This window comes from Citrobacter amalonaticus Y19 (assembly GCF_000981805.1).
GTDB classification, from domain to species: Bacteria; Pseudomonadota; Gammaproteobacteria; order Enterobacterales; family Enterobacteriaceae; genus Citrobacter_A; species Citrobacter_A amalonaticus_C.
Window position 1 is genome coordinate 4,260,502 of sequence record NZ_CP011132.1, and the last position, 57,671, is coordinate 4,318,172.

At 50.0% G+C, this 57,671-nt stretch carries 55 protein-coding genes, 1 tRNA gene and 2 pseudogenes (2 of these 58 only partly in view); 34 read left to right on the forward strand and 24 right to left on the reverse strand.

The features are described 5' to 3' along the window. From mutM to radC, 4 genes are all read right to left on the reverse strand, one after another. On the reverse strand, nt 1–778 hold the 5' portion of the coding sequence (gene mutM / locus F384_RS19635) for a bifunctional DNA-formamidopyrimidine glycosylase/DNA-(apurinic or apyrimidinic site) lyase (RefSeq protein WP_046492140.1). Its footprint begins 32 nt before the window's first position; only the first 778 of its 810 coding nucleotides appear in the window; it begins with the start codon at nt 776–778; its stop codon lies off the left edge, out of view. Nucleotides 779–876: 98 nt separating this feature from the next. Further along, nucleotides 877–1,044: a 50S ribosomal protein L33 gene (gene rpmG, locus F384_RS19640; protein WP_003024094.1), complete on the reverse strand. Its 168-nt coding sequence runs from the start codon at nt 1,042–1,044 to the stop codon at nt 877–879. A gap of 20 nt (nt 1,045–1,064) precedes the next feature. Beyond that, on the reverse strand, nt 1,065–1,301 hold the full coding sequence (gene rpmB / locus F384_RS19645) for a 50S ribosomal protein L28 (RefSeq protein ID WP_002436699.1): 237 nt from the start codon (nt 1,299–1,301) through the stop codon (nt 1,065–1,067). 216 nt (nt 1,302–1,517) lie between these two features. Then, entirely contained in the window at nt 1,518–2,183 is a 666-nt protein-coding gene (gene radC / locus F384_RS19650; RefSeq protein WP_046492179.1) for a RadC family protein, read from the reverse strand. A gap of 173 nt (nt 2,184–2,356) precedes the next feature. On the opposite strand from radC, the gene coaBC reads away from it, so the two are divergent. The 3 genes from coaBC (at nt 2,357) to slmA (ending at nt 4,718) form a co-directional block, all read left to right on the forward strand. Beyond that, the gene (gene coaBC / locus F384_RS19655; RefSeq protein WP_162200268.1) at nt 2,357–3,577 is read left to right on the forward strand and encodes a bifunctional phosphopantothenoylcysteine decarboxylase/phosphopantothenate--cysteine ligase CoaBC; all 1,221 of its coding nucleotides are present in this window, start codon (nt 2,357–2,359) and stop codon (nt 3,575–3,577) included. After that, nucleotides 3,555–4,013, forward strand: coding sequence for a dUTP diphosphatase (dut, locus tag F384_RS19660; protein WP_042998633.1), 459 nt, complete (start codon nt 3,555–3,557; stop codon nt 4,011–4,013). Before coaBC ends, dut begins: the two co-directional genes overlap by 23 nt. A gap of 108 nt (nt 4,014–4,121) precedes the next feature. Further along, entirely contained in the window at nt 4,122–4,718 is a 597-nt protein-coding gene (slmA, locus tag F384_RS19665) for a nucleoid occlusion factor SlmA (protein WP_046492184.1), read from the forward strand. A 39-nt stretch (nt 4,719–4,757) separates the two neighbouring features. Here slmA and pyrE read toward each other — a convergent pair whose 3' ends face one another. Together pyrE and rph are read right to left on the reverse strand one after the other, a co-directional pair. Beyond that, nucleotides 4,758–5,399, reverse strand: coding sequence for an orotate phosphoribosyltransferase (gene pyrE, locus F384_RS19670; protein ID WP_046492186.1), 642 nt, complete (start codon nt 5,397–5,399; stop codon nt 4,758–4,760). Nucleotides 5,400–5,477: 78 nt separating this feature from the next. After that, nucleotides 5,478–6,194, reverse strand: a complete 717-nt coding sequence (gene rph / locus F384_RS19675) for a ribonuclease PH (protein WP_042998636.1) — start codon at nt 6,192–6,194, stop codon at nt 5,478–5,480. 125 nt (nt 6,195–6,319) lie between these two features. On the opposite strand from rph, the gene F384_RS19680 reads away from it, so the two are divergent. The 6 genes from F384_RS19680 (at nt 6,320) to F384_RS19705 (ending at nt 11,837) form a co-directional block, all read left to right on the forward strand. Beyond that, the gene (locus tag F384_RS19680) at nt 6,320–7,183 is read left to right on the forward strand and encodes a YicC/YloC family endoribonuclease (RefSeq protein WP_046492189.1); all 864 of its coding nucleotides are present in this window, start codon (nt 6,320–6,322) and stop codon (nt 7,181–7,183) included. Between the two features lie 191 nt (nt 7,184–7,374). Beyond that, complete coding sequence (locus F384_RS19685) at nt 7,375–8,637, forward strand: tyrosine-type recombinase/integrase (RefSeq protein ID WP_046492191.1); 1,263 nt, start codon at nt 7,375–7,377, stop codon at nt 8,635–8,637. 209 nt (nt 8,638–8,846) lie between these two features. After that, a complete protein-coding gene (locus tag F384_RS19690; RefSeq protein WP_046492194.1) occupies nt 8,847–9,041 on the forward strand; it encodes a hypothetical protein in 195 nt (64 codons plus the stop codon). Beyond that, entirely contained in the window at nt 9,028–9,219 is a 192-nt protein-coding gene (locus F384_RS19695) for a hypothetical protein (protein WP_046492198.1), read from the forward strand. The genes F384_RS19690 and F384_RS19695 overlap by 14 nt, the downstream gene beginning before the upstream one ends. 223 nt (nt 9,220–9,442) lie before the next feature. Next, nucleotides 9,443–10,912 (forward strand): hypothetical protein, encoded by a 1,470-nt coding sequence (locus tag F384_RS19700; RefSeq protein ID WP_046492201.1) that lies wholly within the window; start codon nt 9,443–9,445, stop codon nt 10,910–10,912. Nucleotides 10,913–10,982: 70 nt separating this feature from the next. Further along, nucleotides 10,983–11,837, forward strand: a complete 855-nt coding sequence (locus F384_RS19705) for a DNA adenine methylase (RefSeq protein WP_046492204.1) — start codon at nt 10,983–10,985, stop codon at nt 11,835–11,837. A 118-nt stretch (nt 11,838–11,955) separates the two neighbouring features. Here the strand turns inward: F384_RS19705 and F384_RS19710 are convergent, their stop codons facing one another. From F384_RS19710 to F384_RS19720, 4 genes are all read right to left on the reverse strand, one after another. Beyond that, nucleotides 11,956–12,315, reverse strand: a complete 360-nt coding sequence (locus F384_RS19710; protein ID WP_046492206.1) for a hypothetical protein — start codon at nt 12,313–12,315, stop codon at nt 11,956–11,958. Between the two features lie 63 nt (nt 12,316–12,378). Continuing rightward, nucleotides 12,379–12,723: a hypothetical protein gene (locus F384_RS30475; protein ID WP_052746960.1), complete on the reverse strand. Its 345-nt coding sequence runs from the start codon at nt 12,721–12,723 to the stop codon at nt 12,379–12,381. Between the two features lie 27 nt (nt 12,724–12,750). After that, a complete protein-coding gene (locus tag F384_RS30480; RefSeq protein ID WP_226991610.1) occupies nt 12,751–13,140 on the reverse strand; it encodes a lysozyme inhibitor LprI family protein in 390 nt (129 codons plus the stop codon). Nucleotides 13,141–13,710: 570 nt separating this feature from the next. Further along, nucleotides 13,711–14,691 carry an IS5-like element IS5 family transposase gene (locus F384_RS19720; RefSeq protein WP_000019402.1) on the reverse strand — a complete coding sequence of 327 codons (981 nt, stop codon included), beginning with the start codon at nt 14,689–14,691 and terminating at the stop codon, nt 13,711–13,713. A 483-nt stretch (nt 14,692–15,174) separates the two neighbouring features. Here F384_RS19720 and F384_RS30695 point away from each other — a divergent pair. Both F384_RS30695 and F384_RS29260 read left to right on the forward strand, forming a co-directional pair. After that, nucleotides 15,175–15,552: pseudogene (locus F384_RS30695) on the forward strand (helix-turn-helix domain-containing protein). Between the two features lie 213 nt (nt 15,553–15,765). Beyond that, nucleotides 15,766–16,887 (forward strand): annotated as a pseudogene (locus tag F384_RS29260) (IS3-like element ISSen4 family transposase). A 9-nt stretch (nt 16,888–16,896) separates the two neighbouring features. Here the strand turns inward: F384_RS29260 and F384_RS19750 are convergent. Both F384_RS19750 and F384_RS19755 read right to left on the reverse strand, forming a co-directional pair. Then, nucleotides 16,897–17,433: a hypothetical protein gene (locus F384_RS19750; protein ID WP_193388309.1), complete on the reverse strand. Its 537-nt coding sequence runs from the start codon at nt 17,431–17,433 to the stop codon at nt 16,897–16,899. A gap of 111 nt (nt 17,434–17,544) precedes the next feature. Further along, nucleotides 17,545–18,665, reverse strand: a protein-coding gene (locus F384_RS19755; protein WP_096147877.1) for an IS3-like element ISSen4 family transposase whose coding sequence is annotated in 2 segments (ribosomal slippage) — nt 17,545–18,407 and nt 18,407–18,665 — 1,122 coding nt in all. Because the reading frame shifts where the segments join, the coding sequence is not laid out codon by codon here. 245 nt (nt 18,666–18,910) lie between these two features. Between F384_RS19755 and F384_RS29265 the strand changes: the two genes are divergently transcribed. The 3 genes from F384_RS29265 to F384_RS19770 all read left to right on the forward strand — a co-directional run bounded on the left by F384_RS29265 (nt 18,911) and on the right by F384_RS19770 (nt 21,302). Then, a complete protein-coding gene (locus F384_RS29265) occupies nt 18,911–19,174 on the forward strand; it encodes a helix-turn-helix transcriptional regulator (protein WP_319424427.1) in 264 nt (87 codons plus the stop codon). Between the two features lie 113 nt (nt 19,175–19,287). Beyond that, nucleotides 19,288–20,367 carry a hypothetical protein gene (locus F384_RS19765; RefSeq protein WP_046492212.1) on the forward strand — a complete coding sequence of 360 codons (1,080 nt, stop codon included), beginning with the start codon at nt 19,288–19,290 and terminating at the stop codon, nt 20,365–20,367. Between the two features lie 317 nt (nt 20,368–20,684). Further along, nucleotides 20,685–21,302, forward strand: a complete 618-nt coding sequence (locus tag F384_RS19770) for a trimeric intracellular cation channel family protein (RefSeq protein ID WP_046492214.1) — start codon at nt 20,685–20,687, stop codon at nt 21,300–21,302. Here the strand turns inward: F384_RS19770 and ligB are convergent. Further along, nucleotides 21,299–22,984: an NAD-dependent DNA ligase LigB gene (ligB, locus tag F384_RS19775; protein WP_046492216.1), complete on the reverse strand. Its 1,686-nt coding sequence runs from the start codon at nt 22,982–22,984 to the stop codon at nt 21,299–21,301. The two genes, F384_RS19770 and ligB, sit on opposite strands and share 4 nt — an antisense overlap. 256 nt (nt 22,985–23,240) lie before the next feature. Between ligB and gmk the strand changes: the two genes are divergently transcribed. The 17 genes from gmk to F384_RS19855 all read left to right on the forward strand — a co-directional run bounded on the left by gmk (nt 23,241) and on the right by F384_RS19855 (nt 42,759). Beyond that, nucleotides 23,241–23,864, forward strand: coding sequence for a guanylate kinase (gene gmk, locus F384_RS19780; RefSeq protein WP_046492218.1), 624 nt, complete (start codon nt 23,241–23,243; stop codon nt 23,862–23,864). 54 nt (nt 23,865–23,918) lie between these two features. After that, nucleotides 23,919–24,194, forward strand: a complete 276-nt coding sequence (gene rpoZ / locus F384_RS19785) for a DNA-directed RNA polymerase subunit omega (protein WP_000135057.1) — start codon at nt 23,919–23,921, stop codon at nt 24,192–24,194. Between the two features lie 18 nt (nt 24,195–24,212). Beyond that, nucleotides 24,213–26,324: a bifunctional GTP diphosphokinase/guanosine-3',5'-bis pyrophosphate 3'-pyrophosphohydrolase gene (gene spoT, locus F384_RS19790; RefSeq protein WP_042323359.1), complete on the forward strand. Its 2,112-nt coding sequence runs from the start codon at nt 24,213–24,215 to the stop codon at nt 26,322–26,324. 4 nt (nt 26,325–26,328) lie between these two features. Continuing rightward, complete coding sequence (trmH, locus tag F384_RS19795) at nt 26,329–27,018, forward strand: tRNA (guanosine(18)-2'-O)-methyltransferase TrmH (RefSeq protein WP_046492221.1); 690 nt, start codon at nt 26,329–26,331, stop codon at nt 27,016–27,018. A gap of 3 nt (nt 27,019–27,021) precedes the next feature. Beyond that, on the forward strand, nt 27,022–29,103 hold the full coding sequence (gene recG, locus F384_RS19800; RefSeq protein ID WP_046492224.1) for an ATP-dependent DNA helicase RecG: 2,082 nt from the start codon (nt 27,022–27,024) through the stop codon (nt 29,101–29,103). Between the two features lie 201 nt (nt 29,104–29,304). Further along, nucleotides 29,305–29,616: a hypothetical protein gene (locus F384_RS30010; RefSeq protein WP_155404025.1), complete on the forward strand. Its 312-nt coding sequence runs from the start codon at nt 29,305–29,307 to the stop codon at nt 29,614–29,616. A gap of 5 nt (nt 29,617–29,621) precedes the next feature. Next, nucleotides 29,622–30,329, forward strand: a complete 708-nt coding sequence (locus tag F384_RS19805; RefSeq protein ID WP_080949991.1) for a molecular chaperone — start codon at nt 29,622–29,624, stop codon at nt 30,327–30,329. A 9-nt stretch (nt 30,330–30,338) separates the two neighbouring features. Then, nucleotides 30,339–32,789, forward strand: a complete 2,451-nt coding sequence (locus tag F384_RS19810; RefSeq protein WP_046492229.1) for a fimbria/pilus outer membrane usher protein — start codon at nt 30,339–30,341, stop codon at nt 32,787–32,789. A gap of 7 nt (nt 32,790–32,796) precedes the next feature. Continuing rightward, complete coding sequence (locus F384_RS19815) at nt 32,797–33,774, forward strand: fimbrial protein (RefSeq protein ID WP_046492232.1); 978 nt, start codon at nt 32,797–32,799, stop codon at nt 33,772–33,774. A 100-nt stretch (nt 33,775–33,874) separates the two neighbouring features. After that, a complete protein-coding gene (locus F384_RS19820; RefSeq protein ID WP_046492233.1) occupies nt 33,875–34,417 on the forward strand; it encodes a fimbrial protein in 543 nt (180 codons plus the stop codon). A gap of 60 nt (nt 34,418–34,477) precedes the next feature. Then, a complete protein-coding gene (locus F384_RS28075; RefSeq protein ID WP_052746962.1) occupies nt 34,478–35,005 on the forward strand; it encodes a fimbrial protein in 528 nt (175 codons plus the stop codon). Between the two features lie 93 nt (nt 35,006–35,098). Continuing rightward, complete coding sequence (locus F384_RS19830) at nt 35,099–35,671, forward strand: fimbrial protein (protein ID WP_080949992.1); 573 nt, start codon at nt 35,099–35,101, stop codon at nt 35,669–35,671. Nucleotides 35,672–35,693: 22 nt separating this feature from the next. Continuing rightward, nucleotides 35,694–36,233: a fimbrial protein gene (locus tag F384_RS19835; RefSeq protein WP_046492235.1), complete on the forward strand. Its 540-nt coding sequence runs from the start codon at nt 35,694–35,696 to the stop codon at nt 36,231–36,233. Nucleotides 36,234–36,362: 129 nt separating this feature from the next. Next, on the forward strand, nt 36,363–37,754 hold the full coding sequence (gene xanP, locus F384_RS19840; RefSeq protein ID WP_046492238.1) for a xanthine/proton symporter XanP: 1,392 nt from the start codon (nt 36,363–36,365) through the stop codon (nt 37,752–37,754). A gap of 121 nt (nt 37,755–37,875) precedes the next feature. After that, nucleotides 37,876–39,609: an AsmA family protein gene (locus F384_RS19845; RefSeq protein ID WP_046492241.1), complete on the forward strand. Its 1,734-nt coding sequence runs from the start codon at nt 37,876–37,878 to the stop codon at nt 39,607–39,609. Nucleotides 39,610–39,804: 195 nt separating this feature from the next. After that, nucleotides 39,805–41,367 (forward strand): PTS transporter subunit EIIC, encoded by a 1,563-nt coding sequence (locus F384_RS19850; RefSeq protein ID WP_046492244.1) that lies wholly within the window; start codon nt 39,805–39,807, stop codon nt 41,365–41,367. A 12-nt stretch (nt 41,368–41,379) separates the two neighbouring features. Beyond that, on the forward strand, nt 41,380–42,759 hold the full coding sequence (locus F384_RS19855; RefSeq protein WP_046492246.1) for a glycoside hydrolase: 1,380 nt from the start codon (nt 41,380–41,382) through the stop codon (nt 42,757–42,759). On the opposite strand, the gene F384_RS19860 is transcribed toward F384_RS19855, so the two are convergent. After that, complete coding sequence (locus tag F384_RS19860; protein ID WP_046492249.1) at nt 42,743–43,501, reverse strand: MurR/RpiR family transcriptional regulator; 759 nt, start codon at nt 43,499–43,501, stop codon at nt 42,743–42,745. The genes F384_RS19855 and F384_RS19860 overlap by 17 nt on opposite strands. Nucleotides 43,502–43,599: 98 nt before the next feature. Here F384_RS19860 and F384_RS19865 point away from each other — a divergent pair, with 98 nt between their 5' ends. Beyond that, nucleotides 43,600–44,775, forward strand: coding sequence for an MFS transporter (locus tag F384_RS19865; RefSeq protein WP_046492252.1), 1,176 nt, complete (start codon nt 43,600–43,602; stop codon nt 44,773–44,775). On the opposite strand, the gene yicI is transcribed toward F384_RS19865, so the two are convergent. Both yicI and F384_RS19875 read right to left on the reverse strand, forming a co-directional pair. Beyond that, nucleotides 44,772–47,090, reverse strand: a complete 2,319-nt coding sequence (gene yicI, locus F384_RS19870) for an alpha-xylosidase (protein WP_046492255.1) — start codon at nt 47,088–47,090, stop codon at nt 44,772–44,774. The genes F384_RS19865 and yicI overlap by 4 nt on opposite strands. A gap of 11 nt (nt 47,091–47,101) precedes the next feature. After that, complete coding sequence (locus F384_RS19875) at nt 47,102–48,484, reverse strand: glycoside-pentoside-hexuronide family transporter (RefSeq protein ID WP_046492258.1); 1,383 nt, start codon at nt 48,482–48,484, stop codon at nt 47,102–47,104. Between the two features lie 288 nt (nt 48,485–48,772). Here F384_RS19875 and F384_RS19880 point away from each other — a divergent pair. Next, nucleotides 48,773–48,867 (forward strand) — tRNA-Sec (locus tag F384_RS19880). A gap of 80 nt (nt 48,868–48,947) precedes the next feature. On the opposite strand, the gene F384_RS19885 is transcribed toward F384_RS19880, so the two are convergent. The 3 genes from F384_RS19885 to F384_RS19895 all read right to left on the reverse strand — a co-directional run bounded on the left by F384_RS19885 (nt 48,948) and on the right by F384_RS19895 (nt 50,932). Further along, entirely contained in the window at nt 48,948–49,439 is a 492-nt protein-coding gene (locus F384_RS19885; RefSeq protein WP_046492262.1) for a GNAT family N-acetyltransferase, read from the reverse strand. A gap of 164 nt (nt 49,440–49,603) precedes the next feature. Next, on the reverse strand, nt 49,604–50,701 hold the full coding sequence (locus F384_RS19890) for an alkene reductase (RefSeq protein ID WP_046492265.1): 1,098 nt from the start codon (nt 50,699–50,701) through the stop codon (nt 49,604–49,606). Between the two features lie 18 nt (nt 50,702–50,719). Beyond that, the gene (locus tag F384_RS19895; protein ID WP_046492267.1) at nt 50,720–50,932 is read right to left on the reverse strand and encodes a DUF1471 domain-containing protein; all 213 of its coding nucleotides are present in this window, start codon (nt 50,930–50,932) and stop codon (nt 50,720–50,722) included. A gap of 208 nt (nt 50,933–51,140) precedes the next feature. Between F384_RS19895 and F384_RS19900 the strand changes: the two genes are divergently transcribed. Beyond that, complete coding sequence (locus F384_RS19900) at nt 51,141–52,043, forward strand: carboxylate/amino acid/amine transporter (RefSeq protein ID WP_046492270.1); 903 nt, start codon at nt 51,141–51,143, stop codon at nt 52,041–52,043. Nucleotides 52,044–52,087: 44 nt separating this feature from the next. Here F384_RS19900 and F384_RS19905 read toward each other — a convergent pair whose 3' ends face one another. The 5 genes in view from F384_RS19905 to F384_RS19925 are tightly spaced (at most 16 nt apart) and all read right to left on the reverse strand, a layout consistent with a single transcriptional unit that may run on beyond the window. Continuing rightward, nucleotides 52,088–52,726 carry a hypothetical protein gene (locus F384_RS19905; RefSeq protein ID WP_046492273.1) on the reverse strand — a complete coding sequence of 213 codons (639 nt, stop codon included), beginning with the start codon at nt 52,724–52,726 and terminating at the stop codon, nt 52,088–52,090. A 16-nt stretch (nt 52,727–52,742) separates the two neighbouring features. Further along, nucleotides 52,743–53,474: a molecular chaperone gene (locus F384_RS28080; RefSeq protein WP_162200250.1), complete on the reverse strand. Its 732-nt coding sequence runs from the start codon at nt 53,472–53,474 to the stop codon at nt 52,743–52,745. Nucleotides 53,475–53,484: 10 nt separating this feature from the next. Then, nucleotides 53,485–54,570: a fimbrial protein gene (locus F384_RS19915; protein WP_052746965.1), complete on the reverse strand. Its 1,086-nt coding sequence runs from the start codon at nt 54,568–54,570 to the stop codon at nt 53,485–53,487. Further along, nucleotides 54,567–57,152, reverse strand: a complete 2,586-nt coding sequence (locus tag F384_RS19920; protein WP_319424428.1) for a fimbria/pilus outer membrane usher protein — start codon at nt 57,150–57,152, stop codon at nt 54,567–54,569. Before F384_RS19920 ends, F384_RS19915 begins: the two co-directional genes overlap by 4 nt. Next, on the reverse strand, nt 57,100–57,671 hold the 3' portion of the coding sequence (locus tag F384_RS19925) for a molecular chaperone (protein WP_052746967.1). 175 nt of this gene lie beyond the right edge of the window; the window shows 572 of its 747 coding nt (coding positions 176–747); its start codon lies off the right edge, out of view; its stop codon occupies nt 57,100–57,102. The genes F384_RS19920 and F384_RS19925 overlap by 53 nt, the downstream gene beginning before the upstream one ends.

Sequence of the window (57,671 nt, forward strand, 5' to 3'; positions counted from 1 at the left end):
CACGCTGCGCGTGTTTTGATGCCACGATCGGCGTTCCACACACTCTGCACGGCTCGCCTTTGCGGCCGTAGACCTGTAACTCCTGGGCAAAGTAGCCCGGCTTACCGTCGCTTTGCAGAAAATCTTTCAGCGTCGTCCCGCCCTGCTCTATTGAACGTAGTAAAACGGCCTTAATCACGCGCACCAGAAGTTCATATTCAGCCTGCGACAGCGACGACGCCAGACGATCAGGGTGAATGCCGGCAGCAAACAGGGATTCGCTGGCGTAGATATTCCCGACCCCCACCACCAGTTTGTTATCCATCAGCCAGGGTTTAATCGCCGTTTTCTTCTTCGCGCACTTCTGTTGCAGGTATTCACCGTTGAAATCGTCGCTCAATGGTTCAGGGCCGAGATGCGCCAGCACGTTGTGCCCTTCCAGCGCTGTCGTCCACAGCCAGGCGCCAAAGCGACGAGGATCGGTGTAGCGCAGGACTTTACCATTACTCATCACTAAATCGACGTGGTCGTGTTTTTCTGCCGGAAGTTCTTCAGGAAGGATACGCAAACTGCCCGACATCCCCAGATGGATGATTATCCAGCCATCGGGTAGTTCCAGCAGGAGGTATTTCGCGCGACGCTGAACGCTGAGCACCGGTTTGTCACTCAGACGATAGATCTCTTCTGATACCGGCCAACGCAGACGTCCATTACGCACATTGGCATGCAGAATGGTTGCCCCGACCAGATGCGGCTCAATACCGCGGCGGCTGGTTTCGACTTCAGGTAATTCAGGCATAACGTCTCCGGCTGTGTATCAGGTCTCACTAATATGGGGATGGCCAGAAAACAAAAAACCCCGCCGAAGCGAGGTTTTTCATTACAGCAAAGTGAAAATTACTTAATTTTCGCTTCTTTGTAGAGAACGTGCTGACGGACAACTGGATCGAATTTTTTCAGTTCCAGTTTTTCCGGCTTAGTACGTTTGTTCTTCGTGGTGGTATAGAAGTGACCAGTACCAGCAGAAGAAACCAGCTTGATCTTCTCACGAATACCTTTAGCCATGATTTATTTCCTCTTAGTACTTAGTACTTTTCGCCACGGGCACGCAGTTCAGACAGAACTGTATCGATGCCTTTCTTATCAATTACACGCATACCTTTAGCAGATACACGCAGGGTGACAAAACGCTTTTCGCTCTCAACCCAGAAACGGTGAGAGTGCAGGTTAGGCAGAAAACGGCGTTTAGTCGCGTTCAGTGCGTGGGAACGGTTGTTACCGGTCACCGGACGCTTGCCAGTAACTTGGCAGACTCGGGACATGTCTATTCTCCAAAAATCAAATTAGCTCGAGCTTCGTATGGGGTATCGGCGCCTCGTCAGGCTTTACAGCCCGGTCATCGCGGTTCTAAGCGAACACTCGATTGCCAGGCCCAAATGCCAAACCCGAGATTCTCAAAGGTGGCGTAGTATACGCTGAGTCAGCGATGTGCTCAAGTCCCGAACAGACAAAGATCCCGATGGATCGCGCAAAGTGCGTCAAATCCAACCACGTTCCGCAAACGAAACGTACTCTCCGCGTCCAATGACAAGGTGATCAAGCACACGGATATCCATGAACTGACAGCATTTTACGACACGCTCGGTGATAAGTTTATCCGCTTTACTCGGCTCTGCACACCCCGACGGATGATTATGTGCAAGGATCACCGCAGATGCATTGATTTTTATCGCTTCACGAATAATTTCACGCGGATGGATCTCAACATGGGTGAGCGTGCCAGAAAAAAGACGGCTATGTTTAATGACCTTGTGTTGGGAATCGAGAAAAACCACCATAAAAACTTCTCTCTCTTCCCCCGCAAATTGACTCTGCAAAAAATCCCGAGTTAACAACGGGCTGAGTAACGGGTTTGAGCCTTTTATTTGTACTTCATAAAAACGACGGGCCAGCTCCGCAATGCCTTTAAGCTGCGCATATTTTGCCACGCCAATCCCTGTCACCGCGCTGAACTGAGAGTAGTCCGCCGTCAACAAGCTATAGAGAGAGCCAAAATGTTCCAGGAGCTCTTTTGCCAGCGTAAAGACATCTTTCCCGGGCGTTCCTGTCCGCAAGAAAAGCGCCAACAGTTCGTCATCCGTCAGCGTATCCACCCCAAGCGCTAACAGTTTTTCCCTCGGCAGTACATACTCAGCAGTTACCATCCCCACACCTCCTTATGCCAGTATGAATGGTGACATAGCCCTGAGGGGGAATCGACGTACAAATTCCACTCCTGCGTAGCGCCTCGCAAAGTGATTCATGGGTGAACGCACGACAGTTTACGGATTGTGATAAAATATCCGCCTTCTGGTGTAATCCAACAGGAAAGATCATGATGAGCCTGGCCGGTAAAAAAATCGTTCTCGGCGTCAGCGGCGGCATTGCTGCCTACAAAACCCCTGAACTGGTGCGTCGCCTGCGCGAACGCGGTGCCGATGTTCGTGTGGCAATGACCGAGGCGGCTAAAGCCTTTATTACCCCACTCAGCTTACAGGCGGTTTCCGGGTATCCCGTTTCCGACAGTCTGCTGGATCCCGCGGCAGAAGCCGCAATGGGTCATATCGAGTTGGGAAAATGGGCCGACCTGGTGATTCTCGCCCCTGCCACCGCCGATCTTATCGCGCGTGTCGCAGCCGGTATGGCAAACGATCTGGTGTCCACGATTTGTCTGGCAACACCTGCGCCCATTGCCGTTTTACCGGCGATGAACCAGCAGATGTACCGGGCTGCGGCAACTCAGCATAATCTGGACGTTCTGGCTTCCCGTGGGCTGCTCATCTGGGGACCGGACAGCGGCAGCCAGGCATGCGGCGACGTGGGTCCTGGCCGCATGCTGGATCCCTTAACGATTGTCGATATGGCCGCGGCGCATTTCTCCCCTGTCAACGATCTACAACATCTCAATATCATGATTACCGCGGGCCCGACGCGTGAGCCGCTCGATCCGGTGCGTTACATTTCCAACCACAGCTCCGGTAAAATGGGGTTTGCTATCGCCGCAGCGGCCGCCCGTCGTGGGGCGAACGTTACGCTGGTCACCGGCCCCGTATCGTTACCCACGCCGCCTTTTGTACAGCGTGTCGATGTGATGACCGCGCTGGAGATGGAAGCGGCGGTGCAATCCGCTGTACAACAGCAACATATTTTTATCGGCTGCGCTGCCGTAGCAGACTATCGCGCCGCCGTTGTCGCACCGGAAAAAATCAAGAAACAAGCAACGCAGGGTGATGAATTAACAGTAAAAATGGTCAAAAACCCGGACATCATCGCCGGGGTTGCTGCACGTAAAGACCATCGTCCCTATGTCGTTGGGTTTGCCGCGGAAACGAATAATGTGGAAGAATACGCCCGGCAAAAACGTAACCGCAAAAACCTTGATTTGATCTGTGCAAACGATGTTTCTATTTCAGATCAGGGATTTAATAGCGATAGCAACGCTCTACACCTTTTCTGGCAGGATGGAGATAAAGTCTTACCGCTTGCGCGCAAAGCACTCCTTGGCCAATTATTACTCGACGAGATCGTGACCCGTTATGATGAAAAAAATCGACGTTAAGATTCTGGATCCGCGTGTTGGCAAGCAATTCCCGCTGCCGACGTATGCCACCTCCGGTTCCGCCGGACTTGACCTGCGGGCATGTCTCGATGACGCCGTAGAACTGGCGCCGGGCGCAACCACGCTGCTGCCAACCGGGCTGGCTATTCATATTGCCGATCCCTCTCTGGCTGCCGTCATCCTGCCGCGCTCGGGCCTGGGCCATAAGCATGGTATCGTGCTGGGCAACCTGGTGGGGTTGATTGACTCCGACTATCAGGGGCAACTGATGGTGTCCGTCTGGAACCGAGGTCAGGACAGTTTCACCATTGAACCGGGTGAACGTATCGCCCAGATGGTCTTTGTGCCGGTCGTACAGGCCGAATTTAACCTGGTGGAAGAGTTTGATGCCACCCACCGTGGTGAAGGCGGTTTCGGCCATTCCGGTCGTAAGTAAGAAAGTTACGCATCCCGATAACGTCATAACATCACCGCAAGCCCTGTGTTTGCGGTCATAGTGTGGATGCTCGCCTGCAAGTGCTTATTTTCAGGGGTATTTTGTAACATGGCAGAAAAACAAACTGCGAAAAGGAATCGTCGCGAAGAAATACTTCAGTCTCTGGCGCTGATGCTGGAATCCAGCGATGGAAGCCAGCGCATCACAACGGCAAAACTGGCGGCTTCTGTCGGCGTTTCCGAAGCGGCGTTGTATCGTCACTTTCCCAGCAAGACCCGCATGTTCGATAGCCTGATTGAGTTTATCGAAGACAGCCTGATTACCCGTATCAATTTGATTCTGAAAGATGAAAAAGACACCCACGCGCGTCTGCGTCTGATTGTGTTGTTGATTCTGGGTTTTGGTGAGCGCAATCCCGGCCTGACGCGTATCCTGACCGGACATGCGCTAATGTTTGAACAGGATCGTTTGCAAGGGCGCATCAATCAACTGTTTGAACGCATTGAAGCGCAACTGCGCCAGGTGCTGCGGGAAAAGCGGATGCGCGAAGGTGAAGGATACGTGACGGATGAAACGTTGCTGGCAAGCCAGTTGCTCGCCTTCTGCGAAGGTATGCTGTCGCGCTTCGTGCGTAGTGAATTCAAATACCGTCCAACGGATGATTTCGACGCCCGCTGGCCACTGCTCGCCTCACAACTGCAGTAATGTTTGCCGGATAGCGCGCGCGTTATCCGGCCATCCTGCTTAAACGCCAAATTCTTCCCGATACGCCCGCACCGACGCCAGATGTTCAGCCATTTCCGGCTTCTCTTCCAGATAAGCAATCAGCTCTTTCAGGGTAATGATGGAAATCACCTTACAGCCATAATCGCGCTCGACTTCCTGAATGGCGGAAATCTCGCCACGGCCCCGTTCCTGACGATCTAAAGAGATCAGCACACCAGCCAGCGTCGCGCCATTGGCCTGGATGATTTCCATCGACTCGCGGATAGCCGTACCGGCGGTGATCACATCATCCACCAGCATCACGCGCCCCTGCAATGCGCTGCCAACCAGGTTACCGCCTTCGCCATGATCTTTGGCTTCTTTGCGGTTAAAGCAGTACGGCAGGTCCTTGTCGTGATGCTCCGCCAGCGCGACCGCCGTGGTGGTCGCAATGGGAATGCCTTTGTAAGCCGGGCCAAAAAGCAGATCAAACTCAATACCAGAATCCACCAACGCCTCGGCGTAAAAACGGCCTAACAGTGCCAGATCGCGCCCGGTATTAAACAGCCCGGCGTTGAAGAAATAGGGGCTCTTGCGCCCAGATTTCAGCGTGAACTCGCCAAACTTGAGTACCTGTTTGTTAAGCGCAAACTCAATAAACTGGCGTTGATAGGGTTTCATGGATTCGCTCCTCATTTCACTTTCATCATTGACATAATCTACGGACAAAAAAAAGGCGACTCACTGGTCGCCTTAAAATCAATTCTCTAACGCCGCCTTCTGCGTCGCGACAATGGATTCGATTCCCCCTCGGGCCAATGCCAGCAAGGTGAGAAGTTCTTCATGGCTGAACGGTTCGCCTTCTGCCGTCCCCTGCACTTCAATGATTCGACCGTCTTCGGTCATCACCACGTTCATGTCGGTTTCCGCCGCCGAGTCTTCAACGTACTCCAGATCGCAGAGCGCTTCGCCGTTGACGATCCCCACGGATACCGCAGCAACCATCCCTTTCATCGGATTGGTTTTCAGCTTACCGCTGGCCACCAGCTTGTTCAGCGCATCCGCCAGCGCCACACAGGCACCGGTAATGGAGGCGGTACGCGTGCCGCCATCGGCCTGGATCACATCGCAATCCAGGGTGATAGTGAATTCACCCAACGTTTTGAGATCGACTGCGGCGCGCAACGCACGGGCGATCAGACGCTGAATTTCCATCGTACGACCACCCTGCTTGCCCTTTGCGGCTTCGCGCGCATTACGGGTATGCGTTGCACGTGGCAACATGCCATATTCAGCGGTGATCCAGCCCTGGCCCTGACCTTTCAGAAAACGCGGTACGCCTTCTTCAATCGAGGCCGTGCACAGCACTTTGGTATCTCCAAATTCGACCAGCACCGAGCCTTCAGCATGTTTTGTATAGTTACGGGTCAGGGTTACGGGACGCACCTGATTAGCGCTACGGCCTGCTGGACGCATATTGAGATCTCCGGCTTGAAACGAATGTGGCTGCGCATTATACGGACTTCCGGCGGTTATTCCTATCCTGACAAGGCCGGGATGGCTATAATCCCCTCATCTCTCCTTTGAAAACAGGAACGTCTATGATCCGCAGCATGACCGCCTACGCCCGGCGTGAAATCAAGGGTGAATGGGGTAGCGCCACCTGGGAAATGCGCTCGGTAAACCAGCGTTATCTGGAAACTTACTTTCGTCTGCCGGAACAGTTCCGTAGCCTTGAGCCTGTTGTTCGTGAACGCATCCGTACGCGCCTGACACGCGGTAAAGTCGAGTGCATGCTGCGCTTTGAGCCCGATGCGAGCGCGCAGGGCGAGCTCATCCTGAATGAAAAGCTCGCAAAACAACTCGTGAACGCGGCCAACTGGGTCAAAATGCAGAGCGATGAAGGGGAAATCAATCCCGTCGATATCCTTCGCTGGCCTGGCGTTATGGCAGCACAGGAACAGGATCTTGATGCCATTGCGGCTGAGATTCTGACCGCGCTGGACGGTACGCTTGATGATTTCATCGTTGCCCGTGAAACGGAAGGTCAGGCTCTGAAAGCGCTGATCGAACAACGTCTGGAAGGCGTCAGCGCTGAAGTTATTAAAGTCCGCGCCCATATGCCAGAAATTCTGCAATGGCAGCGTGAACGTCTGGTCGCTAAGCTCGAGGACGCGCAGGTCCAGTTGGAAAATAACCGTCTGGAGCAAGAACTGGTCCTGATGGCGCAGCGCATTGATGTGGCAGAAGAGCTGGATCGCCTGGAAGCCCACGTCAAAGAAACCTACAACATCCTGAAGAAAAAAGAGGCGGTAGGCCGCCGTCTGGACTTCATGATGCAGGAATTCAACCGCGAGTCGAATACGCTGGCGTCGAAATCCATCAATGCGGAAGTGACCAATTCCGCTATTGAACTGAAAGTCCTGATCGAGCAAATGCGCGAACAGATTCAGAACATCGAGTAAAGTTTCACGCGATCTCGCGTAGTCTCACTAAGTCTTACCTGGATAAAAAGGCCATTGTAAATCATGGCCTTTTTTGTTTTATATAGTCTCATATCGTATCACTAGAGCGCGTGTTTCGTGTGTACATAGACGTGTACATACTGGCATTTATGACACGCAGTTTATGTACACAGCAATGAGACAAGATAAGCATGGCAAAACTGACAGACTTACAGATCAGAGCATGGAAAAATTCAGGCGAGCATTTTGAGGGAAGAGCTGATGGAGACGGGCTGTATCTATGCTTCCCAAAGAATTACTCAGCTCCATTTTGGCGCTTTCGCTATCGTTTTGCGGGAAAGCAGCGGGCAATGGTCATAGGCTCATATCCTGAACTGTCACTAGCCAAAGCACGTGAAACGACCAGAACGCTATCAGCCCGTGTTGCGTTGGGTTACGACGTATCGGGAGAGAAGCAAGAACGTAAAGCAGAAGCGTTGAAGAAGATGGAGGAAGCCAAACATGCGCTACGTGTTTCAGAGTTGGCCGCTGAATACTTTGAACGTCAGATCCTCAATCGCTGGAAGCATCCAGACATCCTACGCCGCCGTATAGACAAGGATATAAACCCTAATATTGGGGATATGAGAATCGAGGACGTTAAAGCCAGTCACATTGACGACATGCTGCAAAAAATCGTCCAACGTGGCGCACCTACAGTCGCTAATGATGTATTGAGGTGGACTCGCCGTATCTTCAATTACGGTATAAGACGCCATATGCTAGAAACGAATCCTACTGGTGCTTTTGAAATTGATGATGCGGGTGGGCAGGAAAAAAGCAGGGAACGCTGGCTAAGCCGAGAAGAGCTTGTGCGATTTTTACAGGCAATGCCAATGACAAAAGGTTTCTCACGTCAGAACGAGCTTACGATGAAACTTCTGCTGGTGTTCTGCTGCCGTAAGATGGAGCTGTGTGGTGCCCGTTGGGAAGAGTTCGATTTTGATGAAGCAGTTTGGCGCTTACCCGCAGAACGGGTTAAGAATGGCGATGCAATCGATATACCTATCCCGGAAGTGGCTCTTGAATGGCTGAAAGAACTGCATCAGATGTCCTGCAATAGCCAGTGGGTACTTCCGGCCAGAAAGATGCAGCACCGGATGATCCCACACATTCAGGAAAGTACATTGCCGGTAGCGTTAGCAAAAATAAAAACCAATATGCCCGGCATTCCTAATTTTACTATTCATGATTTTCGACGTACCGCGCGATCACATCTTGCGGCGTTAGGGGTTGATCCGATAGTTGCAGAGCGCTGCCTGAACCACAGAATCAAAGGCGTTGAGGGGATTTATAACCGTTATCAGTACTTCGATGAGAGGAAACAAGCGCTTGAGCAGTGGGCTGACTTGCTTGTTTCTTTAGAAAGAGGCGAGGACTATAACGTGACGCCATTGAGAAAGAGCATCGCGTAAATGCCATGGCACATAATTGAACTGATTGCCGAACATGTGCCAAATGTTGCTAACATCAGTTATGGTGGTCAAAACGGAGTAGGTCCGGGATAAGTAAGAAGACCAAACAGGCTTCTAACCTCAGAAAATCTTCCGATTAAGATTGCTTGAAAAATGCTTCTCCCATCCCAATAACATAACCTCCGTTTTATTACCAAAAGGAGACCACCATGGGAGAGCAGTACCGCATGTCTCGTCAGCAGCGTGTATCTTTCACTGTTGAAGAATCAAAATTGATTGATGAAGCACGTAACCTTATGACTGCTGCTACGGGAAAACCCGTCACCACTAACCGATTCATCAAAGTATCAACCATCCAAAGAGCTGAAAAAATCAACAACGGTGGCACTGATGGCAACGCCTAAAAATGAACCAACAAAACCAAATCATGTGTACAAAGTAGGATTTGGTGTCAATCAGACAGATAAAATTAACAAAGCAGCTAATAGTGTTGATGAAACACCAGAACAATTCATTAAAAAAAGCACATTAAAAGCAGCGGAGGTCATTAACAGCGCTGCCGGAGTTGCAGGCAAAAAGTGACAGGATAATCAATGGCATCGCGGAAAATATCGATGCCATCATCCTTAGAAATTTAGTGAGCTTACTAGGCTCGTTTGCAATCATATTCATCCTCTTCCTGAAAGCCGCACTCTTCACGTCTATAGATTTTCCAGCCTACTAATGCCCACAACGATGCAGTGCTTTATATCTGCACACTGCTTTGATAGTTTAGGCGTTCTACACACAGTAAGGATGCCTATTCGTGAAAAGAGATATCCGATCAATAAATTTTAATCTCATTAAACTTGACCAAGAAAACGTCAGATTTGGTGGTGATATTGCGCAAAATCAACGCGAAGCTATTGAGTTGATGCTGGCAGACCCAGAAGATGCAAAGAAAATTCTAAAACTTGCAGAGCACATTGCTCTTTATGGTCTTGATCCCACAGAATTACAGCTTGTAACTCCTGACGATGAGGGAAACTACATCGTACTTGAAGGAAACAGGCGATTAACTGCGTTGAAGTTGTTACAACGTCCAGATTTGTGCACACAAGAAAAATACTACAAAGATTTTTTGGCGGCCCATAATGAAATTGCGAGGAGCTTCCCTAGCGAAATCGAATGCAGTGTGGTTGCTACTCGAGAAGATGGTGATGTTTGGGTAGAGCTGAAGCATACCGGTCAAAATGGTGGTGCTGGACGTGTACCGTGGGATAGCGATATTCGTGATGAGCGCCGAGCAAGGCAAACAGGTGTTGAATCTATAGGGCGACAAATACGAGAGATTGTCCGAGATAATCCTGAAATATTTAATGAAATAGCCATCAGTGACATTTATCAAATCCCTGTCACTACACTAACGCGTCTTTTTGCTTCCAAAAGGGCTCAGGATGCGTTTGCAGTATTTATCAAAGACCGCCAAATACAGTTCAAATATAAATTAGTTATTTCTGCACCATCAATTGAGTTCGCTATACGTATGTTCCGTCATGAAGGATACAACGTTAATGATGTACGCAGTGATGATGACAGAAAGACCTTCCTCAGTCATATACCGCCAGAATTAAGTCCAGAACATCTGCATCAACAATCAATTAAACCCACTACTACCCCAGATGGTAATCCGACTGGCAGCGAAGGCGGTGCCGGGCAAGGTTCTTCAGGGGGAAGTCATTCTGGATCAGAGGACGATGAAACAACCGATAGCGGTTCTGGAAGCCCAAAAAAAGGTGGGGGTAATGGCCAAAAAACAAAGGCAAAAGGCTCATCAAAAAGCCGAAAATACCTTATTCCATGGTCTCTCAACATAACTAACAGTAGGATCAATGAAATCTACCGAGAGTTACGCTCTATGCTTGAAGTAGAGCGAGTTCCCAACGCTACTGCGATCACATTTAGAGTGTTTCTCGAAGTAAGTTGCGATGATTACAGAAGCCGCATGGCACATACAGGCAGCGGAGTTTACAGACATGATAATAATAAACCGCTTACTGAAGATGATAAACTTGCGATAAAAATTACTTCTGTCGCAAAACATCTCGAATCAGCAGGACTCATAACCAAACCAGAATCAAAAGCGATAAGTCGCCGAGCGGCAGGTACACAAACCGTTGGGTCAGTAGACCACTTAAACCAGTTTGTCCACAGCACAGCAAGCCCTCCACTACCATCTGAGCTAAAAGATGTCGCTGAGGAATATCTGCCAATGCTTAGAGCAATCTGGCCATAACATGCTGGCCAACTTAGAGCAGTTAAGCTAAACTAGCTCCTAAGTTGGCATACTAACTCTTTGTTCTAATATGAAAAAATCAAGCTATTCAACACCATTACGTTATCCTGGCGGTAAAGGTAAATTTGCGTACTACCTCAAAAGGTTGATTGAGGCTAATGGCCTGAATGACGGACACTATGTTGAGCCTTACGCAGGAGGAGCTGGCGTTGCCTTAGACTTGTTATTTAACGAGTTTGTTTCGAGAATACATATTAATGACCTAGATCCCGCCGTTTATTCATTTTGGTGTGCAGCGGTCAATCATACAGAAGAACTTTGCTCTGCAATTTCAAAAATACCTGTCACTATAGAACAATGGGAAATACAAAAGAAAATCATCAATAATATTGATAACAATTCTCTTGTCGATGTTGCATTAGCAACTTTTTTCCTGAACCGTACCAATCGTTCTGGAATATTAAAAGCAGGAGTTATTGGTGGGAAAGACCAAAGCGGGAAATGGAAATTAGATGTTCGATTTAACAAGCCAGATTTAATATCAAGAATACAAATGATAGGTGCATTTGGATCGAGAATTAACATTCATAATTATGATGCTATTGCACTGATGGATAATGTTGTAAAGACCTTACCCAAAAACACACTTTTATATTTAGACCCGCCCTATTATCACAAGGGTTCAGGTTTGTATCGAAACTTTTATAATCATGAAGATCATGTTGCCATTTGCAAAAAGCTCGATGAAGTAAAACACCCGTGGATTGTATCTTATGATAACGCGGTGGAAATCAAAGAAATTTATTCTGAATATCGACAGGAAGAATATTTTCTGAACTATACAGCGCAAGAGAAGCGTAAAGGTTCCGAAGTAATGATCTTTGGTCCAGGAGTAATTATACCGTCAAAAGGTTTAAAAAAATAAAATTATGTTTACATAAATTGTATAAAAATAATAATGAATAGATTTTATGATGGCCGTTTATAGAATAATAAAAATATTAAGGCAAGTATCTTTTATAATACTGATACTTGCCTATTAATTATCTCTTCCTATATTTACCATCAATAGAACCAATAGCAGAAACGCCGCAATAGCTCTCGCAGCTACGAGTCATAAGATTAATAGCCCTATCTTTCAACTCACTAATCACCGCTACACATGTGCTTGATGAATCGCTATAGACCCAGCGATTTAGCTGCTCAGTTCCCGCCTCAACAGATTCGGCAATACCTTCCATATTACAGACACCGGAAGCATCTCCATGCGATGCGTTAATACTGAACTTAGCAGAACCATTTTTGACAGACAAAGATAAAGTGCCATTATGTTTAATGTATTCATTAGCATGTGCAAAACTAATACTGAAAGTGAGAACAAACGCTAAAGTAAAAACTTTCATCACTAATCCCTTTTATTAGACTTGTAGTAAGCAAAGAATAATTAACCATCAATCAAACTACCACTATTTGACAGGGTTATTGTTTATGGCAACGTTTGCATAATTTATGAATATGCTAGAAAGACCTCGTGTATCTCGTAACGTAACAGCTTCAAAAACTTCATTACCAGAAACGATACCAACCAAATAAAGCTCCCCTCCTTCTTCTCTCATTACAAAACCTGAATATGGCTGTCCTGAAACCTTTATTCTAAATCCGACATAATCTTTATAATCGATCTTATCAATCGATTTAAAACTTGGTAACTTATGCATCAGCAATAAATAATCTCCTAATGTAGAATATGTAACGTAACTTCCGCTATCTATGTACACATCAGATTTCAACTGCTTTTCTGTAAACCCCATCTCATGAATGTTACTCTCATTCTCCTTTTAGGAGTCGTTAATGGCATCCGATGATAACTGATTCCTTTCCTCTTGATTAATTACATCCATAGCATCAGAATACTTAACATAATTAATTTTCCCGCGAACATACTCGAAACACTTATCCCAAAGATAATTAATACGTTTAGCATACATATTTTCAAGACATTGAGCATCGCTGCAATTACTCCGCTTACCAAGCCATTCTATTTGTGATTTTTTCATATCCTGTTTAACACCATCTGGCATTTCAGAGTTCATTGCTATCTTGTAGTTATGAGAAAGAAAATCATCAAGTCGATTTAACTTAAAATCTGAACAAATCATCGTTTCGACCGCAGACTCTGCATTTTTACATTCGAAAGAGGCAGCATAAGTTGTACTACATGCAAGCAATGAAACGAGTAAGATGATTTTTCTATTGACGATAATATTAATAATTTTTCCTTATTAAGAAATTAGCCTAAGCTATAGCTTTTATTAACCCGTCGATGGTGTAAGTTGAGGAATTATATGGAGACTCAATGAATCTAAACGTACCTGCGCCAACGATATGATTCATTATCCGCACATCCTGGGAGGATGATTTTCCACAGAACTGCGCTCTATGGTAAAATGCAGAATACGCTACAAGCCCCTCTCCCCAAGTAATATCCCTTGTTGGACCAACAATTGCGTTGCAGAAGGATTTATGGAAATTGAATAGTTGCCCTGCCCCCCGCCCAACAGAACAACTCGAGAAACAAAGACACTTACCTCTCAAAATTGGCCATGCAATGCGATCAAAATCTTTCCATGAGATAAATCCATCATCAGTTAGGGAAGGTGCGAATAAGCGGGGAAATTCTTCTCGGCTGACTCAGTCATTTCATTTCTTCATGTTTGAGCCGATTTTTTCTCCCGTAAATGCCTTGAATCAGCCTATTTAGACCGTTTCTTCGCCATTTAAGGCGTTATCCCCAGTTTTTAGTGAGATCTCTCCCACTGACGTATCATTTGGTCCGCCCGAAACAGGTTGGCCAGCGTGAATAACATCGCCAGTTGGTTATCGTTTTTCAGCAACCCCTTGTATCTGGCTTTCACGAAGCCGAACTGTCGCTTGATGATGCGAAATGGGTGCTCCACCTTGGCCCGGATGCTGGCTTTCATGTATTCGATGTTGATGGCCGTTTTGTTCTTGCGTGGATGCTGTTTCAAGGTTCTTACCTTGCCGGGGCGCTCGGCGATCAGCCAGTCCACATCCACCTCGGCCAGCTCCTCGCGCTGTGGCGCCCCTTGGTAGCCGGCATCGGCTGAGACAAATTGCTCCTCTCCATGCAGCAGATTACCCAGCTGATTGAGGTCATGCTCGTTGGCCGCGGTGGTGACTAGGCTGTGGGTCAGGCCACTCTTGGCATCGACACCAATGTGGGCCTTCATGCCAAAGTGCCACTGATTGCCTTTCTTGGTCTGATGCATCTCCGGATCGCGTTGCTGCTCTTTGTTCTTGGTCGAGCTGGGTGCCTCAATGATGGTGGCATCGACCAAGGTGCCTTGGGTCATCATGACGCCTGCTTCGGCCAGCCAGCGATTGATGGTCTTGAACAATTGGCGGGCCAGTTGATGCTGCTCCAGCAGGTGGCGGAAATTCATGATGGTGGTGCGGTCCGGCAGGGCGCTATCCAGGGATAACCGGGCAAACAGACGCATGGAGGCGATTTCGTACAGAGCATCTTCCATCGCGCCATCGCTCAGGTTGTACCAATGCTGCATGCAGTGAATGCGTAGCATGGTTTCCAGCGGATAAGGTCGCCGGCCATTACCAGCCTTGGGGTAAAACGGCTCGATGACTTCCACCATGTTTTGCCATGGCAGAATCTGCTCCATGCGGGACAAGAAAATCTCTTTTCTGGTCTGACGGCGCTTACTGCTGAATTCACTGTCGGCGAAGGTGAGTTGATGACTCATGATGAACCCTGTTCCATGGCTCCAGATGACAAACATGATCTCATATCAGGGACTTGTTCGCACCTTCCTTAGAATAAATCCCTCGTCAGTCCCATGAGCACTAATATGCACATATTTTATATGTGCTCGCAGGGCTATCTTTAATGCCTTGACTAACATTTCCTTATTAACAACCTCAAGACTTTTTGCGCTTACCCCCTGTAATTCCAGAATCTTCCTTAGCGTATTCCCCTCATATCTCTCGTCATATATATCAAGATCACTGCGTGATTCAATAATAAGTATCTTCTGTTTTTTCATCGTACATACCAAAGCGCACATCCAATCGCAGTTTTATAATCGACTTAATATCAGTAGCAACCTTTACAGGAAACAAAGCAATCGTGGATGCACCAGACCCCTGCACATCCCTGATCTCCATAAAACAGCTATAGATGCACAAAAACACATTTTATAGACATTTAAGGGAGTGAGGTGTGGTATATGGCTCAGTTATCCTCAGATAGTGCAGACAAGCAGGTAGGCCAACGCATCCAGATGCGGCGCAAAGAACTGGGAATGACCGCACAGCACTTAGCTGAACTCGTTGATATCTCTCATCAGCAACTTTCCCGCTATGAACGCGGAACTAACAAGATTAACGTGGCTCACCTTGTTAACATAGCAATTAAGCTCAATACACCGATCAGTTGGTTTTTTATTGATTGATTCTCAACGCTAGATAACGAGTCAAAGAAAAAACAAGATTTTGTGCCCGTAAAAGATGCAGATTTGAAACATCGCTTTGATCAAATTTGGCCTCAATTGACCCATGAGCAAAGACGTGTACTGATTATGCTCTTAAACAAATATACGAAATGAGGCCCAAATGTAAAGCCTCATTTCTGCCAATTAATTGATTATTAACTTCCTTTTAATACTTTTTATCTACCATTTTGAGCACTTTAATAACTTTATCTTTATAAAAATACTGTTCAAGAAACCCGCCTTTTAAATAGGTAATTGACCTGCTCCCCGTTGATTAGTACACCCCGATGTTAGTAATGTCTTCATAAGCCACATGAGGACATCCCCATGAAGAAGCGTTTTTCCGACGAACAGATCATCAGTATTCTCCGCGAAGCCGAAGCTGGGGTACCCGCCCGTGAACTCTGCCGCAAGCATGCCATTTCCGATGCCACGTTTTACATCTGGCGTAAGAAGTATGGCGGTATGGAGGTGCCTGAAGTTAAGCGCCTGAAGTCGCTTGAGGAAGAGAACGCCAGACTCAAGAAGCTGCTTGCCGAAGCCATGCTGGATAAAGAGGCGCTTCAGGTGGCTCTTGGGCGAAAGTACTGACGACAGACCAGAAGCGGGAAGCCGTGATGTTGATGTGTGATGCGACCGGTCTGTCGCAACGTCGTGCCTGCAGGCTTACAGGTTTATCCCTGTCGACCTGCCGCTATGAGGCTCACCGTCCGGCTGCTGATGCGCATTTATCAGGGCGCATCACTGAGCTGGCACTGGAGCGCAGGCGTTTTGGCTACCGTCGTATTTGGCAGTTGCTGCGCCGTGAAGGGCTTCATGTTAATCATAAGCGCGTGTACCGGCTTTATCACCTCAGTGGCCTGGGCGTAAAACGCAGAAGACGTCGTAAAGGGCTGGCAACAGAACGTCTGCCGCTGCTCCGTCCGGCGGCGGCCCAATCTGACCTGGTCGATGGATTTCGTCATGGACGCACTTTCCACCGGTCGCAGGATCAAGTGTCTTACCTGCGTCGATGATTTCACAAAGGAATGCCTGACGGTCACTGTTGCCTTTGGGATTTCAGGCGTTCAGGTCACGCGTATTCTGGACAGCATTGCACTGTTTCGAGGCTATCCGGCGACGATAAGAACTGACCAGGGGCCGGAGTTCACTTGCCGTGCACTGGATCAATGGGCCTTTGAGCATGGTGTTGAGTTGCGCTTAATCCAGCCGGGCAAGCCAACGCAGAACGGATTTATTGAGAGCTTTAACGGACGATTTCGCGATGAATGTTTGAATGAGCACTGGTTCAGCGATATCGTTCATGCCAGGAAAATTATTAATGACTGGCGGCAGGATTATAACGAATGCCGCCCGCACTCCACGCTGAATTATCAGACACCGTCTGAATTTGCAGCGGGCTGGAGAAAGGGTCATTCTGAGAATGAAGATTCCGACGTTACTAACTGAGTGTTGTATCTAATCGTGGGGGCAGGTCATAATGGCTGAACTATTAATTTTCTGGACTGGAATTTTGATATTCTTTTTTTCAAGCTCTGAAATAATGACGTCTTTAGGCAATTGTTTTTCATGCTTGAGATGATCAACATATTTATATATATTCAATATCTTAATTGATTGTTTGTTTTTCGGAATATATTCAAAATCCTCCTCGTTTGTTCTTAAAAGATATTTGAAAATTGTTGAATACAATTCCACAAGGTTGCGCATTCCTTTTTCCGGTGTTTTATATCCTAGAACGTTGCACAAGTTACACAATTTATGGAAAGTTTCATCATCAAGCCGAATTTGAATCTGATGCTCACCTACTTTTTTCAATTGTTCTTTACGTGTGTTCTGATACGTAATATTGGCTTTACGTCGAGCTATTAATGATTCATCAATACATTCAGATCCATTAGCCTTTTCTTCGTCATCGAAATCCTCCACTTCATCACCCGTCTCGAATTCAAAAGGCTCATCAAGCTCGCTCAATTCTCTGTGCTTTAACCCCATCACTAACTCCTTAGAATTTTCTGATCATCAGATTACGTAAAAGCTTCTAACTGTCAAGTTTGGGTCTGATGATCAGATTACATGACCTGCCCCCACGATTAGATACAACACTCAGTTAGTAACGTCGGAATCTTCATTCTCAGAATGACCCTTTCTCCAGCCCGCTGCAAATTCAGACGGTGTCTGATAATTCAGCGTGGAGTGCGGGCGGCATTCGTTATAATCCTGCCGCCAGTCATTAATAATTTTCCTGGCATGAACGATATCGCTGAACCAGTGCTCATTCAAACATTCATCGCGAAATCGTCCGTTAAAGCTCTCAATAAATCCGTTCTGCGTTGGCTTGCCCGGCTGGATTAAGCGCAACTCAACACCATGCTCAAAGGCCCATTGATCCAGTGCACGGCAAGTGAACTCCGGCCCCTGGTCAGTTCTTATCGTCGCCGGATAGCCTCGAAACAGTGCAATGCTGTCCAGAATACGCGTGACCTGAACGCCTGAAATCCCAAAGGCAACAGTGACCGTCAGGCATTCCTTTGTGAAATCATCGACGCAGGTAAGACACTTGATCCTGCGACCGGTGGAAAGTGCGTCCATGACGAAATCCATCGACCAGGTCAGATTGGGCGCCGCCGGACGGAGCAGCGGCAGACGTTCTGTTGCCAGCCCTTTACGACGTCTTCTGCGTTTTACGCCCAGGCCACTGAGGTGATAAAGCCGGTACACGCGCTTATGATTAACATGAAGCCCTTCACGGCGCAGCAACTGCCAAATACGACGGTAGCCAAAACGCCTGCGCTCCAGTGCCAGCTCAGTGATGCGCCCTGATAAATGCGCATCAGCAGCCGGACGGTGAGCCTCATAGCGGCAGGTCGACAGGGATAAACCTGTAAGCCTGCAGGCACGACGTTGCGACAGACCGGTCGCATCACACATCAACATCACGGCTTCCCGCTTCTGGTCTGTCGTCAGTACTTTCGCCCAAGAGCCACCTGAAGCGCCTCTTTATCCAGCATGGCTTCGGCAAGCAGCTTCTTGAGTCTGGCGTTCTCTTCCTCAAGCGACTTCAGGCGCTTAACTTCAGGCACCTCCATACCGCCATACTTCTTACGCCAGATGTAAAACGTGGCATCGGAAATGGCATGCTTGCGGCAGAGTTCACGGGCGGGTACCCCAGCTTCGGCTTCGCGGAGAATACTGATGATCTGTTCGTCGGAAAAACGCTTCTTCATGGGGATGTCCTCATGTGGCTTATGAAGACATTACTAACATCGGGGTGTACTAATCAACGGGGAGCAGGTCATACAAAGTAAAAAGTCTGACGATCAGATAAAAACACCACTAAAAACAGATAATAATATCACCATAAATAACAATTAGTTAATGATAAAAGGTCATTCTATAGACCCTGAAAATGAGGCGTTTTTTATCTAAATAATCATTCATTTTGAAAATCTGTAAAGACAGGGGGCATCAATTGGATGCGTTAATCAAACAGGTTTTTACCATGAATGTTCCACGTCTGCTTAAACTCGACACCGTCCTTGAACAGTGCGCTTTCTCACGCGCTACGCTCTATCGCCAAATCAAAGCAGGCCACTTCCCTGAGCCTGTTCGTCTAACTGGTGGTTTGGATGATGCTAACGCCGTTTCTCGCTCAGTTGCCTGGAGAGAGGAAGAAATACTGCAATGGATAGCCAGCCGTCAGAAAGTACCGCTATCAGAAACAAGAAGAAATTGAGCGAAAAAGCTCATCGCTCTAATAGCACGTTATATGCACATCTATATGGATAGTGATTAACTAATTCAATACTCACTATCCCATACCGATAGTTACTGATGTAAGGGATATAAATGAGACTTAACAAACGCAACATAGATTTTTGTTATTCACTTAATATTGGCATGAATGCCAGAATTCAAAAATTAAAAATGAGAGCTGATAAACTCAGTGTTGTAAGCAGTTTCCATAACAGTGAAGAAAGAAAGATCACTTATAAAAAACTAAAAAAAATGAGACAAAAGGAATTCAAAAAATACCGTATCCAATATATCCGAAACAAAGAAGGAAAACCCTACAGAAAAGCATTATTGATTAGGGGAAAGAAGGAAAACTCACCTGTGTTGTTACGTATCGATTACTCGCCAATAAATCATAATACAGGAGGGATACGTTTAGATTTTCGCCCCCAACATATGACCCCAAAAAAAATAGATCATTTGTTATCATGGATAAATTGTCGATTAGGAGGAATATTTTACCAACTCCTTGAACGAGCCTGGATTACGCAAATTGATGTTGCTCTCGATGTCTACAACTGCAAGCTAGATGATTTCTTATGGGGTTTAGACCGTGCAGGTCAAACAGCATACTTCGATAAAGAAAATGGTTTGCCGGGGTTAAGAATTGGCAGTTGCCGTTCCCTGTTACATATCCTTTTTTATGGGAAGGTGAATGCACGGAGTGGAGGAAATCTTGTATTCAAGGAAAAAGCCAAATTCATCAACATCAATTTTGATGAGCATCAGCAATTCTTGCGTATCGAGGCCCGGTACAGGCCAAACGCTACACCCACCAGCAAAAACGGTAATGCTTTGATGTTGGCTCATCTTTTAGAGATGAGAAATCCTTTCGAGCGACTCCGTGTCTACTCTAAAGATTTAGAGGATGAGCTATTAGAAAGAGGGTATCTTAGTACGCTACCAGACGCTCCCAGCATCGCTGAGATGAAGCGCTACATGATGGAAGCTATGCAATGCTCACGTTTACCTCGCAAAGTAGAAAGGCTGATTGCAGAGCGTGAGATAGAGCTGTTCGATAAACGTGCAGTTTGGGCGCAGTGGTCACGCTGCGTTACTCAATTAAGCGGCATTTTCAGTATAGCGTCTGTTTACTGTGTACATAGACGTGTACATAATGAAAAGATGGAGTAGAGAAAACTCAATAAAATCAGCTATGACTTACCAATACTCAACATTCAGATTCAATCGAGTAACGTGTCTTTCCGCGTAGCCCGTCAGTTGATGACGGTGCTACGTTTTCTCGCGAATCACGCTGGCTCGCATACAACTTCAGGTTAGTTTTTCTCATCCATTTTACTGACGAAAAAATCCCCACATCGCATACCTCTTCAGAAAAACAACAATTTCACATTACCTGACGTTATTAAAAATCACTCGCCTTAGAAAATCTCAATCGTGACGATGAGTACAAATCGTTACTCTTTGCCCCCTAAATACTAGGGGGAGTCATGCTGTTACATGTTTTGTACCTGATAGGAATCACTGCCGAAGCCATGACCGGTGCGCTGGCGGCGGGTCGTCGTCGGATGGATACCTTCGGCGTCATCATTATTGCTACCGCAACGGCCATCGGCGGCGGCTCTGTCCGCGATATTCTACTTGGGCACTACCCTCTGGGTTGGGTTAAACATCCCGAATACGTGATTATTGTCGCCACGGCGGCGGTTGTGACGACGATTGTGGCTCCCGTCATGCCCTATCTGCGCAAAGTATTCCTGGTACTGGATGCCTTAGGCCTGGTGGTCTTTTCCATCATTGGTGCCCAGGTGGCCCTGGATATGGGGCATGGGCCGATCATTGCCGTCGTTGCGGCGGTCACCACCGGCGTCTTCGGTGGCGTGCTGCGCGATATGTTCTGTAAGCGTATTCCGCTCGTTTTCCAGAAAGAGCTGTATGCTGGCGTCTCATTCGCCTCTGCCGTACTTTACATCGTCCTGCAACACTATGTTTCCAATCAGGATATCGTGGTTATCTCAACCCTGATGTTTGGCTTTGTCGCCCGACTGCTGGCGCTGCGCCTTAAGCTGGGTTTGCCCGTGTTTTACTACCGCCACGAAAGCCACTAAGGGATAAAGCTCTCAATGTGCTGGGCCGCCAGCCAGTGGCTCAGTTGCTTAACTTCCGTGTTGTCCAGCCATGCCATCACCTGACGTGCGCGACGCGGGCCGACCGCCGGAAGTTGTTGCCAGTACGATTCCGTTCTCCCTGACAACTGCTGCCACGAACGATCGCCGCTGGCATTGAGCGCCGCCAGAGGTAACGGGATGCCCAGCGCCAGTATCCAGCGAATAAACGGCTGTTTTCTCACCAGATTAAACTGATGCCACACCTGCTCACTCTTTGCTTTCGCAAAACCCGGCGTGTGCTGAATCTGCTCCTGAGTTAAGGCCAGCCACGAAAAGATATGCTCAAAGTGATGCTGTTGATGAAGCGCCCGCCAACCCGCCTCACCAACACCGTCTAACTTTAAAACAGCGCCAGATCCCGCCCAGACCAGGCGAGAGATAAACTGCTCCTGACACGATGCGGAAGCAAAAAAGCAGGTCAATGCGTTGAAGCGATTTTCCGGCGGTATCGGTTTAGTCCGTACTGAACTTCGCCAGACTACATCGTCAATACGCGGGATCCCCTGTCCGGCAAGACTCACCAGGATCTGATCGCCAGGGGCAATATCCCACTCTTTCCAGCGCGTTACGGAACCGATGTTCACCCGCTGTACTCGCTTATCGTCCAGCATGACGGGAGCAAGTGTCGCCACAACGGCGATTTTTCCGCTTTTGCCGACCGTAAATTGAATCGCTGTAACCTCAGCCACCTGCGCAACGGGCGGGTATTTCCAGGCGACCAGCCAACTCCCTTGTCCCGGTAACCACTGGCGGGACGCCGGCTCTTTGCTCATCCGCACAACTACCCCATCGGTGACAAAGGGCAAAGCGGACGTCCACCAGTGCGTACGCGCCCGCTCCACGGACTCAATATTGTCAGCCGGCAGCGTGAATGCCTTCGTCAGCGTAAACCCCGCCGCACTCAACTGGTTTACTCTTTCGGACATTGCCTGCGGGCCATCAGGCCAGGCCCAGATAAAAATCCCCAGCGATGATAAGTCACTGACGTTGCCCTTGCGCATCAGCAGACCCGCTACCTTTGAACGGGCATTCATTCCGCCCATTTTTTGCTGGATATGCCCTTCCTGTTGCAAAAAGATCTCGCCCTGTAACACGCTATTTGCCAGCGCGCCCACCACTGTTTGCGGTACAGCAGGAATCTGTCTTACCTTTTGCGTCCAGTCTTCGCCTTTCAGGCCATCACCACGGCTGATAGCCTGGGTCAGTTTGCCCTGCTGGTATTTCAGCGTAACAGCCACGCCATCGACCTTCGGCTGCACCCACAAATCGTTGTGCTCGCGCATCCATTGCTGCATTGCTCGCTTGTCTGCCAGCTTTTGCACTCCGGTATGGGCGACAGGATGGGGAATAGTGCCGCCTGGAGAGGGTAACGTCAGGCTGGGCGGGGCGTCGTCAGCAAAGCAATGCTGCCACTGGAGCAGTCGCGCATGCAGTTGATCGTAGACGCCATCCTCAACTACGCTGACGCCCTCTTTCCAGTAGGCGTCATCCCACTGTGTAATTTGCTGTTGCAAACGAGAGAGCTCTTCGTGGGCTCTGGCTGCCGACCATACCGGGCACACCGCCAGGACCTGCGTGTGCCACAGCCACAACCCCATTAATATCGCTGTCCCTGTCTTCATCACTACCTCCGCTTTACATTGCCAGGTAGCTATAGCGCGTTGCGTGACCAACGCCGAGCGACAAAAGTTTAGATTGCGTTCAGGCTTCCAGTGATTCCTCTCATTTGCAGCGAATGTTGCGTAAATCAGGAAACAGGCGCGCAAAAAGCAATAATCTCGCGCAAAAAGTATGACAAAGGCTACGTCGCGTAGCGGCGACGTGTATAATAAGCCCGTATGTAGGTTCATTTTCGATAATCACATACGTAAGATACTCATGGCTCAAGGCACGCTTTATATTGTTTCTGCCCCCAGTGGCGCGGGTAAATCCAGCCTGATTCAGGCGTTGTTAAAAACCCAACCGTTGTATGACACCCAGGTTTCTGTTTCGCACACCACGCGCGCTCCGCGCCCGGGTGAGGTTCACGGCGAACATTATTTCTTTGTGGGTCATGACGAATTCAGAACCATGATTGGCAACGACGCGTTTCTGGAACACGCAGAAGTTTTTGGTAATTACTACGGCACCTCGCGTGAAGCCATTGAGCAAGTACTGGCCTCCGGGGTAGATGTCTTTCTGGATATCGACTGGCAGGGCGCGCAACAAATTCGCCAGAAGATGCCGCATGCACGCAGTATCTTTATTCTGCCGCCGTCTAAACTTGAACTTGACCGCCGCTTGCGGGGTCGTGGACAAGATAGCGAAGAGGTGATTGCAAAACGTATGGCTCAAGCTGTTGCAGAAATGAGCCATTACGCCGAATATGATTATCTTATTGTGAATGATGACTTCAACACCGCTCTGAGCGATCTGAAGACCATCATTCGCGCCGAACGTCTGCGCATGAGCCGCCAAAAGCAGCGTCATGACGCTTTAATCAGCAAACTGTTGGCAGACTGAATCCACTTTCAGTATCATGCCCAGTCATTTCTTCACCTGTGGAGCATTTTAAGTATGGCACGCGTAACTGTTCAGGACGCTGTAGAGAAAATTGGTAACCGTTTTGACCTGGTACTGGTCGCCGCGCGTCGCGCTCGTCAGATGCAGGTAGGCGGAAAGGATCCGCTCGTACCGGAAGAAAACGATAAAACTACCGTAATCGCGCTGCGCGAAATCGAAGAAGGTCTGATCAACAACCAGATCCTCGACGTACGTGAGCGCCAGGAACAGCAAGAGCAGGAAGCCGCTGAAATACAAGCCGTAACCGCAATTGCTGAAGGTCGTCGTTAATCACAAAGCGGGTCGCCCTTGTATCTGTTTGAAAGCCTGAATCAACTGATTCAACACTACCTGCCGGAAGACCAGATCAAACGTCTTCGGCAGGCGTATCTCGTTGCACGTGACGCTCACGAGGGCCAGACACGTTCAAGCGGTGAACCTTATATCACGCACCCTGTTGCCGTAGCCTGCATTCTGGCCGAGATGAAACTCGACTATGAAACGCTGATGGCTGCACTGCTGCATGACGTGATCGAAGATACTCCCGCCACCTACCAGGACATGGAGCAGCTTTTTGGTAAAAGCGTTGCTGAACTGGTAGAGGGGGTATCGAAGCTTGATAAACTCAAGTTCCGCGATAAGAAAGAGGCGCAGGCCGAAAACTTTCGCAAGATGATTATGGCGATGGTGCAGGATATCCGCGTCATTCTCATCAAACTCGCTGACCGCACTCACAACATGCGTACGCTGGGCTCATTACGCCCGGACAAACGTCGCCGCATCGCTCGTGAAACCCTCGAAATCTATAGCCCGCTGGCACACCGTTTAGGTATTCATCACATTAAAACCGAGCTCGAAGAACTGGGTTTTGAGGCGTTGTACCCGAACCGCTATCGCGTGATTAAAGAGGTGGTTAAAGCCGCACGTGGCAACCGTAAAGAGATGATCCAAAAAATCCTCTCTGAAATCGAAGGGCGTCTGCAGGAAGCAGGGATTCCATGCCGTGTGAGTGGTCGTGAGAAGCACCTTTATTCCATCTATTGCAAGATGGTGCTTAAAGAGCAGCGTTTTCACTCCATCATGGATATCTACGCGTTTCGCGTTATCGTCCATGACGCCGACACTTGTTACCGCGTGCTCGGTCAGATGCACAGCCTCTATAAACCGCGTCCTGGACGGGTAAAAGACTATATCGCTATTCCGAAAGCGAACGGCTATCAGTCTTTACACACGTCGATGATCGGCCCGCACGGCGTCCCGGTTGAAGTCCAGATCCGTACAGAGGATATGGACCAGATGGCGGAAATGGGGGTCGCGGCGCACTGGGCTTATAAAGAGCACGGTGAAACCAGCACTACTGCGCAGATTCGTGCCCAGCGCTGGATGCAAAGCCTGCTGGAACTGCAACAGAGCGCAGGTAGCTCGTTTGAATTTATCGAGAGCGTGAAATCCGATCTTTTCCCGGATGAGATTTACGTTTTCACACCGGAAGGGCGCATTGTCGAACTGCCTGCCGGTGCAACACCCGTCGACTTTGCCTATGCGGTGCATACCGACATTGGTCATGCCTGTGTGGGCGCGCGCGTCGACAGGCAGCCCTACCCACTGTCACAGCCGCTGACCAGTGGTCAGACGGTCGAAATCATTACCGCGCCGGGGGCTCGTCCGAACGCGGCATGGCTAAACTTCGTCGTCAGTTCGAAAGCTCGCGCCAAGATCCGCCAGTTGCTGAAAAACCTCAAGCGCGATGATTCCGTCAGTCTGGGACGCCGCCTGCTCAACCATGCGTTGGGTGGCAGTCGTAAGCTTGCCGAGATCCCGCAAGAAAGTATTCAGCGTGAACTTGAGCGAATGAAGCTCGCGACGCTTGACGATCTGCTGGCAGAAATCGGCCTCGGCAATGCCATGAGCGTGGTGGTGGCGAAAAACCTGCAACAGGGTGATGCCTCTGCAATCCAGTCTGCGGCACCGGGCCACGGTCATTTGCCCATCAAAGGTGCAGATGGTGTGCTGATTACCTTTGCCAAGTGCTGTCGTCCGATTCCAGGCGATCCGATCATTGCCCACGTCAGTCCGGGTAAAGGCCTGGTCATCCACCATGAATCCTGCCGTAACATCCGTGGTTACCAGAAAGAGCCAGAGAAATTTATGGCGGTGGAATGGGACAAAGAGACGGAGCAGGAGTTCATCACCGAAATCAAAGTGGATATGTTTAACCACCAGGGTGCACTGGCTAACCTGACGGCGGCGATCAACACCACCACCTCTAATATTCAGAGCCTGAATACTGAAGAGAAAGATGGTCGCGTCTACAGCGCCTTTATTCGACTTACCGCGCGCGATCGCGTGCACCTGGCGAATATCATGCGCAAAATCCGCGTGATGCCAGACGTGATAAAAGTCACCCGTAACCGAAATTAACCCAATGAATGCACAGCGTTATGCACGAATCTGCGAAATGCTCGCCAGGCGCCAGCCAGACCTGACGGTCTGCATGGAGCAGGTCCACAAGCCTCATAACGTTTCTGCAATCATTCGTACCGCAGATGCCGTTGGCGTCCACGAAGTTCATGCCGTCTGGCCGGGTAGCCGTATGCGCACCATGGCCTCAGCGGCCGCAGGCAGCAACAGTTGGGTGCAGGTGAAAACCCACCGCACGATTGGCGATGCGGTCACCCATCTTAAAGGCCGGGGTATGCAGGTTCTGGCGACCCATCTCTCTGATAACGCTGTCGATTTCCGCGAGATAGATTACACGCGTCCAACCTGTATTCTGATGGGTCAGGAGAAAACCGGTATTACGCAGGAAGCACTGGATTTGGCGGATCAGGATATCATCATCCCCATGATCGGCATGGTTCAGTCGCTTAACGTTTCCGTCGCCTCTGCGTTGATTCTTTACGAAGCACAGCGCCAGCGACAGAACGCCGGAATGTACCTTCGCGAAAACAGCATGTTGCCGGAAGACGAACAGCAGCGCCTGTTGTTTGAGGGCGGCTATCCCGTGCTGGCAAAAGTCGCCAAACGCAAAGGGCTGCCCTACCCGCATATCAATCAGCAGGGTCAAATTGAAGCCGATGACGTCTGGTGGTCCACCATGCAGGCGGCGAAGTAAATCATGAGTGGCCGCCTGTTAGATGCTGTCCCGCTCAGTTCACTAACGGGCGTTGGCGCAGCGCAAAGCAGCAAACTGGCGAAAATTGGTCTGCACACCGTGCAGGACCTGCTGTTACACCTTCCTCTGCGTTATGAAGACCGTACCCAACTCTATCCCATAGGTGAACTGCTGCCGGGCGTTTACGCCACCGTTGAAGGGGAAGTGCTGAACTGCAATATCACCTTCGGGGGTCGCCGGATGATGACCTGTCAGATTAGCGACGGTTCCGGCATTCTGACGATGCGCTTTTTCAACTTCAGCGCGGCAATGAAAAACAGCCTTGCGACCGGACGACGCGTACTGGCTTACGGTGAAGCAAAGCGCGGGAAGTACGGCGCGGAGATGATCCATCCGGAATACCGGGTGCAGGGCGATCTCAGTACGCCAGAGTTGCAGGAGACCCTCACTCCGGTTTATCCCACCACTGAAGGCATTAAGCAGGCGACACTGCGTAAGCTCACCGATCAGGCGCTGGATCTGCTGGACACCTGCGCTATCACTGAACTCCTGCCGCCGGAATTATTACAGGGCATGCTCAGCCTGCCCGACGCGCTCCGCACACTGCATCGCCCACCGCCGACGCTACAGTTAAGCGATCTCGAGACCGGCAAACATCCGGCGCAGCGTCGTCTGATCCTGGAAGAGTTACTGGCGCATAACCTGAGCATGCTGGCGCTTCGTGCGGGCGCGCAGCGTTTTCATGCCCAACCGCTGAGCGCCAACGACACGCTGAAAAACCAACTGTTATCCTCGCTGCCTTTTAAGCCAACCGGCGCGCAGGCTCGCGTGGTGGCGGAAATCGAGCACGATATGGCGCTTGATATCCCGATGATGCGTCTGGTGCAGGGCGATGTCGGCTCTGGTAAAACGCTGGTCGCCGCGCTCGCGGCTCTGCGAGCGATTGCGCATGGTAAACAGGTCGCACTGATGGCTCCGACCGAGTTGCTGGCAGAGCAGCATGCCAACAATTTCCGCAACTGGTTTGCGCCACTTGGCGTAGAAGTCGGCTGGCTGGCGGGTAAACAAAAAGGGAAAGCTCGCGTGGCGCAACAAGACGCGATCGCCAGCGGACAGGTACAAATGGTGGTGGGAACGCACGCGATCTTCCAGGAACAGGTGCAGTTCAACGGCCTTGCGCTGGTCATCATCGACGAACAGCACCGTTTTGGCGTGCACCAGCGTCTTGCTCTGTGGGAGAAAGGCCAGCAGCAGGGTTTCCATCCGCATCAGTTGATCATGACCGCGACGCCCATTCCACGAACGCTGGCAATGACGGCCTACGCGGATCTCGATACCTCCGTCATTGACGAACTGCCGCCCGGACGTACCCCCGTCACAACAGTGGCCATTCCGGATACCCGCCGCAGCGATATTATTGACCGGGTGCGCAACGCCTGCACGCAGGAAAGCCGCCAGGCCTACTGGGTCTGCACGCTGATTGAAGAATCCGATCTGTTAGAAGCACAGGCCGCAGAAGCCACGTGGGAAGAGTTGAAACTCGCGCTGCCAGAACTGAACGTCGGCCTGGTCCACGGACGCATGAAACCAGCCGAGAAGCAGGCGGTAATGGCGGCATTTAAGCAGGGCGAGCTGCATCTTCTGGTCGCTACGACGGTTATCGAAGTGGGTGTGGATGTCCCTAACGCCAGTCTGATGATCATCGAAAACCCGGAACGTCTCGGTTTGGCACAGTTACACCAGTTGCGTGGGCGCGTCGGTCGTGGCGCGGTGGCCTCGCACTGCGTGCTGCTCTACAAGTCGCCGCTATCGAAAACCGCGCAGAAACGCCTGCAGGTGCTGCGCGACAGCAGCGATGGCTTTGTGATCGCGCAAAAAGATCTCGAAATTCGCGGACCGGGTGAGTTGCTGGGTACGCGGCAGACGGGGAATGCAGAATTTAAGGTAGCGGATTTACTGCGAGATCAGGCCATTATTCCGGAAGTTCAGCGCATTGCACGCTACATTCATGAACGTTTTCCTGAACGGGCAATCGCATTGATCGAACGCTGGGTGCCTGAGCAAGACAAATTCTCCCATATATAACACGCTCAATTAAACCACTACTTTCAGCGAACTGGTCTCTGATAAAAACTATCCTTTCCCTCAATTCATCCAATATTGGATGATATTCCTGTTTTTACATCCTCCATATAACAATATTATACCCCCCGTAATTTATAGACTTTATCCAAGATGTTTATATACAGGCAATGTATATCACAGAGCTTCGTATTGAGGTAATAAATGGAAAACATCGCACTTGTCCTGAGTTGCATATGCTTCACAACAGCAGATCATGCTTCTCAAAATGATATCTCAGATGTATTGAATATTACCGGAAACATTCAAAATTCTGATGGTGAGTGCAATGTTGAACCCAAGCGCAATTATATGCTTCCAGATACGCAAGACATTAAAATTTTACCCGTGCAGGGGAAGTTTAACACGACTACTTCAGGGACAATTAGCAGACCGTCTTTAATTTTTCATTTCGTTAATTATTGTTTGCATTTTTTAAGTGGAACATCAATAACGAGTCATTTTCCCTTGGATTGAGCCAGATGAACAAGTTCAGCATTGCATCTTTATTAGTTTTAATGTCGTTATCCGGAGTCGCGCATAGCTCCCTGACACTCAACGCCGATCGATTGGTTTACAGTGAAAAAGAAGGTGATGCCACCGTTTCTATTCATAGTAATGAGGATCGTGCCTATCTCGTTCAATCGTGGCTTGATGCTGGTGATAGCACACAAGCAAAAAAATTGCCTTTTGTCGTCACACCACCTCTTTTCAGGTTGGCGCCAAAAAGTGATAACGTTATTCGTATCGTCTATTTAGGTAACGGCCTGCCTGCCGATCGCGAAAGCCTTTTCTGGCTCGACGTGAAAGGTGTACCCGGACTGAATGAAGAAGAATCAAAAGTCGAAAACAGAATGGTACTGGCAATTAACAACCGTATTAAATTCTTTTTCCGGCCAGCAGGGCTTAAAGGTGACCCAGGTGAAGCGGCAAAAAATCTTAGCTGGAGTGCATCAGGCAAAACGGTCGTCGTTAAAAACACTTCACCTTATAACCTGGTGTTGAGCAAAATAATCATAGATAAAGAAGCCATTCCAGTCTCGGTGGTCGATAACAATACTGTAATAGCTCCTTTTTCGGATAAAACCTATAACCTTAAACACGTGCCAACAAATGGTTCGACTGTTGAATGGGACGCAGTAAATGATTTCGGCATAACGTCCAAAACATTTTCTAAGAAAATAAATTAACAGGATGTTATGCGCTGTATAAGCAAGTTATGCCTGACTGTATCTGTTTTATGTTCGAGAATAGTACTAGCTGGTGAATATTTTGATCCCGGTTTATTACAGTCGGCAAATGGCAATACAGTGATCAATGATACGAGTCTACTCAGTCAGGGCTATCAGCCACCGGGTACTTATCGTGTACAAATTAATGTCAACGGAAAGCCATCGCTTGTTTCGGATGTCAGATTTGAGCTGAATGACAAGAAGGATCTCATCCCTTGCCTCTCTTTTCAGACCTATCAGAAGCTGGGGGTAGATTTGAATAAAATCACTTCGAAAACTGAGGATAACAGTGTGAAAAATTCCTGCGTTGACATGCAAGAACAGCTTCCTGGCACGAAGGCTGATTTTGATTTTTCAAAGTTGACGCTTGATATTTCAATTCCACAAACCGTCATGCGTGATGAGTCGCTTTCCGGCGTTCCTGAAGAAGAGTGGGACGACGGTATTCCTGCACTCATCAGCATGTACCAGCTTTCCGGACAACAATATATCCAGAGCACAAGCGGTACTCAGGACAGTGTTTTTGCCAACTTGACCAATGGATTTAATATTGGTCGCTGGCGGTATCGTAACAATGCCACGCTCAGCAATAGTGATGGCTGGAAATCTATTTCAAATTACGTTGAAACGGCAGTTCGTTCACTGAAAGGGGAACTCACTGTCGGCGATGCCGACACGCCTGGCGACATTTTTGACAGCCTTATGATTCGCGGGATTCAATTAAATTCCGATGACGATATGCTGCCTGATCAACTGACTGGCTTTGCCCCCCTTATTCGTGGCATTGCGAAGAGTAACGCACAGGTCACAGTCCGCAATAATGGCAACATCATTTATCAGCGTTCTGTTCCACCTGGTCCCTTTGTTATCCAGGATCTTTCGTCTGTGTCAAATGGCGGCAAACTGGATGTCACGATTACCGAGGCAGATGGGTCTGAAACACACAGTACGGTGTCGTACTCTAACGTTCCGCAATTACTGCGCGCGCATCAGATTAAATACAGTCTGGCCGCTGGCCGCTATCTGTCGAATGCGAATAGCGTTGAAGACACGCCTGAATTATTGCAGGCAGCCCTTTCCTGGGGTCTTCCCTTTGATATCACCACCTATGGCGGTATCCAGTACCAGGAAAAATATAAGGCGCTGAGCCTCGGCATAGGGTTTGATTTGCAACGCGCAGGCGGTGTTGCGATAGACGTAACAGAAAGTCAGGGACAACGTGGAAACTCACCTGAATACACGGGCGACATGCTGCGTTTGACCTACCGTAACAGCATCCCTGAAACCGGGACACAGATTCAACTGGATAACCGTTATTACAGACGCAACTATTTGTCCTTCAGCGACTGGGCTGATACCGAAACGCTTTTCGAAGACTCACGTTTAAAGCGCGAATATAACCTGACAATTAACCAATCCATTACGGACCAACACAGCTTCTTTACGACGCTAACCCGTACGGTCAATCAGGACAGTACCGTTTCACGCTCCTGGCAACTGGGTTGGAATGGCTCGTGGGAAATGGTCAGTTTTTCACTTGCCTGGAGTATGACGCGTAATGAAGGTGCTCCTGAGTGGGATAAACAACTGGCGTTAACGCTTTCTGTGCCAATGGGGGATCTGTTCCCTTCAACCCAACCCATGCTCAACTACACCGCAACCACGGGCCTGAAAGGAGATCTCTCGAATCAGGTAGGCGTTTCCGGGCGTATAGGCAACAGGCAGGATCTGAACTGGAATACGCAAGTTTCCTATGACACTCAGAACGGGGAAAGCGACACCCAGAGCGGCTCGGCGGGTATCGATTATCAGGGAAATCACGGCGAATTCAATGTGACCTACAACGCCGACAAGAATCAGTATATATCCTGGAACGCCTCGGGGAACATCCTGGCGCACAAAGGCGGTATTACCCTGGGGCGTTTTTCCAGCGGCAGCCAGGCGCTGATTTCTATTCCAGGTGCAGAGAATGTTGAACTGGGAAGTAACCAAAATATTAAGACGGATTCACGTGGCTTTGCGATTGTACCGGACCTTCAGTCCTATCATCGCAACGCCTTGAGTGTCGATCCACAGACGAACAAAGAAGTCGATTTTGTCAGCACGTCGGCTGAGGTCATCCCCACTAAAGACGCGGTTACGTTGGCTAGCTTCAAGGCGATTAGTGGAAGAAAAGTGGTCATGACAGTGAACTACAAAGGCGAACCTTTACCCTTCGGCGCGCGAGTACGGGTTGAAGGAAATGAAGACACCTGGTATGTCGGAGATCAGGGCCAGGCTTACCTCAACTCAGCGCCTGATGAAGGCACGGTGAATTTCACCTGGGGAGATAAGCAACACTGTTCAGCGCCTTTTGCCATTCCAGCCAAAAAATCAGTGAAATTAGCCGTCGCATTACTTAACGTCGAGTGCCACTAAGGAACGAATGATGAAACTATTTTCCTTCTGGCGGATAACTATTGCAGTGATGTTGAGCGCATTGACTTTTACTGTCAGCGCTCATGATTGCAAACCTCAGGAACGCGAGTCGCCTTTAAACCTGACGATCCCATTAACGGTACAATTACCAGACAGAACTGGTGCAGCGTCTATTGGTACCGTGCTGTATGTGAATGAGAAATCGCTCGCGCAGCTTTCTGGCTCACACCATGACATCACCCCAGAGTGCCTGAGTGCAATAAAACGAGTCCTGAATGGAAGAATGAACACGGCACAAAGTGGGAAAGATATTTTTAGCACCGCCCTTCCCGGTATTGGGTTGCGAATTACGGCCATTTTCGACAAACCCGGAATGGCAAAAAAGGAGTGGGTACTACCTTTTAATACCTCCTTCTCTGAAGTATCGGAAAATCCGGTGAGTACAGACGATATTAAATTTCGTATTGAAGTGATTAAGACCGGGATTATCCAGGGCGGAACCGTGAATGTTCATCTCCCATCGCTGCTATCCCTGAGCGACAGTTCGCTGATTGTGAATCTGGCCATGACGATCTTGTCTGCCAAAGCACATTGCGCTATTGCAGTAAATCAACCACAAATTGAATTACCACCTATTGATATAAAAGATTTGGCCAACAATGCAGATAAAAAAAGTTTTCCTGTCGATGTTGATTTGCAATGTATGAACACCACCAAAGCAAGCATCAACATCGAAGGTACCACGGAACCACAAAAAATTACTGTATTTAAAAATGTTGCCCCAGAAAATCCCGCATCGGGGGTTGGCATTGAAATGCTCTATAACGGTAACGTAATGGTGCCATTCCAACCTATGGATATTGCCTTACCTTCTCAGCAGCTTAGCGTAAAAATGCCGCTTTCCGTGCGTTATGCCAAAACAAGTGCATCCCTCAGCAAGGGGAAAGTTAAAGCACAGATAACACTGAGGATTAATTACCTTTAAGACAAGATAATAAGAAATATGGAAGATTTCTTTTTTCATCTCGAAATGAGAATGCTTCACCTATTTCACTAACGTTTAAAAATATATAAGGATGTTATTCATGAAAAAATCAATTTTGGGACTGGCTGTTTCTGCATTATTCGTTGTTGGCGCAGCTCAGGCTGAAATCAATCCTAACGATGTAGGTGCTACACTGATCGTGTCCGGTGCCGTGACAGCAAACCAGTCTGCATGTACCGTTAACCTTGGCCAGCCTTCCATTGCACTGGAGGCAGATGTTAGTGATCTTGTACTGCAAGGCGCCACAACTGTCCCAACCCATACCGTCGATATGATAATCAATGGCGACGATCAGTGTAAGGCACTGATTTCGCAGGGTCACATGGCATACAAGTTCATCGGCACAGCTGACAACGCCCAGGGAACCTCTCTGGCTAACAGCCTTGTCGGTGGCAACTCCGCGAGCGGTATCGGTGTCGCACTGTATAATACCGATGGTCAGATTCTGAGCATCAATAAAGACAAGCTGGCTGCATCAGCAACTCCGACTCATTTAGGTCTGGGTCTGGTTAAACTGGACGGTCTGGAAGCAACTGCAGGTTCTGTGCAGGCTGCCCTGACTATTCAGATCGAGCGTCTGTAATTAAAAACCCCTCGCGTAAAGCGAGGGGTTTTTTACTCTATTTATTAAGAGTAATAATTTATGAAGAAATTATTTCCGATTTCACTGATCTCGATGTTTTTTGTCCTTGGGGTTGCCCAGGCGTCAGATATTCCAGCCACCCTGTCAATTTCAGGTACAGCAACAAATATGCTGGCGGGTTGCGCAGTGAATATCAACCCATCCACCATCAGCTTAGAATCTATTCCTCTGAATGCAATGCCATGGCAGGGGGGAAATTCTATTCCTAAAAACCCTGTTAACGTAAGCATTTCGGGTAGCAGTGAGTGTTATGCATTATCGCTGGCAAATCGTCTTGCTTATCGATTTGTGGGTATTCCAGACGCGGTGGAAGGAACAGTATTAGCGAATACGGATACCACTTCTCAGGCGGCAGCAGGTGTTGGCATTGGGTTATATGATATGCATGGCAAATTCCTGAGTATAAAAGACGCTGTCCCCGTCGCTAACTTAGAGCGTATGAGTATGCAGGTCGTGTCACTTAAAGGACAAAGAGCAACCGAGGGGAGTGTTACCGGAACATTAACCATTCAGCTTGAACGCCTGTAAATAACGCCTGAAAACTCCTCCGATTCCTTAATAATTTTAAAGAGAATTTATTAAGGAACTTTCAACAAAAATATAACCTTAGAGATAAAATAAATGAAAAAAAGAGTTTTTTCATTTTCAATAGGTTGTCTCCTTGCCACCAGCGTTTTTAGCGCTCAGGCGGACGATACTCCCCATGGTCTGGCCGTTTTTGGGAAACTGCAGTCAGCGCCGGCAAGTTGCCATGTGCTAATGAGTAAATATGTGATTAATTTGCGTCACAGTGAAGGTACTCTTCCATCGCAGGATCAATCAGGCAGTCCCTCTGACGACAAGATCTATATCCAACTCGGTGGCGATTCATGTGATGCCAACGAAGGGTATAAAAACATCGGCTTGAGATTCATTGGCACGGCTGACAGTGCAATGGGCAACTCACTGGCAAATACCGCCACAGGAAGTTCTGCAGCCCAGGGCGTAGGTATTAGCCTGACCGACGTGGTTGGTAATATCATCATTCCTAACTCAACCGTGGCGTTATTCCCTGCGGCAAGCTCATCAAAAGGCAATCCGACAAACAAGGAAGCCTTCTTCCCTCTCTTTTTAACGCTAGTGCAACTGAAAGGTCAGGAAGCCACTCTGGGCGATGTGCAGACCAATATGACAGTGCAGATCGAGCGCCTGTAATAGATCTTTCCAGGAGAAGATTATGAAGAAAAATATATTGGGCCTGATAATTTCAGGTCTTTTTCTTGTCAACACCGGTATGGTACTCGCTGACAGTATCGACATTCCAGCAACACTTTCAATCAGTGGAACCGTAAAAAGTAACGAAATAAGTTGTATGGTCAGTATGGACAAAAGTTCTGTCTCTCTTATTGAGAAGCCGGAGTCGCTGATCAAACAAGGCGACAATGCCACGAGCCCGGAAGAGATCCATCTTTCTGTTGTCGGTGACGACAGATGTGACGCTCTGATTTCTGAGGGTCATATCGCGTACAAAGTGCTCGGTGTCGCTGACAATGCGGATGGTACCGCGCTGGCGAATTCCATTACTGATGAAAGCGCCGCCAAAGGCGTCGGGGTGGGTATTTTTGATGCTGATAAAAAACCCGTTAGCATCAACACGGGTCTTTTAAGCGCTCACGAAGATACCGTTTTCGGTTTGCAGATGGTGCAGTTGACTAACCAACAGGCGGTTGCCGGTAACCTTTATGCTACCGCTTCGGTCCAGATCGAACGTCTGTAATCTCTAAAGCCCGTCGGCATATGGCGGGCTTTACTTCCGTTGTTCCTCACTTTTTTTGTCTCGGCAAACGTTTGCTTTTACCCTCTGCTCAGATAAAATGCCCGCTTTGCTACCACGGGATTATCACTGATGTCTGTTAACACCCTCGAGTCCGAAAATACGCAACCGGTTGCTCAGACTCAAAACAGCGAACTGATTTATCGTCTTGAAGATCGCCCGCCGCTTCCGCAAACCCTGTTTGCCGCCTGCCAGCATCTGCTGGCGATGTTCGTTGCGGTGATTACGCCGGCGCTGCTCATTTGTCAGGCGCTGGGGTTACCGGCTCAGGATACGCAACACATTATCAGTATGTCGCTGTTCGCCTCCGGCGTGGCCTCCATTATTCAGATTAAGGCGTGGGGTCCGGTAGGTTCAGGGTTGTTATCGATTCAGGGCACCAGTTTTAACTTCGTGGCACCGCTGATTATGGGCGGTACGGCACTGAAAACCGGTGGCGCAGACGTTCCCACCATGATGGCGGCGCTGTTTGGCACCCTGATGCTGGCCAGTTGCACAGAGATGGTGCTCTCCCGCATCCTGCATCTCGCGCGTCGTATTATCACTCCGCTGGTTTCGGGCGTGGTGGTGATGATCATCGGCCTGTCGCTGATTCAGGTGGGTCTGACGTCCATCGGCGGCGGCTATGCCGCGATGAGCGACAATACCTTCGGCGCGCCAAAAAATCTGATGCTGGCAGGCGTTGTGCTGCTGCTGATTATTCTGCTCAACCGTCAGCGTAATCCGTACCTGCGCGTGGCTTCACTGGTTATCGCCATGGCCGCAGGCTATGCGCTGGCGTGGTTTATGGGCATGCTGCCGGAAAACAGCGCGCCAGCCTCCCAGGAACTGATCATGGTACCGACACCGTTGTACTACGGTCTGGGCATTGACTGGAATCTGCTGTTGCCGCTGATGCTGGTATTTATGATCACTTCACTGGAAACCATCGGCGATATCACCGCAACGTCCGACGTTTCCGAGCAGCCCGTTTCTGGTCCGCTGTACATGAAACGTCTGAAAGGGGGAGTTCTGGCGAACGGCCTGAACTCATTCGTCTCTGCGGTCTTTAACACCTTCCCGAACTCCTGTTTCGGACAGAACAACGGGGTTATTCAGTTGACCGGCGTGGCCAGTCGCTACGTTGGCTTTGTGGTTGCGCTGATGCTGATCGTACTGGGCTTGTTCCCGGCGGTGAGCGGTTTTGTGCAGCATATTCCTGAGCCGGTACTCGGCGGGGCGACGCTTGTCATGTTCGGTACTATCGCAGCGTCTGGCGTACGTATTGTTTCCCGCGAACCGCTGAACCGCCGCGCGATCCTGATTATTGCGCTGTCGCTGGCGGTCGGTCTTGGTGTCTCTCAGCAGCCGCTGATCCTACAGTTCGCACCTGACTGGGTGAAAAATCTGCTCTCTTCCGGAATCGCTGCGGGTGGTATCACCGCTATCGTACTGAACCTGATTTTCCCGCCTGAAAAGCAGTAAACGCTTTGCGACGGTGATTCAACTTCACCGTCGCTATCATACTCTTTCACGATTCCTGCCTTGAGGATTGCGCGTAAATCGTGCATAACTCAACTATGTGCACTTCGCAGGATGGAAGACCATGAAATTTATTGGAAAGCTGATTCTCTACGTGCTGATCGCCCTTCTGGTGGTGATTCTCGGCCTCTATTTCCTGCTGCAAACACGCTGGGGCGCAGAACACATCAGTGCCTGGATATCTGAGCACAGCGACTATCGGCTGTCCTTTGACGCGATGGACCATCGTTTTTCTTCTCCTTCGCATATCCTGCTGAATAACGTCACCTTTGGGCGCGACGGTCAACCGGCCACGCTTGTGGCAAAAACGGTCGACATTGGCCTGAGCACTCGCCAACTGACGCATCCGCGGCACGTCGATACGATCCTGCTGCAAAACGGCACCCTGAATATTTCGCCTCAGACGGCACCGTTACCCTTCCAGGCCGATCGCCTGCAGTTACAGGATATGGCGTTTAACAGCCCTGGCAGCGAGTGGGATCTGAGCGCCCAGCGGGTGAATGGCGGCATCATCCCCTGGCTGCCTGAAGCCGGTAAAGTGCTCGGCAGCAAAGCGCAGATCCAGCTCAGCGCTGGCTCTCTGACGCTGAATGACGTTCCTGCTGCCAACGTCCTGATTGAAGGCAGTATCGATAACGAACAGGTGACATTAAGCAATATCGGCGCAGATATCGCGCGTGGAGCCTTAACCGGCGTGGCAAAACGCCATGCCGACGGCAGTTGGATGGTTGAGAATCTGCGTCTGAACGATATCCGGTTGCAAAGCGATAAATCGTTGGCAGACTTTTTCGCGCCGCTTAACACCATTCCGTCGCTACAGATTGATCGCCTTGAGGTCACCGACGCGCGTCTTCAGGGCCCGGACTGGGCGGTCACTGACCTTGACCTTAGCTTGCGCAATCTGACCTTCAGCAAAGACGACTGGCAAACGCAGGAAGGCAAATTGTCGATGAATGCCAGCGAGTTCATTTTTGGCTCATTGCATCTGTTCGACCCTATCCTGAATGCCGAGTTTTCACCGCAAGGTATCGCACTGCGCCAGTTTACCACCCGCTGGGAGGGCGGTATGGTCAGAACTTCCGGCAATTGGCTGCGCGAGGGTAAAACCCTGATCCTCGATGACGCGGCTATCGCGGGCATAGAGTACACCCTGCCGGAAAACTGGAAACAACGCTGGATGCAGCCGCTGCCGACATGGCTGAACAGCCTGACGCTGAAGAAATTTAATGCCAGCCGCAACCTGGTGATTGATATCGATCCGACATTCCCGTGGCAGTTGACTGCGCTGGATGGTTATGGCGCGAATCTGGGGCTGGTGCAAAACCAGCAATGGGGCGTCTGGAGTGGAAACGCGACCCTGAATGCCGCTGCCGCCACCTTCAACCGTGTCGACGTACGCCGCCCTTCCTTGTCTTTGGCCGCCAACGCCAACACGGTGAACATCAGCGAACTGAGCGCCTTTACGGAAAGAGGGATTCTGGAAGCCACCGCCAGCGTGTCGCAGTTGCCACCACGCCAGACGCAGGTCAGCCTGAATGGACGCGGTGTCCCGGTGAACGTTCTACAGCAATGGGGATGGCCAGCACTGCCGATCGCCGGTGACGGCAATATTCAGTTGACCGCCAACGGTACAGTGCAGGCTGACGCGCCCCTCAAGCCCACGGTGAATGGGCAGTTGCACGCCGTGAATGCGGATAAACAGCAGGTCACGCAAACCATGCAGGCTGGCGTCGTCTCTGCGGGTGAAGTGACGTCGACCGAACCCGCTCCAACAGCCCCCGCTCCCGTTACGCCGTAATCTCCCCCCCTCGCTCCCGGATGTCCTCGATCCGGGAGCGTTTTTCGCCTGAAAACGAAACAGGTATTCATTTATCGGTTATTTGTGCCTATTTTCCGCAACAGGTTTTCATCTCCACAGAGAGTTGTTATAACGATGAGGTTGGAAGTCTTATTTAATAATTACAAACACTCTACATAAAATAAAGGAATAGCCATGTCTGTAATACGTCAACGTATTCTGGCGGATATGCAAAGATTCTCCAGAGCAATGATCGGGGCGGTCTTGTTCTTACCTGTTATTGGCTTAATTCTGGCCTTAAGCTCAATATTAACTAACCCGACACTGATATCCGAAACCAGCTTTTTACATCAAATAGGGCAACTCCTCGGTGATACCTTCTGGCCATTATTTGGCAACCTGGGACTGCTTTTCTGTGTCGGCATCAGCTATGGCCTGGCGAAAGATAAAAAAACCGAAGTCGCACTGGTTGCCGTCATGTGCTTTATTATGTTTTTGGGCGCTAACCACTCCTGGCTGGAATATACTCACGGGATCGCTGAAAAGGTCAATGGCGAATATTATGGCACCGGACAAACGCAAATTTTAGGTTTTGTCGTTGTCGATATGGGGATCTTTTTAGGGATTATTCTCGGCTGCACCATTGCCTGGGTACACAATAAAGTCTCTGAAATAGAACTGCCTGGCGCACTCTCGATGTACGGCGGGGCGAAACTGACCTTAATCGCCATGACGCCGGTGATCCTCTTTTACGCCATTGCGTTTACCTGGTTCTGGCCATTCATCACGCACGGCATCGCCGCATTAACCAGTTTCATGAAAAATGCCGGGGTGGCAGGCGTCTTCGTGTACGGCTTCTTTGAAAAATTCCTGATTCCAACAGGGCTGCACCACTTTGTCTGGTCTCCGTTCCAGTTGACCCAGATTGGCGGAACCCTGAGCGTTGACGGGCAGGTGGTCTCCGGGACGCAGGCTATCTTCCTGGCCTATATGCGCCATCCGGATCTCACCCCGGTGATGAACGAAGCCCTGCGCTTTTCCCAGCAGGGGATGACGACGATCTTTGGCCTTTCCGGCGCGGCGCTGGCGTTCTATCACACCGCCACACCAGAGAAGAAAATGATGGCGAAGGCGATTCTGTTGCCCGCGATTATTACCTCTATTCTGACCGGGATTACCGAACCGATTGAATTTACGTTCTTATTTATCTCGCCGCTGTTGTGGCTGATTCACGCCACGCTGACCGCCGCCTCCCAGGCGATTTGCGATCTGCTGACGGTTCGCCCGTGGGGCGCGTCAGGACTCATTGAGTTTCTGATTTATAACCTGCCGCTGCCGGCAGCCCTCACCCGCTGGCCATTATACGTCCTGATCGGTATCGGGCAGTTCGCCGCGTACTACGTGATTTTCCGCACCCTGGTTATCAAACTGAACCTGAAAACTCCGGGCCGCGAAGATGACGGCGAAGTGAAGCTCTACAGCAAAGAAGATTATCGCAATAAAAAGGCCAACGCAGGTCAGGCCGTCACCGATGAGATCATTAAAGGCTTAGGTGGCAAAGAGAACATTATTTCTGTTGATAACTGTTTTACCCGATTACGCGTCGCGCTCCATCATCCCGATAAAATTGATGAAGCCTTATTAAAAACGACCGGTGCCAATGGCGTTGTACGTAATCAAAATGAAGTTCAGGTTATTTACGGTGTGAGGGTTGGACAGGTTCGATCCCGGGTAGATAACTGGCTGGCAAATAATTAATCAGGAGTTGTTATGAAATTAACTGTATTAGGCGGAGGCGGTGTTCGTTCCGCGTTCCTGGCAAAATCTTTGGCCTATAATGCGCATCGTATTGGCTTACAAGAAGTGGTATTCCTCGATAATGCAGAAGAGAACCTGAAAATTTTCGGCGAAATCGCCCGTTATGTTTTTGCCACGATTCGACCTGATATTCGTTTCAGCCTGACGACGGATCCGGTATCCGCCTTAAAGAACAGCAATTATGTCATCACCACGCTGCGTGTCGGCGGCGATGAAAGCCGCGTGCGCGATGAACGTATTGCGTTGAACCATAACACGTTGGGTCAGGAGACCACCGGAGCGGGCGGTTTTGCGATGGCGATGCGCTCCATCCCCGCCATTCTCAATTATTGCCGCCTGATTGAAGAACATGCCGCACCCGATGCCATTCTGTTCAACTTTACCAACCCTTCCGGGCTGGTTACTGAAGCTATCATTAAGTCCGGGTTTAAACGTCGGGTTTACGGTATTTGCGATGCGCCCTCAGAGCTGATTCGCGAGCTGCCTGCCATCCTCAACTGCGACGAAGCGGATTTGAAAGTGGAATGTTATGGTCTGAACCATTTCTCCTGGTTTACCCACTTCACCGTGAAGGGGGAGGATGTGACCGACAAACTGGTGAGCAACCCGGAACTGTACAGTAAGACGGCGATGCAGTACTTCTCACCGGTGCTGGTTCAGCTTTGCGACAAGCAGTTGCTGAATGAATATCTCTATTACTACTACTATCGCGAAGTGGCGCTGAAAGCGATTCAGGATGCGCCGGAAACTCGCGGTGAAGCCATCGCGCGGATCAACAAGGAAATGCGCGAGGAACTCCAGAACGTTGATGCGCAGGCAAACCCGGAAGCCGCATTTGATATCTGGATGAAACACTATTTGCGCCGCGAAAATAGCTATATGCAGAACGAGTCGCATCAGGAAAAATTCAACACACGTACTCCGCTGACGCTGCAACAGTTTATTGAAGAGCCGGATAGCGGTGGTTACGCGGGGGTGGCGCTGGATATTCTTGAAGCCGTGAACAGTTCCACCAGCAAGCGCATTGTGGTCTCGTTGCAAAATAACGGCACGCTGGATTTCTTACGCCCGGATGATGTTATCGAGATCAGCTGTGACCTGAGCAAAGAGGGGCTGAAACCCGTTACGCCTATCCACGTACCGGACGCCCAGAAAAACATGATCTCCTGCGTTAAAGAGTACGAACGTCTGGCAGTGGACGCCATCATGCGCAAAGATAAGAGTCTGGCTATCCGCGCATTAATGGCGCATCCGCTGATTGGCTCCTGGTCGCTGGCCAAACAGCTGGTTAGCGAGTATCTCGATGAAGCGCAGTTTAGCGACTGGAAATAATCGTCCCCGGGGCGTCGACTGGCGCCCCGCCCGGATTTTGTAAAAACCAGAGCTTCAGCAGATGTTCGAATCCCAGGATGCAGTAACCAAAGAAAGGATTGCTCCAGTAGATATCATCATCAAACTTTTGCGGATCGTGGATGATGACGGCGGTGTCCGCCGCCTGGGCCAGCGGGCTTTGATAGTCACCGGTAAAGCAGACCAGGTCGGTATTTTTTCCTTCCAGCGCTTTGACCCAGTTTAATGCCGAGCTGCTGCGACCGGATTTAGACACCAGCCAGATAGAGTCAAATTTTGCAGCCGTTTTTTGTTCGAGTATTTCGTAGTCCGGCCAAAGTGCCAGACTGGCATTTACGCCAATCACCAGGAATTTATTATAAATATATTGGGCAATCAGTTGAGAGAAGCCGCTACCATGAATAAGAATACGGTCGTGTTGCAGGCGATTTAATAGCTGAGACAGGTTTTCGGCAGGCTGGACATTCATAAAGTTAATATCATTTGTCACGTCAAGTTTTGGCATTGTGATATTAAACTTAATGAAGTATACCAACTCCAGCCAGCCGCTAAACTTGAGCTTTTTCGCCAGTCTGACCAATGAGGACGGGTTACTGTAACAGTGTTCTGCGACGGTGCGAATGCCCTCACGAATGCATTGCTCTGGATTATTCTGAATAAAGCGCAGCACGGTGACGTCTGTCTTACTTAATTTTACATCACGAAATACATTTTCCAGTTCCATTTTCCGCTCCTGTGAGTGCAAAATAAATTTACCATTTTTCTAAGTAAACGGTCTGTGCAACAGGTCACTTCATCACTATTTTATATTAAAAAAAGAAAATGAATAAAAATCTAACATTACTCGCGATGATGTTTTTCTTATGGGGAAATATCACGGCCATTAACAGCGTGCTGATCATATTTTTCTACCAGTATTTTCATCTGTCATGGTCGCAGTCTATTTTCATTACCGTTATTTTTTACGTTGCCCCTTTTCTGACCTGTCTGCCCTGCTCAATGCTGATTGAGCGCCAGGGATACCGTAAGGTACTGCTGCTGTCGTTAGCGTTGTCAGTTGCGGGATGTCTGATGTTCGCCCTGGCATTGCAACTGGATTCCTTTGCCCTGTCACTGCTGGCGATGTTTGTCGTGGCGACGGGCGTGGCGGCGATGCAGGTCGTCGCCAATCCTTATCTGACGTTGCTTAGTGCCCCGCACAAACGGATCGGCAATCTGTGCCTGGCCTCCGCCGTTAATTCGCTGGGAACCACGCTTGCCCCTATGCTGGTTGCGCTGCTGCTGGCGTTTTCCCCCGTCGATATCCTGGCACGCGAAGAGCCCATCAGCGCGCTCTGGCTTTGCCTCGCCTTCTTTTCGCTGGCGCTGATTGCGGGTGTTTTCTGGATCCACCTGCCGGATGTGGCGCGCCCGGAAAAAACCGCATCGGGGACGCATAACGCCTGGAAGAACAGAGAACTGCTATTCAGCGTGGCGGCGATTTTTATCTATGTCGGCGTCGAAGTGAGCCTTGCGACCAGTCTGGTCAAATATCTCATCACAATCGGCGGCTGGAGCACCACTGTCGCGATGTCGCTGGTCTCTTTTTACTGGGGAGGCGCGCTGGCCGGGCGTTTTCTTTATGGTTTTCTCGCCGATAAAACAGGCAATTACACGCCATTTCTGGTGGCGACGCTGGCCTGCGCAACGGCGGTGATCATGGCGATATGGCTGAACGATATCACCGGTGGTTACCTGCTTATCCTGACCGGCTTAGGGAACTCGATTCTGTATCCGATTATCTTCGGGCACACCATCAACAAAAATCCGGCAATCGCCAACATTTCTGCCGCCGCAATGGTGATGGCTGGGATTGGCGGCGCGATCATTCCCTTATTGCAGGCGGTCTGCATTGACGGGCTCAATCTCCGGTTCAGCTTTTTATTACCGGTCGTGCTGTACCTTCTGCTGGCGCTGTGGGGGCGGCTGAATCTCCGCCCCCTCGGTACATCAACTTAAAGAGTAATGACTGTCTCATGACTCTGCGGTGTCACCACCACGCCCAGTTCACTTCCCCGATGTGAACCGCCGCGAATACCGCTAATTTGCGCAATGTTACGCAGGCACAGCGTCCAGCTGTGTGCATCGCCATTCCCCGTCACGGTGAGGGTGTTGCCATTGCGCTTAGCGGTCAGCGTAAAGGCAACCGAACCATCCGCCGCAGGGACTTCGCAAACGGCTTCACGTCCCTCATCGAGAGCGAACAACTGGAAGGCGGTGCCTTCGTTCCACGCGTAATCCGGCTTTTGATGATTACTGCCCAACGCCAGCAGAGTGTTGTCACGCACGTACACCGGCAGACTCAGGAAGTCATGCTGCTGTTTGTGCCAGCGACTGCCCTGTACTTCGTCGTTGCGCCACAGGTGCGTCCAGCGTCCCTCCGGCAGGTAAAACTGCACGTCACCGGCTTGCGAGAACACCGGTGCCACCATTACAGAATCACCCAACATATACTGGCGGTCGAGATAGTCGCATGCCGGATCGTCCGGAAACTCCAGTATCATGGCGCGCATCATCGGCGTGCCCCGCTCATGCGCACGAACCGCCTCCCGGTACAGATACGGCATCATGCGGCACTTCTGTTCGGTGAAGTAGCGCACCACATCGCAGGATTCATCGTCATACGCCCAGGGCACACGATAGGATTTGCTGCCGTGCAAACGACTGTGGCTGGAGAGCAGGCCAAACGCACACCAGCGCTTATAGACGTGCGCCGGCGCGGTATTCTCGAAGCCGCCGATGTCGTGGCTCCAGAAACCAAACCCGGACAAGCCGATAGACAAGCCGCCACGCAGGCTTTCCGCCATTGACTCATAGTTGGCGTAGCAATCGCCGCCCCAATGCACCGGGAATTGTTGTGCACCCACGGAAGCGGATCGGGCAAACAGGACCGCTTCTTCTTCACCCACGGTCTCTTTCAGTACGTTCCACACCAGTTCGTTGTAGATGTACGCATAATGGTTGTGCATTTTCTGCGGATCGGCACCATCAAACCATTGCACATCGGTCGGGATACGCTCGCCGAAGTCGGTCTTGAAGCAGTCAACGCCAATATCCACCAGGCCTTTCAGCTTGTCGGCGTACCATTTGCAGGCATCCGGGTTGGTGAAATCATAAATTGCCAGCCCCGGCTGCCATTTATCCCACTGCCACAACGAACCATCCGGACGCTTCAGCAGATAGCCTTTCTCTTTTAGCTCACTGAAAATCGGTGATTTCTGTCCAATGTACGGGTTAATCCACACGCAGACCTTCAGCCCCTTCTCCTTCAGCCGACGAATCATTCCTTCCGGGTCCGGGAAGGTCACCGGGTCCCATTCGAAATCACACCACTGGAAGGCTTTCATCCAGAAACAGTCGAAGTGGAAAACGTGCAGCGGCAGATTGCGCGTTGCCATGCCGTCAATAAAGCTATTTACCGTCGCTTCATCGTAGTTGGTGGTAAACGAGGTGGTCAGCCACAGGCCAAATGACCAGGCAGGCGGCAGCGCCGGACGCCCCGTGAAGCGGGTATAGCGGTTCAACACTTCTTTCGGCGTCGGACCGTCGATCACGAAGTATTCGAGATATTCCCCTTCGACGCTGAACTGCACTTTCGACACCTTCTCCGAACCGATTTCAAACGAGACGCACTGTGGATGGTTGACCAGTACGCCGTAGCCACGGTTAGTCAGGTAAAACGGGATGTTTTTGTAAGACTGCTCGGTGCTGGTCCCGCCGTCGCGGTTCCAGGTTTCTATCGTCTGGCCATTGCGCACCAGTGCGGTGAAGCGCTCGCCCAGACCGTAAACCGTTTCGCCGACGCCCAGATCCAAGCGCTCGAACATGTAGTTCCGCTGCGTGTCGGTGTCCTGCACATAGCCGTTGTTCTTTAACTGGCTACCGGTGATGCGCACGCCGTTACGCAGGAAATCCAGCGACCAGAACTCACCTTTGGTGACGCGTACGCTTAAGTTACCGCTTTTCAGTTCAGCCATGTCGGCGGTGTTTTGGATGTCGACTTTCACGTCCTGCAAAACGTTGAGCGGGTAATGCGGACCGTTATCCAGCGCCCCCTGAAAGTGTTCCATGCGCACGCCGACAATCCCTTCCTGCGGCGAAAAGAAACGCAACGTAAACAGCGGTGTATCCAGTTGCCAGGTGCGTTCACGGACGTCACGCGGCGCGGCATAAACCACCAGTTCGTTACCGTGCTGTTCTACATCAAACACCTGGATCGGATGCGTCAAATTAAGGCCCGGCTGAATCAGCCAGTTCCCGTCGCTAATCTTCATACTCTGTTCCTTTAGTTCTGAAATTCGTTATGCGTAAATTCTTGCTGATTGCGGCGCGCGCCCTGTGCCAGTTGGTCAAGGATATTTCTCAGGTAAGGCGTTTTCAGGGTGTAATAGCGTTTGGCAATCACGGCGCTCAGCAGGTAACAGATGGCCGGGACGATCGTGAACAAAGCAATAATGATGCTGAGGGTGGCACTGTTCTGGGTTTTCGCTGCCGCGTCGTAACCGCCGCCCGCCAGCATCCAGCCAATAAGTGCGCCACCGAGCGCCAGACCCAGCTTGAGCACGAACAGGGTGCCCGCAAAACTGATGCCGGTCAGACGTTTACCGTTGCACCATTCGCCATAGTCGACGGTATCGGACATCATCACCCACTGGATTGGCGTCACCAGCTGGTGCAACACGCCGATCACGAAGATAAAGACGAACATAGTGATGTTGGCCTGCATCGGGACGAAGAACATCGCGAGGCTAACCACGGCCAGCGCCGCATTGGTCCACCAGAAGATGCTGACTTTGCATTTCCAGTCAGTGAGGGGTTTTGCCAGCGCGGAGCCAATCAGGTTACCGACGCAGTAGGTGGTAAGGAAGGCGACAAACACCTCCGGCGTTCCCAGGATCCAGGTGACGTAATACATCATCGCGCCACCGCGCACGCAGACGGCGAGGATATTGAGGATGGTCAGGAGTCCCACGATCCGCCACTGGTCGTTTTGCCAGATATCGCGCAGATCTTCGCGCATCGAAGTGGTGCTTGGCGGTGCTTCCACACGCTCTTTCGTCGTGAAGAAGCAGAATGCCAGCATCAGGAACGCCACCACGGACAACACCGCAATCCCGCCCTGGAAACCCAGCGCTTTGTTCTCACTGTTAATGAAATTCACCAGTGGCATCATCAGCACGGTCGAGAGCATCCCACCCGCCGTCGCCAGCACAAAGCGCCAAGACTGTAAGGAAATACGCTGCGTTGGGTCGCTGGTGATCACCCCACCCAGCGCGCAATACGGGATATTCACCACGGTATAAAGCAGCGTCAACAGCGTATAGGTGACGGCGGCGTATATCATCTTACCGTTCAGGCTGAGGTCCGGCGTGCTGTATGCCAGGACGCAAACCACACCAAACGGCAGTGCGCCAAACAGCACCCACGGTCGGAATTTTCCCCAACGAGAGCGCGTTCGGTCTGCCAGCAGTCCCATGCACGGGTCAGAAATGGCGTCCAGCGCGCGCGCCAGTAAAAACATGGTGCCGACAAAACCGGCAGGGATACCGAAAATATCGGTATAGAAAAACATCATATAAAACATTACATTATCGAAAATAATATGACTGGCCGCGTCACCCATCCCGTAGCCAATCTTCTCCTTAACAGACAAAACATGATTAGTCATAACATTTCCTTTGGCGCTCCCATGCGCACTGGTACCGGTTACCGTTTTTGTAAACCATCCCGTTGACCGCGAATATTCCGATATCTCGTTATCAAATTACGATTCTTGTTTTCTGTGATCGCGGTTGCGCCAGAAGATGTGAGGAAATGTAACTAGAGGAATTTATGAGGATTTATATGAAACTGATCATGGTAAGGAGAAAGGGAAGTTAAAAAAGTGAGTGAGGGGGTGTGGAAACGTCAGGAAGTAGCTATAATGCGCCCCGCCTCCATGTAGCAATGCAGGCGCGGAAGATCGTCGTCTCCGGTGAGGCGGCTGGACTTCAAATCCAGTTGGGGCCGCCAGCGGTCCCGGGCAGGTTCGACTCCTGTGATCTTCCGCCAGTTTGCCATGCCCTATCCCTGCTTCAAAAAGCCTAAAACCCCTTCTGCATTCGTGTTTCGTACGATTCGAATCGCATCCCTTACAACGCCATCACCATCTCGTGCCACGCCATCCCGCCGTGATCGGATTCTGATGGTTTGACATAGCGATAGCCAAAATGGGCATAGAGATCGACATGGCGGTCTTTACACATCAGGTGGATTGTCTGTTTGTGCATCGCTTTCATCCGCGTCACAAACTCACGCATCATCAGTGACGAGTAGCCTTTCCCCTGAAAATCCGGGTGTATCACCACCGACATAATCACCGCATTGGGCGCATCCGGATCGTGCCCCACCAGTTCCTTAAATTCCTCATCAGACATCACTACCTCCCAGGCGCATCCGGCATTGATAAAGCCTGCCACCTCACCGTTCAGTTCCATGCACATAAATCCCTGCGGATAGCGCTGGATACGGATGGCAATCTTTTCCCGCGTTGCGGCCTCATCACCTTCATAGGCAAGCGTTTCAATCTCATAACAGCGGTCAACATCGGCGGGCGTGGCCTGACGGAATAGCGGAGTGGACATGCGTTTCCCTTTTACTGAATCAACTGGAGAGCCTCATCATACCTGCTGACAACAGGGTTTACGCTGATTGTATTCACATGAAGAATGAAGGATATGCCCGGCGCTGTGTTATTCACCGGGCCATTTGTGGATGCGCGAGCAGATCGACGCGCTGCGTCATGGAATCAGAGAACCGGGTAATCCAGATACCCTTCTTTCCCACCGCCGAAAAACGTCTCTTTAATGGGCGCATTCAGCGGCACGTCATTTTTCAGACGATGCGGCAGATCCGGGTTGGCAATAAACGGGCGACCAAAACCGATCAAATCGGCCCAGCCGTTCGCCAGCGCCTCTTCAGCACGCGCTTTGGTGTATTTACCGGAATAAATTAGCGTGCCGCGGAAGATAATGCGCAGCGCTTCTTTAAACGCAGCAGGCATGACCGGCGCATCTTCCCAGTCCGCTTCTGCGATATGAATATAGGCTATGCCCAGTTCGTTCAGCACGCTGGCCGCCGCCAGGTAGGTCGCTTCCGGCGTGTCATCTTGTGATCCCATCAGCGTGGTCAGCGGTGCGAGACGAATGCCCACGCGTTCTTTACCTATCGCCGCAGAGACCGCAGTCACCACCTCTCGCATAAAGCGCAGACGGTTTTGCAGCGCGCCGCCGTAGTCGTCATCACGCAGGTTGGCCTGCGAGTCAATGAACTGGTTGATCAGATAGCCGTTCGCCCCGTGCAGTTCAATACCGTCGAACCCCGCGGCGATAGCATTGCGCGCCGCCTGAGCATAGTCATTGACGATAGCCGGGATCTCTTCCCGCGTCAGGGCACGCGGCATGTCATGCTGCACCATCTCGCCGACGCCATTTTCCGGGCCGCGCCCTTCCACATCGACAAACACTTTCACCCCTGGTGCCTGAATGGCAGAAGAAGAGACCGGCGCCGCACCGCCTGGCTGCAAAACGGTGTGTGAAACACGACCGACGTGCCACAGCTGAGCGAAGATTTTACCGCCCGCCTTGTGCACGGCGTCGGTGACTTTTTTCCAACCGGCAATCTGCTCATCGGAATAGATGCCCGGCGTCCAGGCATAGCCCTGACCCTGTTGGCTGATTTGCGTGCCTTCGCTGATGATAAGCCCCGCGCTGGCACGCTGTGCGTAATAGTCCGCCATCATGTCAGTCGCGACGTCGCCTGCCCCGGCGCGAGAACGCGTCATCGGCGGCATAACAATCCGGTTTTTTAACGGTAAAGCATTCAGCGCATAGTGATCGAATAACATAATGGGTTCCTCTCGCGATTATTTATACAGTTCAGCACTCATGGTGACGGTGTTGCCCATGCGTGCGCTGGTGATTTTGTATTCAGAAGCGTTCATCTCTTTTGCTTTTTGCGCGATGACTGCTTCCGCAGAATCCAGCGTGGTGCCAGAAGCCGTAACGCTCTGCGCTGAGGCGTTAAACGCCGCAGCAGAGAACAGAGAAGCGGTAAAAATAGCGATAATGGTTTTCATGTTTATATCCCAGAGTAAATTGATGATTTGGCGTTGATTAACGCGTTGGAAGAAGAATACGCCTGCTGTCTGATGACATAAACGATACAAATGACAATAGACTATTCTATTTTTGTTAATAATCAGAAGTGGGATGGGGCGCGGAACCGTTCGGCTTATCTGCTATCATGCCCGTAAATAACGTCGAAAAAACAAAGCCGAGGAAAGTATGGGGTCCACCAGAAGAGGGATGCTGAATGTCCTGATTGCCGCCGTTTTATGGGGAAGTTCAGGGGTGTGCGCGCAGTACATCATGGAGCAAAGCCAGATGTCTTCACAATTTTTGACCATGACGCGTCTGATCTTTGCCGGCTTAATTCTGCTAATGCTCTCCGTGGTGCACGGCGACAAAATCTTTTCTCTTTTCAAAGATCGCAAAGACGCCCTGAGCCTGCTGATTTTTTCTGTCGTCGGCGCGCTGACGGTGCAACTCACCTTCCTGCTGACCATCGAAAAATCCAACGCCGCGACCGCGACCGTGCTGCAATTTCTGTCGCCAACCCTTATCGTGGCCTGGTTCGCGCTGGTGCGTAAGGCCCGTCCCGGCGTGCTGGTGCTGACCGCCATCCTCACTTCGCTCATCGGCACCTTTTTGCTGGTAACGCACGGCAATCCCACCTCGCTGTCTATTTCGCCTGCCGCGCTGTTCTGGGGAATCGCCTCGGCGTTTGCCGCCGCGTTTTATACCACCTACCCGTCAGCGCTGATTGCGCGCTACGGCACCTTGCCGATTGTCGGCTGGAGTATGTTAATCGGTGGGATGATCCTGCTGCCGTTTTACGCTGGAGAGGGCACAGACTTCGTGGTTAATGGCAGCCTGATCCTGGCGTTTTTCTACCTGGTGGTGATTGGTACGTCGCTGACGTTCAGCCTGTATCTGAAGGGGGCGCAGATGATTGGTGGACCGAAAGCGAGCATTTTAAGCTGCGCCGAACCGCTGAGTAGCGCCCTGTTGTCGCTGCTCTTGTTGGGCATAACGTTCACCCTGCCAGACTGGCTGGGTACGCTGCTGATTCTGTCTTCCGTGGTGTTGATCTCAATGGACTCCCGCCGCCGCGCCAGAACGGCGTAACATAAAAGAGTGGACGCACGAAAGCACCGTCCACTCTGCTCCTTTCAACATGTCGCTTTAATATTTATTAACCTTTTGTATAGTCTGCAATTTTTTTGATCAATCAGTTTACGCGTCAGCGCCCAACGTTCCCGATAGACAAGCTTGTCGCTCACCTCAAGCTCAAGCGCGATTTCTTTAACAGACATCCCCTGCAATAAGTGAAAGACGATTTGCTGTTCGCGCAGCGTGAACAAAAAACTTCGTGAGCGGCATTTTTTATTACCACTGATCACGGCATCACAGTGCACCATGAAAGCCTCTATGCGCTCCCTGATCGCGTTGAGATCTTGCAGCCCTGCGAACGACAAAAAAGAGGTATTTTCGGGTTTATACATATCCACAAAAAAAAGGATATTGTTAAAACTCATTCGCTTTATCTCTTCTCCTTTTGCCGACAGAGTGATATCACTTTCAAGTACGCGATCGCGTTGCTTATAAGTCACATTAAAACGTAATGAAAATGGAATAAAGTTAATGTACTTATCAATCAGGTGAAATGGAATATCTTCATTGAACTCCGTTTTCAAACCAGATTCATGCAATGCATCTGCAAAAAGCGTGTGAATGGCAATACCATCATAGATGTTTTTTGTCAGATAAATAAACCTGTACCGTAAGGATGAGGAATTAAAATTAAGCATAGCAGTATCCTTCGCATTAGTTTTTATAGGTATTGACCACACCATAATCATCAATCCATGAAAATGTTTTGACAGTACTGTTTCCCGTTGCGCTCTTTGGTAAAACAAGCGTTTTTGTCGACAAAGGTGTGAGGAGACCATCATCAGGTAACTGTTTTATTTTTGTACCGTCTTCGAGCGTAAAATCCATTAATGTCACATGCAAAGGCGAATTATTCTTTACCAACAAACAACGATTCACCCCACAATCTGAGGTGGTTATCTGTATTTTTTTTACACTCTCTTCCAGGGTGTTCGCCGCCAGCGAAAGCGGTCGCCAGAATAACTTTACTCGGGTACGAAAAGCGATCTGCAACGCGCCGGATCCACTCTTGTTATCGACAACTGGCGGGACTTCAAGCGTATTCAGCCAGAATAGCGACTCTCTGTCTCCAGGCAGTGTATGCCGATCGCCAACGAACTGAATACGCACCGCGCGGGATGTGTTGCCTTCAAGCCTGAAAATTGGCGGCAAAATCATAAACGGCGTTTTAATATCCTCTGGACGTTCTAAAAGCGTATTTTTTTCCGTCCACAACTGTAATAAGACAGGCTTCAAGCCTTCATTGTAAACCGTAAAGGTAGACTCACGATCTTTCTCATTAACGATCACTCGAGTGTAATTAATATAGGTTGCCGCCATTGCCGATGATGGTAGCAAAAGTAAAATCAGGAAGTGATTCAAAACATGCATGAGTCGTTTCTTCACGCACCCTCCTTTATTTATAAACCAGAGTGAAAGTAACCGCACCCTTGATATCGCCTGAAGACACATTCGTCTCAGTCTGGTATAAACCTGCCCGTAGCGGCACGGTATAATTCGCGTTATTCTGCGTTGGATCGTAATCAGTCAGGAGATACGCGGTATTAAATGACAGAGGGATGTCCTGGTCGTTCAATAACTGAATCCCTACACCACTGGCTGTTGACGTACTCGCCAGCGCAAAAACACCATTGGCGTTATTAATAATGGCCGAAGTCGGCGTAAATAAATAACTGATACTCGATAATCCCGCCGGGCATTTCGTGAAATTCAGATTAAAATCTGTACGTGCTGCGGTATAGCCTACCCCACCAAAATCCGTCCGGCTGACCGGGGGCAAATTAACCGTGACATCTGAGGTCGTACAGGTTCCCCCCGTTGTCGAAATCACCAGACCGCCCGCCAGAAAATCAGCAATCATATAGGTTCCGCTTCCAACAGAAGTGCTGCCCCCATAAGTCTGGTAATGACGCATGTACATCGGGTCAAAAACGGAGGTGCTGCCCGCCGTCAACGACGTGGAGGTTTTAACAAAGCGAATCTGCACATCCACGCCAAGTTTCCATGAGCTGCCATCGCCTGTCACCGTGAATAACTGCGTTGGCGTCTGATAAACCCCGTTGGCAACGGTGAGTGGATACCAGTCACTGGTTTGCCCTTTAACCGTATAGCGCCAGCGGGCGATATAGCCCAACCCCGCTTTTACCGCGGTGTTATAGACGTTGTAACTTTGTCCATCTACCTGGGTGGTGCCCCAAATGGTATAGGGAGGGTATCCCTGTACGGCCATCGGTATCGCATAACTCTGGTAGCTGGTTCGATGAGAGCAGGTCCAGGCTGTTGGGTTGTAAGAGGTTACCCAGTTTCCCAGTAAATCCCCTACAGCCGCGTCTTTACCCACCTGGATGGTCGTAGAGTCAAAGTACTGGTAGTAGCCATTGGTACGATCGCAATTCACCCATGTTCCGTCAGCACGCGCCACGCCGCACATCGCGACCAGTGTCAAAAAAGAGAGTACGACTCCCGCGACGATAGATTTCATTTTTCACCCCTTAATGACTGGCATACCGCATCAGCGCGACGTAAGTCGGCGGCATTCGCACTTTCTTGTTCCGGTAAGCGGTAGCTGAACTGGCATTCCTGACCTCCAGCACTTCCCCATCTCACGCGCAGTGTGCCCGACAGATTCTTAACACGAGCAAAACTTTGCCCGCCCTGGGCGATATAACCCACAGTATTGCCATGCTCATCCACGACATCTGCGCCAAATGGCAGAGACTCACCGGCATGTTGAAGGGTGAAAAGAACTGAATATCCCTTATCCGTCGCGTATTTCATCAGCACCACCGCACCCGCAGTTGGGACGCTGTTCTGACTGGTGACGTCCAGGGAGACATCATTCGATAGCCCTTTCGGATCGAGTTCGATGGTGTTCTGGCGGTACGGGGAGAGATAAGGCACGGCGGCATTACCGCTACGGTTAAGGCTCAGGCTGCTGTTGTTCGCCACTTTCGCGCCCCCGGCATGTTCTGCTTCGATAACCGCCATGGTGTCACCCATGATCGGCGTCAGCACAATACCGTTTTGCCAGGCGACAGCGCCGCCAGAGAGGTTCATACCATATTGTTGGTAACCCTGACCCGCAGAGAAGTTGCCTCCCATGGTGATCCAGGGTGACGTCCAGCTTCCACTGGCCCCGCCTGTGGTTTTACTGCTGCTATGGTCGTAATAATCCTGATTGGCGAACGCGCTCCAGTTATACTGGCGGTTTTCTCCAGACGTTCCGGCGATTGAGTTTTGCAGTCCCCGGTGCCCGCTCTCCTGTACATAGGTGGAGTTGAGATACGCTGAGCGCGCACTGTTCCCGAGGGGTAAAGAGATACCAATCGCAATTTTGTTGTCCCATTTGTCTTTGACTAAATCGCGGGTACGACTGGCATTAAGGTTAAAATTGAACCACTTAAACGCATTGGTGTAGCCCAGTTGATACTCGGTGTCGCGCCCACTTTTATTCCAGTAATCCTGGGTACTGGCGCTGATGTTAATACTCCCCAGCGTATCTGAAATGGTTTGCGTCGCACTGAGTTGCAGCCGATTTTTGCGGTTAATGCTGCTGGAATAGGCGCCTTTATCCGTTCTCTCCAGGTCACGCATCAGCATTGCGTCGTCAATATCGTAATAACCCGAACTGGAATAGCGATAGCTCGCCAGCGTGATGTTGGTATCCACGACAGGTAAGATCTTGGCAAATGAAAAACGGATGCTTTGGCCTTCACGTTTGCTGTCATCCGCAAGCGTCGTTCGGGCATGCGTGATATCAGCAGAAAAGGCACCGACTGGGGTATTGAGCGCAACACCACCGGCGACAGATTGATAATCTTCCCCCCCAATGGCCCCGGTGTACGTGGTCAACAGGTTGGTGAAACCATGACGAAATGTCCCCATCGCAATCTGCGGCTTTTCATTCACTGAGGAATTTCGATAGCGCCCAGCCATCAGCGAATAGCGACTGGTTCCCGGACGCAGCAATTCAGCGATGGAAGCGTAGGTGACGGTAAAGCTGTGCTCGCTTCCGTCTGCCTCTTTGACGGTAACCAGCAAATCGCCCCCCGTGCCGTTGGGGTACAGATCGTCAATACGGAACGCGCCAGGCGGTACGGTCGATTGATAAATGCGTACGCCGCGCTGACTGACGCTGACCAGGGCATTCGTGTTTGCAACGCCTGTAATGACTGGCGCATATCCACGCTGCGAATCCTCATACATACGATCGTCAGAAGTCAGCATCACGCCACGAAAACCGACGCTGTCAAAAACCTGACCATCGGTGGTGGAATCGCCCATCACCAGCTTACTGCGTAACGGGATAATGCCGCGCTCAAGGTAAGTGCTGGTTGAGTCATATTGCCAGCCCTTATCATTGTTCCAGTTAAAAATACCGCGATAGCGTAAGCGCCACGCATCCCAATTGAGTCCTCCCATCAAACCTAAATACTGGGAAGACATGGCATCTGACCCGGACATCTCTGCATGCCATGCGTTGTAATCATATTGCAGTGTCGCCGCAGGAATGCCGTTATCCCATAATTCCGGATTCACATAGCCACGCACCTGGCGAAGTAGCCATATCTGAGGCGCCTGCACATTAATACGCTGCGATGTTACATCGTAATAGGCTGTTAAATCGGGAGAAATATCATTAATACGTACGCAGCCGTCATCATTTTTGAGCAACTGACGCATTTCTGGTTCAATTTTATCAATATCGATACCCAACATGGATACCAGTTTTAACGTAAAACAAGGTCTGGCGACGAGAGTATTACTTTTGTCGTTTTCAAATTTAACGTCGCCGCGCCCTTTCCACTTGTCATTCACATAAAGATCAACATGATATTGTCCCTGAGGGACAGGATTTCCCCGTGAATAATTACTTACATCAATCGCTGAACGCAAAAAATCACTATTAAACTGCACGTCATCGGTGTCAGCAAAGGCAACCTGAACAGAAACAAAAGAAAAGATAATGAATTGAGCAATGTGGGTTATTCTCAGAGAACAAGAAATAGCATTATGGGCTATTCTGTAATTTATGCTCATTTGTTGTTTCTCCACCATAATCATTTATTACACTGTAAAAAAATGAAGCATCATTTAACCTTGCTGATTTTTTATTAGCGAGGGGGAATACGATTTCACTTTTAGGGTTTACCATCCGCTGGCTAAAATTCTCTACTGATGCCAGAACGTCGGACTCTTTTGTCTTACGAATCTCAATCTTGTTAAAGGTGATGTAATAAGGAGAATCGTTGACGACTTTTACATTGTTCCCTTGTAGGGATAGTTTTAGTTCTTTATATGACTGCAATGGTGTTGGCTGCAGATTATCCGGACGATAGAATAATTTTATACGGGTACGAAATGCCAACTGCATACGCGTATTCCCCGACGTCGCGGCCTGTGCTTTTGGCGGAATCTCCAGCATGTTAAACCAAAAGACAGACTCCCTGTCCTGTGGTAATGCTGGGTTTGTCGCCATGATCCGCACCGCCTGCCCTTTAGCCGGGTCAATACGAACCACAGGAGGCGTAATGAGAAATGGAACCGAGACTTCTCCAGGTTTTGCCCGTGGATTACCATCGT

Bases quoted from the DNA above. Each gene is read 5' to 3' on its own strand.
- F384_RS30010 (WP_155404025.1), top strand. From the start codon at position 29,305: ATGGAAAACATCGCACTTGTCCTGAGTTGCATATGCTTCACAACAGCA.
- F384_RS19920 (WP_319424428.1), bottom strand. From the start codon at position 57,152: ATGATTATGGTGGAGAAACAACAAATGAGCATAAATTACAGAATAGCC.
- F384_RS19905 (WP_046492273.1), bottom strand. From the start codon at position 52,726: ATGCTTAATTTTAATTCCTCATCCTTACGGTACAGGTTTATTTATCTG.
- recG (WP_046492224.1), top strand. From the start codon at position 27,022: ATGAGTGGCCGCCTGTTAGATGCTGTCCCGCTCAGTTCACTAACGGGC.
- gmk (WP_046492218.1), top strand. From the start codon at position 23,241: ATGGCTCAAGGCACGCTTTATATTGTTTCTGCCCCCAGTGGCGCGGGT.
- trmH (WP_046492221.1), top strand. From the start codon at position 26,329: ATGAATGCACAGCGTTATGCACGAATCTGCGAAATGCTCGCCAGGCGC.
- F384_RS19860 (WP_046492249.1), bottom strand. From the start codon at position 43,501: ATGGAACTGGAAAATGTATTTCGTGATGTAAAATTAAGTAAGACAGAC.
- F384_RS19810 (WP_046492229.1), top strand. From the start codon at position 30,339: ATGCGCTGTATAAGCAAGTTATGCCTGACTGTATCTGTTTTATGTTCG.
- yicI (WP_046492255.1), bottom strand. From the start codon at position 47,090: ATGAAGATTAGCGACGGGAACTGGCTGATTCAGCCGGGCCTTAATTTG.
- F384_RS19720 (WP_000019402.1), bottom strand. From the start codon at position 14,691: ATGAGTCATCAACTCACCTTCGCCGACAGTGAATTCAGCAGTAAGCGC.
- F384_RS19680 (WP_046492189.1), top strand. From the start codon at position 6,320: ATGATCCGCAGCATGACCGCCTACGCCCGGCGTGAAATCAAGGGTGAA.
- F384_RS30475 (WP_052746960.1), bottom strand. From the start codon at position 12,723: ATGGGGTTTACAGAAAAGCAGTTGAAATCTGATGTGTACATAGATAGC.
- F384_RS19850 (WP_046492244.1), top strand. From the start codon at position 39,805: ATGTCTGTAATACGTCAACGTATTCTGGCGGATATGCAAAGATTCTCC.
- F384_RS19710 (WP_046492206.1), bottom strand. From the start codon at position 12,315: ATGAAAGTTTTTACTTTAGCGTTTGTTCTCACTTTCAGTATTAGTTTT.
- F384_RS19890 (WP_046492265.1), bottom strand. From the start codon at position 50,701: ATGTTATTCGATCACTATGCGCTGAATGCTTTACCGTTAAAAAACCGG.
- F384_RS19695 (WP_046492198.1), top strand. From the start codon at position 9,028: ATGGCAACGCCTAAAAATGAACCAACAAAACCAAATCATGTGTACAAA.
- F384_RS19815 (WP_046492232.1), top strand. From the start codon at position 32,797: ATGATGAAACTATTTTCCTTCTGGCGGATAACTATTGCAGTGATGTTG.
- slmA (WP_046492184.1), top strand. From the start codon at position 4,122: ATGGCAGAAAAACAAACTGCGAAAAGGAATCGTCGCGAAGAAATACTT.
- F384_RS19915 (WP_052746965.1), bottom strand. From the start codon at position 54,570: ATGAAATCTATCGTCGCGGGAGTCGTACTCTCTTTTTTGACACTGGTC.
- pyrE (WP_046492186.1), bottom strand. From the start codon at position 5,399: ATGAAACCCTATCAACGCCAGTTTATTGAGTTTGCGCTTAACAAACAG.
- F384_RS19865 (WP_046492252.1), top strand. From the start codon at position 43,600: ATGAATAAAAATCTAACATTACTCGCGATGATGTTTTTCTTATGGGGA.
- ligB (WP_046492216.1), bottom strand. From the start codon at position 22,984: ATGAAGACAGGGACAGCGATATTAATGGGGTTGTGGCTGTGGCACACG.
- F384_RS19900 (WP_046492270.1), top strand. From the start codon at position 51,141: ATGGGGTCCACCAGAAGAGGGATGCTGAATGTCCTGATTGCCGCCGTT.
- dut (WP_042998633.1), top strand. From the start codon at position 3,555: ATGATGAAAAAAATCGACGTTAAGATTCTGGATCCGCGTGTTGGCAAG.
- F384_RS19855 (WP_046492246.1), top strand. From the start codon at position 41,380: ATGAAATTAACTGTATTAGGCGGAGGCGGTGTTCGTTCCGCGTTCCTG.
- F384_RS19690 (WP_046492194.1), top strand. From the start codon at position 8,847: ATGGGAGAGCAGTACCGCATGTCTCGTCAGCAGCGTGTATCTTTCACT.
- F384_RS19845 (WP_046492241.1), top strand. From the start codon at position 37,876: ATGAAATTTATTGGAAAGCTGATTCTCTACGTGCTGATCGCCCTTCTG.
- rpoZ (WP_000135057.1), top strand. From the start codon at position 23,919: ATGGCACGCGTAACTGTTCAGGACGCTGTAGAGAAAATTGGTAACCGT.
- F384_RS19830 (WP_080949992.1), top strand. From the start codon at position 35,099: ATGAAAAAAAGAGTTTTTTCATTTTCAATAGGTTGTCTCCTTGCCACC.
- rph (WP_042998636.1), bottom strand. From the start codon at position 6,194: ATGCGTCCAGCAGGCCGTAGCGCTAATCAGGTGCGTCCCGTAACCCTG.
- F384_RS19805 (WP_080949991.1), top strand. From the start codon at position 29,622: ATGAACAAGTTCAGCATTGCATCTTTATTAGTTTTAATGTCGTTATCC.
- rpmG (WP_003024094.1), bottom strand. From the start codon at position 1,044: ATGGCTAAAGGTATTCGTGAGAAGATCAAGCTGGTTTCTTCTGCTGGT.
- coaBC (WP_162200268.1), top strand. From the start codon at position 2,357: ATGAGCCTGGCCGGTAAAAAAATCGTTCTCGGCGTCAGCGGCGGCATT.
- F384_RS19885 (WP_046492262.1), bottom strand. From the start codon at position 49,439: ATGTCCACTCCGCTATTCCGTCAGGCCACGCCCGCCGATGTTGACCGC.
- radC (WP_046492179.1), bottom strand. From the start codon at position 2,183: ATGGTAACTGCTGAGTATGTACTGCCGAGGGAAAAACTGTTAGCGCTT.
- F384_RS19770 (WP_046492214.1), top strand. From the start codon at position 20,685: ATGCTGTTACATGTTTTGTACCTGATAGGAATCACTGCCGAAGCCATG.
- F384_RS19685 (WP_046492191.1), top strand. From the start codon at position 7,375: ATGGCAAAACTGACAGACTTACAGATCAGAGCATGGAAAAATTCAGGC.
- F384_RS28075 (WP_052746962.1), top strand. From the start codon at position 34,478: ATGAAGAAATTATTTCCGATTTCACTGATCTCGATGTTTTTTGTCCTT.
- F384_RS19835 (WP_046492235.1), top strand. From the start codon at position 35,694: ATGAAGAAAAATATATTGGGCCTGATAATTTCAGGTCTTTTTCTTGTC.
- F384_RS19750 (WP_193388309.1), bottom strand. From the start codon at position 17,433: ATGGGGTTAAAGCACAGAGAATTGAGCGAGCTTGATGAGCCTTTTGAA.
- F384_RS19895 (WP_046492267.1), bottom strand. From the start codon at position 50,932: ATGAAAACCATTATCGCTATTTTTACCGCTTCTCTGTTCTCTGCTGCG.
- F384_RS19820 (WP_046492233.1), top strand. From the start codon at position 33,875: ATGAAAAAATCAATTTTGGGACTGGCTGTTTCTGCATTATTCGTTGTT.
- xanP (WP_046492238.1), top strand. From the start codon at position 36,363: ATGTCTGTTAACACCCTCGAGTCCGAAAATACGCAACCGGTTGCTCAG.
- F384_RS19765 (WP_046492212.1), top strand. From the start codon at position 19,288: ATGAGACTTAACAAACGCAACATAGATTTTTGTTATTCACTTAATATT.
- rpmB (WP_002436699.1), bottom strand. From the start codon at position 1,301: ATGTCCCGAGTCTGCCAAGTTACTGGCAAGCGTCCGGTGACCGGTAAC.
- F384_RS19875 (WP_046492258.1), bottom strand. From the start codon at position 48,484: ATGACTAATCATGTTTTGTCTGTTAAGGAGAAGATTGGCTACGGGATG.
- F384_RS19705 (WP_046492204.1), top strand. From the start codon at position 10,983: ATGAAAAAATCAAGCTATTCAACACCATTACGTTATCCTGGCGGTAAA.